Below are 56,653 nucleotides of genomic sequence, written 5' to 3'. Positions count from 1 at the left end.
GGAACGGAAGCGGCGTACAGGGAAATGGTCATGGCAGTCTCTTGTGGAGGGTGCGGGGAGAACGGTCTACAGCGTGGCGCGATTATAGCCCTGCCGAGGGCCGCGTGCGGCTTGTCTTTTACCGTGCAAGGATTAGGCTAGACGGCTTCGACTGGATAGGGAAAGCGCGATGAGCACCGAACACGACACCTCCACCGACGACGCACTGCGCCTGAGCAGCACGGAACTGCGGATCCTCGGCTCGCTGATCGAGAAGCAAGCCACCAGCCCGGAAACCTATCCGCTGACCCTGAATGCCGTGGTCATCGCCTGCAACCAGAAAACCAGCCGCGAACCGGTGATGAACCTCAGCCAGGGCCAGGTCGGGCAAAGTCTGCGAGCGCTCGAAGGCCGGGGTTTTGCCCGACTGGTGATGGGCAGCCGCGCCGACCGCTGGGAGCATCGCCTGGACAAGGCGCTGGAACTGGTTCCGGCCCAGGTCATCCTCAGCGGCCTGCTGTTCCTGCGCGGCCCACAGACCGTCAACGAACTGTTGACCCGTAGCGGCCGCATGCATGACTTCGAGGACGCCGAGCAGGTCGTGCACCAACTGGAGCGCCTGATTGCCCGTGGCCTGGCGATGCTGATTGCACGCCAGTCCGGCCAGCGCGAAGACCGCTACATGCACACCTTGGGTGACCCGGCGGACATGGAAGCGATTCTCGCCGCCCGGCAGAACCCGGTTGAACGCAGCAGCGGTGGTGTGTCGCTGGAGCGCATCGAAGAACTGGAAGCGCGAATCGCTGCTCTCGAAGAGCGCCTGGCCCGGCTCGAATAAACCACTGGCTGCGGGTCAACTGCGGGCGAAGGCCACCGCTTGCTGGAACTGCGCCTCGCTGGGGCGCACGCCGGTGTAGAGCACGAACTGCTCCAGCGCCTGGATGGCGATCACTTCAAGACCGGTGATCACCCGCTTGCCGGCCGCCCGCCCCCGGACGATCAACGGGGTTTCCGAGGGGATCGCCACCACATCGAACACGGTCTGTGCGGCATCAATCACCCCGGCAGGAAACGCCAGTTGATCGGCCTCGCTGCCGCCGGTCATGCCGATCGGCGTGACGTTGATCAGCATCTGCGGACGCTCCTCCCCCAACGCTGCCTGCCAGCGATAACCCAGGGCATCCGCCAGGGCGCGCCCGGCACTTTCGTTACGCGCAATAATCAGCCCATTGGCGTAGCCGCCGTCGCGCAAAGCGCTGGCCACGGCCTTGGCCATGCCTCCGCTGCCACGCAGGGCGAAGGTCGAGTCCTTTGGCACGCAGTGGGTTTTAAGCAGTTGCTCAATGGCGATGTAGTCCGTGTTGTAGGCCTTGAGATGGCCGTCGGTGTTGACGATGGTGTTGATCGAGGCAATCGCCGCCGCAGAGGCATCCAGCTCGTCGACCAAGGCAATGCAGGCTTCCTTGAACGGCATGGACACGCCACAACCGCGAATGCCCAGGGCGCGTATTCCGGCCACGGCGCCTGGCAAGTCCTGGCTGCTGAAGGCCTTGTAATAGAAGTTCAGGCCCAATTGCTCATACAAATGGTTGTGAAAGCGCAGGCCGAAATTCCCCGGACGCCCGGATAGCGACATGCACAGTTGGGTGTCTTTGTTCGGGTTCATCTGCATGTGGAACTCCCTCGATGCGCACGTTCGGATGGACGGCAATCGCCAGCCCATCGGCTTTGATCAATCATGGCTGTAGCGCCGCCAGCGTGTAGCGGACGGGCTTGAACAGCGGTTCAGACCTTACACAAAATTTACCCACGCGCGTTGTCAAATCACCGAAAAAAGCTGTCTGAGAGTTATCCCCGCGACCATTCCCGGTCTATTGCAGACCGGGCGCCAGGGGAGGATCTGTGAGGAACCATCATGAGCCTTAAACTTCCTGCAATTGCCTTGTTGATCGGCGCCTTGGCTGTTGCCGGCCAGGCGCAAGCCCACGGCGGTGGCTACGGCTGGGGTGCACCGGCAGCGGTCGGCGCGGTAGTGGGTGCCGTGGTCGCGGGTTCGGTAATCGCTAACTCGCAGCGCCCGGTGTACGTGCAGCAGCCGGTCTATGTGCAGCCGCAGCCGGTGTACGTCCAGCAACCGCCACCGGTCTACTACCAACCGCAACCGGTGTATGTGCAGCAACCGATCTACTACCGTCCGGCGCCGGTGTACTACGGCCCGCCGCGCGGCTACTACGGCCCGCCCCATGGGTATTACGGCCCGCGTTGGTAAATGATGGTCTATAAAGGTACTGCCTTTGTGGGAGCGAGCCTGCTCGCGAAGAACTTGAGACCGCCGCGTACATTCAGGATGTCCGCGAAATCGTTAACGTTCTTCGCGAGCAAGCTCGCTCCCACATAAAAGCGGCAGTGCCATGAAAATGTCTGAATAAATCCTGCCAAGGTCGCTGCTGGAACAGCGACTGCGCCCGGATGCGCCATGATTAATCGGACGAATGTCTCGGCCTTATCACTCCTCTGTCATATTTATGTCACGACAGGCCAGCAAGCTCTGGCCTGTCCGCCACAACGCTCAATAAAAACAAGGACGACCCTTATGCCCACGCAAAACCCCCATCGCATCGTTGGCCTCGGTACTGCCAGCAAGGTCTACAACACCCTGACCGAACTCAAGCACCTCGAGGGCCATCGCAGCGCCAAGTTGCTCTCGTTGCTGGCAGAGAACCTGGTGCGCAAAGGCCTGCTCAATGACCGCGAAGTCATGAACATGCTCGACCAGGTGGTCGACTGACGACCTCAACGACGTCAACGACGTCAATGTCGACTATCAAGCGCAGTGATTTTTCCCGGGACCCGCGCGCCGTTAAGGTAGCTCCATCGATTGATGGAGGTAGTTATGTCCCAAGTCCAGATCATGTCCGTAATTGGTAGCGCCGTTCCTGCGCCCCTCAGAGAGCTGGGATTGCTCGCCTGCTGGTACCTGGTGCAGGACGGCGAAGCCATCAGTGGTCCCCTGACTTCGCTGCCCGCCGCCCAGGAATTGTCGCAACGCCTCAGCGGCTTCGCCTTGCAGGCCTAAGGCAACTGCACCTTGGGTTTGGTTTCGACATATAAGCCCCAACTGGCGATGAACAATGCGGCGATCAGCGGCCCGATGACGAAGCCATTGAGACCAAAGATGCCAAGGCCGCCAAGGGTAGAGATCAGGATCAGGTAATCCGGCATCTTCGTGTCCTTGCCCACCAACACCGGGCGCAGGACGTTGTCCACCAGGCCGATCACGAATACCCCGAATAACGCCAGCACGACGCCCTGCCAAATTGCGCCACTGAGCAGGAACCAGACCGCTACCGGCACCCAGACGATCCCCGCCCCGACCGCCGGCAATAGCGACAGCAGCGCCATCAGCACCGCCCAGAGCAACGCGCTGGGAATGTCGAGGAACCAGAAAATCAAGCCGCCCAGGGCACCCTGGGTAACCGCCACCAACAGGTTGCCTTTGACCGTGGCGCGCACCACGCGGTTGAACTTGAGCTGCAGCCGGCGTTTCTGATTTTCGTCCAGCGGTACCGCTGTACGGATCTTGCGCGCCAGTTCGGCACCGTCGCGCAGAAAGAAAAACAGGAGGTACAGCATGATGAAAAAGCTCACCACGAACTCGAAGGTGCCCTGGCCGAAGCTGAACGCCTGACTGGCGAGGAACTGACTGCCCTGCATCGCGCTCTTGACGATTTTCTCTCGCAGACCGTTCAACTCACCCATGCCGAAACGGTCCAGCAGGTGCTGGAAATACGGCGGCAGGCTGTGTTTGAACTGCGCCACGTAGCTGGCGATATCCAGTTGGCCACTTTCGATGTTCTTGTAAAGCGTCGTCCCCTCCTGCACCAACAGCACACCGGTGACAATGACCGGCAAGATCGCGATCACCAGGCAAATGCCCAGCGTGAACAGCGAGGTCAGGTTGCGTTGCCAGCCGAATTTCAATTGCAGGCGATGCTGCATGGGTGCAAACACGATGCCGAGGATCACTGCCCAGAACACCGCGCCGTAGAACGGCAGCAGAATCCAGATGAAAGCAATGGATACCAGCACGAGCAGTACCATCAGCGATTTGTTTTGTATTGAGGTGTGGTTCATGGCCGGTCCATTTAACAAAACGCCCACTGCGTCTATCTAAAGGCTTAGTCCGCGGCGAAACGCCCGAGTGCCGTGGTTTGTGCATTGAAAATAGATCCAGATCAATAATCGTCCCCGGCCTTTGTCTTACCCTCGCGCGCTTTACGGTCGACTTCGCCATGACACTCGCCCCACCCGAACTGCTCGCCCCCGCCGGAACCCTGAAAAACATGCGCTATGCCTTCGCCTATGGCGCCGATGCGGTGTACGCCGGGCAGCCGCGCTACAGCTTGCGGGTGCGTAACAACGAGTTCGATCACGCCAATCTGGCCCTCGGCATCCGTGAAGCCCAGGCCCAGGGCAAGCGCTTCTACGTGGTGGTCAACATCGCCCCGCACAACGCCAAGCTGAAGACGTTCCTCAAGGACCTGGCTCCAGTCATCGAGATGGCCCCGGACGCGCTGATCATGTCCGACCCGGGGCTGATCATGCTGGTACGCCGGCACTTCCCGCAGATGCCGATCCACCTCTCGGTGCAGGCCAACACGGTGAACTGGGCCAGCGTCGAGTTCTGGCAGTTACAGGGTGTGAGCCGGGTCATCCTCTCGCGGGAGTTGTCGCTGGAAGAGATCGAGGAAATCCGCCAGCAGGTGCCGACCATGGAGCTCGAAGTGTTCGTGCATGGCGCGCTGTGCTTGGCCTACTCCGGGCGCTGCCTGTTGTCGGGCTACATGAACAAGCGCGATGCCAACCAGGGCAGTTGCACCAATGCCTGCCGCTGGAAGTATTCGGCGCAACCGGCCCAGGAAAACCTCACCGGGGATATCGTCCAGAGCTATGTCCCGGAACCGACCCTGGGCATCGGCACACCCACCGAGCAGGTGTTCCTGCTGCAGGAGGCCAATCGCCCCGACGAGCTGATGCCGGCTTTCGAGGATGAACACGGCACCTACATCATGAACGCCAAGGACCTGCGCGCGGTGCAGCATGTCGAGCGCCTGACCCGAATGGGCGTGCATTCGCTGAAGATCGAAGGCCGGACCAAATCGCACTTCTATTGCGCACGTACCACTCAGGTCTACCGCCGGGCCATCGACGATGCGGCGGCCGGCCTACCGTTCGACCGCAACCTGATGACCGACCTCGAATCCCTCGCCCAGCGCGGCTACACCGAAGGCTTCCTGCGCCGCCATGTGCACGATGAATACCAGAACTATCAGAACGGCAGTTCAGTCTGCGACCGCCAGCAGTTTGTTGGCGAGTTGACGGGGGAGCGGCGCGAGCGCCTGGCCGAGGTCAAGGTGAAGAATCGTTTTGCCCTGGGCGATCACATGGAACTGATGACGCCCAAGGGCAACTTTCATTTCGACCTGCATGAATTGCAGAACGCCCAGGGCGAGGCATTGCAGGTGGCGCCGGGTGATGGCCACACCGTTTACCTGCCGATCCCGGATGCGGTGGACCTGGGGTTTGGGTTGTTGATGCGGGATGTGCGGGGGGATTGAATTTGCCGTCGGTTATCACTTTGTGGGAGCGGGCTTGCCCGCGATTGGCATTTTCGCGGGGTGTTTATCCGTTCCTGCAGTGACGCCAACTCCCACCCCCTCCAATCAAAGCACCATCGCCGCCACCCAACCAAACGCCAACAACGGCAAGTTGTAATGCAGAAAAGTCGGCACCACGGTGTCCCAGATGTGGTGATGCTGGCCGTCGATGTTCAAGCCGGAGGTCGGGCCGAGGGTCGAGTCCGAGGCCGGTGAGCCGGCGTCGCCCAAGGCGCCGGCGGTGCCGACGATGCAGACGATGGCCAGCGGGCTGAAGCCCAGTTGCACGCACAGCGGGACGAAGATCGCGGCGAGGATCGGCACCGTGGAAAACGACGAGCCGATGCCCATGGTCACCAGCAGCCCCACCAGCAACATCAACAGCGCGCCAATGCCCTTGCTGTGGCCGATCCACGAGGCTGAGGCTTCGACCAGGGTCTGCACTTCGCCGGTGGCCTTCATCACTTCGGCAAAACCCGAGGCGGCGATCATGATGAAACCGATCATCGCCATCATCTTCATGCCTTCGGTGAACAAGTCATCGGTCTCGCGCCAGCGCACGACACCGGAAACCGAGAAGATCAGGAACCCGGCCAGCGCGCCGATAATCATCGAATCCAGCAGCAACTGAATAATGAACGCCGCGGCAATCGCCAGGCCGGCCACCAGCAGCGTCAGCGGGTTGTACTGCACCGCGACCTGTTCGACCCGCTCGATTTTTTCCAGGTCGTACACACGTTTCTTGCGATAGCTGACAAACGCCAGCAACAGGCCGAAAACCATGCCCAGCGCCGGGATGCCCATGGCGTGGGTGACGTTGATGCCGCTGATGTCGACCCCGCTCTTGGCCACGTTGGCCAGCAGAATCTCGTTGAGGAAGATGTTGCCAAAACCCACCGGCAGGAACATGTAGGGGGTGATCAGGCCGAAGGTCATGACGCAGGCGATCAACCGCCGATCCAGTTGCAGCTTGGTCAGCACGTAGAGCAACGGCGGCACCAGCAGCGGGATAAAGGCGATGTGGATCGGCAGGATGTTCTGCGAGGCGATCGCGACGATCCACAGCAGGCCGATCAGCAGCCACTTGACCTGGCCGCCGCCGTTGGCGTCCTGCCGATCAACCAGCGCCAGGGCCTTGTCCGCCAGGGCATGGGCCAGACCCGATTTGGCAATCGCCACGGCGAACGCGCCGAGCAAGGCGTAGGACAAGGCCACGGTCGCGCCGCCACCCAGGCCACTGTTGAACGCCTTGAGCGTCGCCTCGATCCCCAGGCCACCGGTCAGGCCACCGACCAGCGCGCCGATGATCAGCGCGATGACTACATGCACACGTGACAGGCTGAGCACCAGCATGATGCCGACCGCGGCAATGACAGCATTAATCATGGTTACCTCAAAGCAGATCGCCGATAAAAACCGGCGCAAACGGGTAGAGACCGGCCAGCCAGCTGCACGCGCCGACACCGGATGAAATGGAGGTTTTATTAGAGGGCGCGCACTGTGCCCCATGCCGCCCCAAGCTGCAAGTGCAGGCGTCGGCTTTTGTTTTCCGTGGCCGGCCCCGGCCCTCACGCTCAAGAAAGCGCTGGCTGTGCCGTTACAGGGCAAAGTCTTGGATATTTATCGATTTAGGGGCGCCTCCATGTCACTCAGACAGCTGTCGATTCAATGGAAAATCACCCTGCTGGCCGGCCTCTGCCTGGCCGCCATCGTGACCTTGCTGGTGGGTCTGTCGCTGTATCGCATGGAGCACAGTTCGGCGCTGGTGAAGGCCTCGAGCATGAGCATGCTCAATGAAGCGGCGCAGGCGCGCATCGAAGCCCAGGGTGAAGTGCAGGCGCTGGGTATTCGTCAGCAGTTCATGGACGCCTATCAATACGGCCACGGCTTTTCGCGCCAGGTGCTGTTCCTGCGCGACCAGGCGCAAAAACGCTTCCTCGACGCTTACGACCTGCGTGAAGACCTAACCCGTCAAGTCAAATCGGCACTGCTGGGCAACCCGCAACTGCTCGGCCTATCGTTGGTGTTCGAAGCCAATGCCCTGGATGGCAAGGACGAACTCTTCGCCGGCCAGCATGAGCTGGGCAGCAACGACAAGGGCCGTTTCGCCCTGTACTGGTCGCAACCCACAGCCGGCAAGCTGAATTCGATGGCGCTGCCGGAAAGCGACATGGCCGACACCAGCACCGGCCCCAGTGGCGAGCCGGCTAACGCCTGGTTCACCTGCCCGCGTACGACCCTCAAGCCGTGCGTGATCGAACCGTACTTCTACGTGATCGACGGCCAGAACGTACTGATGACCAGCATCGTCTTCCCGCTGCAAGTCGACGGCAAAGTCATCGCTTCGCTGTCGGTGGACATCAACCTCAACAGCCTGCAGGCGATCAGCCAACAGGCAAGCCGCAAACTCTACGATGGCCAGACCGCCGTCAGCATCTTGAGCCCCGTGGGCCTGCTTGCCGGCTACAGCCCTGACGCCAGCAAACTCAGCCAGCGCCTGACTGCGGTGGACAAGGACAGCGGCGCCGAATTGCTGCGCATGCTCGGCAGCAGCCTGCAGACCCAGAGCCTGCGCAACCATCAGCATCTGAAAGTGTTGTCGCCCTTCGAGCCGATTCCCGGCGGCAAACCCTGGGGCGTACTGCTTGATGTGCCGGAGAAGGTGCTGGTCGGCCCGGCCGAAGCACTCAAACAGGAACTCGATGCCAGCAACACCAGCGACACCCTGATCGAACTGAGCCTCGGCCTGGTCGCCGCCATCATCGGCCTGTTGCTGGTGTGGTTGATGGCCCGCAGCGTCACCCGGCCGATTCTCGGCGTCGCCGACATGCTGCAGGACATCGCCAGCGGCGAAGGCGACCTGACCCGGCGCCTGGCCTACGACAAGCAGGACGAGCTGGGACAACTGGCCGGCTGGTTCAACCGCTTCCTCGACAAACTGCAACCGATCATCGCCGACGTCAAACGCTCGGTGCAGGATGCGCGGGGCACCGCCGACCAGTCCTCGGCGATCGCCACCCAGACCAGCGCCGGCATGGAGCAGCAGTACCGCCAGGTCGACCAGGTGGCCACCGCTTCCCATGAAATGAGTGCCACCGCCCAGGACGTCGCCCGCAGCGCAGCCCAGGCCGCGCAAGCCGCGCGCGATGCCGACCAGGCGACGCGCCAGGGCCTGACCGTGATCGACCGCACCACCCAGAGCATCGACAGCCTGGCCGCCGACATGAGCACCGCCATGGCCCAGGTCGAAGGCCTGGCCGCCAACAGCGAGAAAATCGGCTCGGTACTGGAAGTGATTCGCGCCATCGCCGAGCAGACCAACCTGCTGGCGCTCAACGCCGCCATCGAAGCCGCCCGTGCCGGAGAGGCCGGACGCGGGTTTGCCGTGGTCGCTGACGAAGTGCGCAACCTGGCACGCCGTACCCAGGAGTCGGTGGAGGAAACCCGCCAGGTCATTGAGCAGTTGCAAAGCGGTACCCAGGATGTGGTGGGTGCCATGGGCAACAGCCATCGCCAGGCCCAAGGCAGCGTCGAGCAGGTCAGCCAGGCGGTGACCGCCCTGCGCCAGATCGGCGATGCGGTGACGGTGATTACCGACATGAACCTGCAGATCGCCAGTGCCGCCGAGGAGCAAAGCGCTGTGGCCGAAGAGATCAACAATAACGTGGCGACCATCCGCGACGTCACCGAGTCGTTATCGGAGCAAGCCAACGAGTCGGCGCGGGTCAGCCAGTCGCTCAACAGCTTGGCCAACCAGCAACAGAGCCTGATGGATCAGTTCCGCGTTTGACCCTGCCTGTGGCGGTGCGCTTGACGCACCGCCGCTCAGTGACCGGGCAGCTCGATGCGCACCTTGAGCCCGCCCCACTGGCTTTCTTCCAGGTGCAACTGGCCGCCCCAGGCTTCGACGATGTCACGCACGATGCCCAGGCCCAGACCGTGGCCATCGGTCTGCTCGTCCAGCCGAGTGCCACGGCTGATCACCTGATCGCGCTGCTCTTGCGGGATGCCGGGACCATCATCTTCTACCGCCAGCACGAAGCCGCCGGCCGTTGCCTCGACGCCCAGGCGCACCTCGGCATCCGCCCATTTGCAGGCGTTGTCCAGCAGATTGCCCAGTAGCTCCAGCACGTCCTCGCGATCCCACGGCAGCTGCAATCCCCTCGCAGCGACATAGCTGAGTTGCAGATGCTCACCGTGGATCATGTTCAGGGTCGCCAGCAATCCCGGTAGCTCAGCGTCGCAGTCGAATTGCGCGCCGGGCAATGCATCCCCGGCCAGGCGTGCACGGTTGAGTTCGCGATTGAGCCGCTGTTGCACCTGCTCCAGTTGCTCCAGCAGGACTTTGCGCAACTGCGGATGGGCGTCGAGCTTGTCGCTGGCGGCCAGACTCAAGAGCACCGCCAGTGGCGTCTTCAGCGCGTGACCGAGATTACCCAGGGCATTGCGCGAACGCTTGAGGCTGTCTTCGGTGTGCGCCAACAGATGATTGATCTGCGCCACTAATGGCTCCAGTTCCGCCGGGACTTCGGTGTCCAGTTGCGAGCGTTGCCCTTGTTGCAGTTGGGCGATCTGCTCACGGGCGGTTTCCAGAGGACGCAAGGCGCGGCGCACGGTGAGCCGTTGCAGCAGCAGGATCAGCAACAGCCCGGCCAGCCCCAGACCAAGACCGATCTGACGCATGCGCTGGAAGCTCTCGCGCACTGGCGTGTAATCCTGCGCCACGCTGATGGAGATTGCCTGGCCCTGACGCCGGTAGTCCGAACGCAACACCAGCAGTTGCTGGCCTTCGGGGCCCAGTTGCAGGTTGCTGCGCAAGCCGGGCTGTTCCAACGCTGGCAATTCCTGGTCCCACAACGACCGCGAGCGCCAGTGAGTGTCGGCAAAATCGATACTGAAGTAATGCCCGGAAAACGGCCGCTGGTACGCCGGCGACAGTCGTCGCTCATCCAGTTGCAACCCTTGCGGGCCACGCACCAGCGCCAGCAGCAGGTTTTCACTGGCATTGCGCAGGCCGGCTTCGAGGTAGCGCTGCAACCCCTGCTCGAATAGCCACAAACTGGTTTGCGCCAGCACCAGGCCGACGATCAGCATCACGCTGACCAGGCCCAGGCTCAAGCGCCGCTGAATCGACCTCACTGGCCCTGCCCGCCGAACAGGTAGCCCTGGCCGCGACGGGTTTCGATCACGCTGCGCCCCAGCTTGCGCCGCAGGTGATTGACGTGCACTTCAAGGACGTTGGAATCGCGCTCGGTTTCGCCGTCGTACAGGTGTTCGGCCAGATGACTTTTCGAGAGGATCTGCTGCGGGTGCAGCATGAAGTAGCGCAGCAGGCGGAATTCGGCGGCGGTCAGCTGGACCTCGGCGCCTTCGCTGATCACGCACTGGCGGCCTTCGTCCAGTTGCAGGCCGGCGGCCTTCAGCGTGGGTTGGTTGGCCTGGCCGTGGGAGCGACGCAGCAGCGCCTGGATGCGCAGGTGCAACTCCTCCGGGTGAAAGGGTTTGGTCAGGTAGTCATCGGCGCCGGCCTTCAGCCCTTCGATGCGCTCGGACCAGGAGCCGCGCGCGGTCAGCACCAGCACCGGGGTCGCCAGCCCCGCTGCGCGCCATTGGCTCAGTACCTCGAGCCCCGGCACGCCGGGCAGCCCGAGGTCGAGGATGATCAGGTCGTACGGCTCGCTGCGGCCCTGATACAGCGCATCGCGGCCGTCTGCCAGCCAATCCACCGCGTAACCCTGGCGAGTGAGGCCGGCCAGTATCTCGTCGGCCAGCGGCACGTGGTCTTCCACCAGAAGCAAACGCATCGATCAATCTTCCTCGTCTTTGAGTAAACGCCCGGTCCTGGCATCCAGGTCCAGCTCGCGCACCACCCCTTCGGTGGTCAGCAGCTCGACCTCATAAATGTAGACGTCATGCTTCTCTTCCAGCTCGGCCTCCAGCAATTTGGCGCCGGGATAGCGGTCCAGCGCCTGCTGCAGCAACTGCTCCAGCGGCAGGATCACTCCTTGCTGGCGCAGGCGCAGGGCTTCGTCCTGATCCAGGTCACGGGCCAGCCCCACCGAACACACCGCCAGTAACGCAAGGGCTGACAGCCCATAGGCGCGCAGATTCAACTTCATTACCTATCCTGATGATCCTTGAGCACCTGGCCACTGACCGCGTCCAATTCCAGGTCCCACTCCACGCCTTGGGGATCACGCAAGTCGATCTGGTAGATGTACTTGCCGTACTCTTGCTCCAGTTCGGTTTCAGTGACGGCGGCGCCGGGGTGCTTGGCCAGTGCAATGGCGTTGAGCTTTTCAAAAGACATAATGGTACCAGCGTCACGCAATCTCAGGGCCTCGTCAGGGCCCAGATCGCGGGCATGGGCCAGGCTGGCGGTCAGGGCCACAAGGCTGGCAGTGAACAGGGTGGTCAGGGTTTTCATGGGATGCCTCCAAAATCGGTATGGCCCCAGACTACCGCCGAGAACTTAATTGAAACTGAATGGCCACTATCGATGCACAACGGATCACCGGCGAGAGCGCAATGACTGCAATCCACATCAAATTCCCGGCCCTGACCCTCAAGGCCGGCCCACGGGCATTCGCGCGGATTCGCCGGGACGGCTTGAGCGCGCAACAGGTCAGCACCCTGCCCGGCGCGGCCGGCGGCCCGAAAGCCCTGGGTATTCAGGGGCTGGATCTGGCGCTGTTCGGTGAGTGGCTGCCGGCCGCGCCACGCGAACGTTCGCTGATCGGCGCCTCGGTGGGCTCCTGGCGCTTCGCCAGTGCCTGCCTACCGGATGCCGCGCAAGGCCTCCGCCGTCTCGGTGAGTTGTATACCGAACAGGACTTCGCCAAAGGCGTGAGCATGGCGCAGATCAGCCAAAGCTCGCAGCGCATGCTCGACGACCTGCTCGATGGCCAGGACGCACGGATCCTCGACACCCCCGACTACCGCTTGAACATCATGGTGGTGAAGAGCCACGGCCTGCTCGCCGACGACCATCGCGGGCGGCTGGGGCTGGGGCTGTCCTCGGTGATCGCCGACAACCTGCGGGGTCGCGCCCGGCTGTCGCGGCATTTCGAGCGGCTGATCATCCACGACCCGCGCCGCGCCCCACCCGTGCATGCGTTGGAGGATTTCCCTTCGCGTTTTGTCGCGCTGAACGCCGGCAACTTGCGCCAGGCCCTGCTGGCTTCGGGCTCGATCCCGATGGTCATGCAAGGCGTGCGCGATCTGCCGGGCGCTGGCGAAGGCACCTTTCGCGATGGTGGCCTGCTCGACTATCACCTCGACCTGCCCTACAGCGGCGACGACATCGTGCTCTACCCGCACTTCACCGACCGGGTGATTCCCGGCTGGTTCGACAAGACCCTGCCCTGGCGCCGGGCCTGCACGACGCGCTTGCAGGACGTCTTGCTGCTGGCGCCGTCGAAGGAGTACCTGGCCCGCTTGCCCTACGGCAAGTTGCCCGACCGCAATGACTTCAAACGCTTCATGGGCGACGCCGCGAGCCGGCAAAAGTACTGGCGAACCACCATGGAAGAAAGCCGGCGCCTGGGGGATGAATTCCTTGAGCTGACGGCCAACGGTCGCCTCGGCGAGCACTTGCTGACCCTTTAGTCAGTGTTTTCCCGCACGCCGTATTTCAAGCTGTTAAACTCGCCGCCTGCCCCATCGCCGCGGGCGATAGCCAACTGATAGAGCTCAAGACACTGTGGAAATCTTCAAAGAATTTACCTTCGAGTCCGCCCACCGCCTGCCCCACGTCCCGGACGGCCACAAGTGCGGGCGCCTGCACGGTCACTCGTTCAAGGTGGCGCTGCACCTCAGTGGCGACCTCGACCCGCATACCGGCTGGATCCGTGACTTCTCGGAAATCAAGGCGATCTTCAAGCCGCTGTACGAGCGCCTGGACCACAACTACCTGAATGACATTCCCGGCCTGGAAAACCCTACCAGTGAAGTGCTGGCCAAGTTCATCTGGAACGAGATGAAGCCACTGCTGCCGGAGCTGAGTGCGATCCGGATTCATGAGACATGCACCAGCGGTTGCATCTATCGCGGTGAGTAAATCCTGCGCTGGCGAAAAAACCACCGAGCCCGGTGGTTTTTTTATGCCTATGCTTGCTGGTTAAAACCTGCCAAGAGGACAAGCCCATGACGGACTGGCTGCTGGACCAGGTCTTTGATTTCCAGGGACAGCAGATCCGTTACGCGGTACACGGCGACGGCCCGCCGCTGGTGTTTGTGCATGGCACGCCGTTTTCGTCTTACGTGTGGCATCGGATTGCGCCGCACTTTTTTGCCACGCACCAGGTGCACTATTTCGACTTGCTCGGTTACGGCCAATCCGCGCAGCCGGACGCCGATGTATCACTTGGCGTGCAAAATCAACTGTTGGCGCAATTGCTCGATCACTGGGGAGTGGATCACCCCGACGTGGTCGCCCACGATTTCGGTGGCGCCACTTCGCTGCGCGCGCACCTGCTCGATGGCAAGGATTACCGCAGCCTGACCCTGATCGATCCAGTCGCACTAACGCCCTGGGGCTCGCCGTTCGTCCAGCACGTGCGCCAACATGAAGCGGCGTTCAGCGGGCTGCCCGATTACATTCAACGTGCGATTGTGCCGGCGTATATTCTCGGGGCAATTCAGCGCGACATTCCGGATGCAGAGCTGATGCCGTACGTGCAACCGTGGCTGGGCGATCCCGGGCAAGCGGCGTTCTATCGGCAGATCGCCCAGATGGACGAGCGCTATACCCTGGAAGCGCAACCGTTGTACCCGAAAATTCGCTGCCCGGTGCAGATCCTCTGGGGCGAAGAGGATCAGTGGATTCCCATCGAGCGGGGCCGGGCGCTGCACGCGATGATTCCCGGATCGCAATTTCATCCGATCGCGAATGCCGGACATCTCGTCCAGGAAGACGCCCCGCAAGCCATAGTCACTGCGCTGCTGCGATTTCTCCCGCCCCATTGAACCGGCACAGCGTTTGCTGTCGTGGATTGCGCCGCTGGTCGACATCGGTGCTGGCGCGCTAACGTATATGCCATTGACCTACGTCCTGGGTACCCGCTCCTCCAGCACAGCACTAGAAGATCTATAAAGGGATTCGCCTGATGCACATCATCAACGCCCGCCTGCGCAACCGCGAAGGTTTGCATGAACTGCACCTGGAAAACGGCCTGATTTCCAGCATCGCCCGCCAGACCGAAGCGCCGACCCTGGGCCCGGACGACCTCGACGCCGCCGGCAACCTGGTGGTGCCGCCTTTCGTCGAGCCGCACATTCATCTGGATGCCACCCTGACCGCTGGCGAACCGCGCTGGAACATGAGCGGCACGCTGTTCGAGGGCATCGAGTGCTGGGGCGAGCGCAAGGCCACCATCACCCCGGAAGACACCAAGCTACGCGCCAAGAAGACTATCGACGCCCTCGCCCGCCATGGCATCCAGCACGTACGCACCCACGTCGACGTCACTGACCCGCAGCTCACCGCGCTCAAGGCGATGCTCGAAGTGCGCGAGGAAAGCCGGCACCTGATCGACCTGCAGATCGTCGCCTTCCCCCAGGAAGGCATCGAGTCCTACCACAACGGGCGCGAATTGATGACCGAGGCGATCGCCCTGGGCGCCGATGTGGTGGGCGGGATTCCGCATTTCGAGTACACCCGCGACCAGGGTGTCAGCTCGGTGAAATTCCTCATGGACCTGGCCGAACGCACGGGCTGCCTGGTGGACGTGCATTGCGACGAAACCGACGACCCGCACTCCCGATTCCTCGAAGTGCTGGCCGAAGAAGCCCGCAGCCGGGGCATGGGCTCGCGGGTAACCGCCAGCCACACCACGGCCATGGGCTCCTACGACAACGCTTACTGCGCCAAGCTGTTCCGCTTGCTCGGCCACTCGGGGATCAGCTTCGTCTCCTGCCCCACCGAGAGCATTCACCTGCAGGGGCGTTTCGATAACTTCCCGAAACGCCGTGGCGTGACCCGGGTCAACGAGCTGCTCGAAGCCGGAATGAACGTGTGTTTTGGCCAGGATTCGATCGTCGACCCCTGGTACCCCCTGGGCAACGGCAACATCCTGCGGGTGCTGGAAGCCGGTCTGCACATCTGCCACATGCTCGGCTACCGCAACTTGCAAAGCGCCCTCGACCTGATCACCGACAACAGCGCCAGAGCCATGGCCCTCGGTGAACGTTACGGACTGGAGCCGGGACGCCCGGCGAACCTGCTGATCCTGTCAGCCGACAGCGACTACGAAGTGATCCGCAGCCAGGGCTTGCCGCTGTATTCGATTCGCGGTGGCAAGGTGCTGATGAAGCGGACCATGGCGGTGGTGGAGATGGCTGATCAGCGTTAAGTGGTGTCTGGACTGGCGTCTTCGCGAGCCTGCTCGCGAAAGCGATGTAACAGTCAATCAATCCGCTGAGCCGTACCAAACAAACTCACCCGACTCAATTGCCCCAACTCTTCCTCCAACAAAATCGGCGCCGTGCCTCCGGGCATGGTCACTTTCACCTTCCCGGCACCGACCCAACCCACCCGCCACGCCGCGCTGGCCACGGCACTGGCGCTGGTGCCGGACGACGCCGTCGGCCCTTCGCCCCGTTCAAACACCCGCGCGGCCAGATGCCCGTCGGACAAACGCATCGCCCATTGCAGATTGACCCCCGCCACACAAGGATTGCCCGCCCCGGCCGGCATCGAATAAGCGATGCGCGTCAGCCCCTCGACCAAGCCCGGTTCGCCCATCTGCTGATTGCCAGGCAGATCATCGGTACCGTCCACCAGCGTCACACAATGCGGATTACCCACCCGCACAAACTGACTGCGCGACCACGCCGGGTTGAGCGCCGTCAGCGGTTCAACCTGGCTCAGTTCACGGTCATTCAACAGCACCGTTGCAACGCCCACGGCGCTGACCGCCGCCGGCCCGAAACCGGGTTGGCCAAGGTCGAGCCAGAACCCTTTCACGTCCTCGACCTCAGCGGCTTTCACCAGCGTCTGGCCCGGCGAAGGGCTGTCGGATTTGTCGTGGTGGACCCTGAGCACAAAGGTCTCGCCGTCGGACAACAGCCCTTGATCGCTCAAGGCCTGGGAAAAAATCGTCAGCCCGTTGCCACTACGCTCGGCGAGCGTCGCGTCGGTATTGACGATCAACAGATCGAATGGCGACGCGTCCTGAAAGGGTCCCACCAGCAGCCCATCCGAGCGATGAGACTTGGCCCCTGTCGGCTGGGTGCCTGGCGCCCAGCTGCAACAGAACTCGACTGCCCGCGCGCTCCAGGTAGCGAGGGTTTGCGCAGCCTGGCGTGCGTCGTCCGGCAGAGCGATACTGCGTTGGCGCAGTTCGGCGGGACTGACAACGACGTAACGATTACCGCGCGCATCATATAAAGCAGTCATAGGGCATCCTGAATGGGTGGACCAAGCGATGCCCTACTCTAAGGCTTCGCAGCCCAGCGGTCTCGGCAAAACCCAAGGTCGTCTGCCGGCCATTGATGTGCAAGGATGTGTCCCTGTTGTCGCTTCCACCGAAAGAACAAGGATTTTTCATGACTGCCAGCCTCTCCCCACCCCCAGTCCGCCCCGGACGCCCCGAACAAATGTCGACCCGCCTGGCGTTCTTTATCGCCGGCTTCGGCATTGCCGCTTGGGCGCCGCTGGTGCCCTATGCCAAGGCCCGGGCCGGGCTGGATGAAGGTACCCTCGGCCTGTTGCTGCTGAGCCTGGGCGTTGGTTCGATCCTGGCGATGCCGATCGCCGGGGCACTGGCTTCGCGCTATGGCTGCCGCCGAGTGCTGACTGCCGGCACGCTGATGATCTGCCTGGCGCTGCCGCTGCTGGCGACGGTATCGAGTATTGCGCTGTTGATTGCCACATTGTTTCTGTTTGGCGCCGGGCTGGGCACGGTGGATTCGACTACCAACCTGCAGGCGGTGATTGTCGAGCGGGCCAGCGGCAAGACCATGATGTCGGGTTTTCACGGCATGTTCAGCCTCGGCGGGATCGTCGGCGCGGCGGGAGTCAGTGCCTTGCTCGGTCTGGGACTGACACCGCTGGCGGCAATGGGCGTGGTGATCCTGATGCTGCTCGCTGCGCTGTTCAAGGCCGCGCCCCATCTGCTGTCCTACGCCGGCGAAAGGTCGGGACCGGCGTTCGCCGTGCCCCACGGCATCGTGCTGTTCATCGGCGGCATGTGCTTCATCGTGTTCCTTGCCGAAGGCGCGGCGCTGGACTGGAGTGCGGTGTTCCTCGCTCAGGAGCGCGGCATCGACACCGCATACGCCGGATTGGGCTACGCCGCGTTCGCCCTGACCATGACCGTCGGCCGCCTCACCGGCGACCGGATCGTCCGGCGCCTGGGCGCAACGCGGGTGATCGTCGGCGGTGGATTGACGGCGGCAGCAGGTTTGTTTCTGGCGACCTTCTCGCCCAACTGGGAGTTCGCGCTAGTGGGCTATGCACTGCTCGGCGTTGGCTGCTCGAACATCGTGCCGGTGCTGTACACCGCTGTCGGCAAGCAGACAGTGATGCCGGAAAGCATCGCCGTGCCGGCCATCACCACCCTGGGTTACGCGGGGATTCTCGCCGGTCCTGCGGTGATCGGCTTCGTCGCCCACGCCAGCAGCCTGAGCTTTGCCTTTGGCTTGATGGCGATGCTGCTGGTGGCAGTGGCGATTGGCGGGAAAGTATTGCGGGTGTGAAGCCATCGCGAGCAGTCGACGCAATGTCGTCCTGCTCGCGGTGCGCTGCCGTCAGAAGCCGACGCTGGCCTGGACGAAGAAGGTGCGGGGCGCACCGACGTACATGCCCGAGTTGTTGTCGCTGGAGCGGGTGAAGTACTGCTTGTCGAAGACGTTCTTCACCCCGGCACCGAGCTTGAGGTTCGACAGCTGTGCGCCGAAGTCATACCCAGCGCGCACATTCCACAGCACGTAGCCCGGGATGTCGCCGTACTGACCATCGGCAGTGCCCTCGGTGATGTAGTCACCGTTGAAGCTGCCATCGGCATTCACCCCGGTCCCCGGCGAGCGCTGTTTCGACTGGGCGAAGGCATCGACGTTGTAGGTCCAGCGGTTGACGTCATAGCGCAGGCCCATGGTCGCCACCTGGCGCGAATAGAACGGCAGGTCGCGGCCCTTGAAGCCGGGGATTTCTCCCTCGTACACCGCACGGGTGTAGGTCAGCCCGGCATTGGCGGTCAGGCCGTCGAGGCGTGGGTCGAGCGCGGCCATGTCGTAGTGCACCGAGGCTTCGACACCCTGGTGAGTGGTCGCGCCGAGGTTGGTCCAGCCGACATCGTTGCTGATGTATTGCAGTTCTTCGTCGAAGTCGATGTAGAACAGCGTCACTTCGCCGCCCCACGCGTCATCGTTGAAACGCGTGCCGATTTCGTAGGTCTTGGCCTTCTCCGGATTCAGCCCGCTGGCGGTCTCGTCGCCGGCACCGCCTTGGCCCAGCTGGAAGTACTGCAGGGCACCGAACGAGGTTTCGTAGTTGGCGAACAGTTTCCAGGCATCGGTCAGGTGATACATCACGCTCAAGGCCGGCAGCGGTTCATGGCTGTCGATGCTGCGGCGTTTTTCCTGGACTGGCTTGCCTGCGGTGTCGAGCACCGGACGGTCATGCCATTCGGTGCGGATATCTTCGAAGCGAATGCCCGGGGTCACGGTCCAGTTGCCGATGTCGATTTTGTTGTCGACGTAGAACGCATTGGCCTCGGTGCCGCCGGTGCGGTCCTGGTAGACGTGACCGTCAGAAGTCGGGGTCTGCACTGGCTGGTTGTTCACCAGCGCCACACGGCTGGCTTGCTCGTGCATGCCTTCCTTGAGGTAGCGATAACCGACGCTGACTTCCTGGGAACTCGGGCCGACGTCGAACACATGGGACACCCGTGGCTCGATGCCAAAGGTGTAGTAAGTGCGCGGGTAGGAACTCAGGGTCTTCTGGTCGCGGGCGGCGATGGTGCTGCCACGGAAGCTGTCGGAATAATAGGTCAGCACTTCGGCCTGGGTGCGGTCGTCGATCACTCGCGCCCACTTGAAGGACACGTCTTTGCGCCGGCCACTGAAGTTGTCGTAGTCACGCACCGACTGGTAGGGGTTTTCGTCGTACTGCTGCTGGGTCAGGCCGCCGGGCATGTCGGCCTTGGCGTCGTAGTAATGGAAATTCAGCGAGAAATCGTCGACGTCGGTGGGCGCCCAGTGGGTCTTGAGGATCACGTCGTCGATGTCGTTGCCGTTGTTGCTCTCGCGGTAGCCATTGCCGTTGACCCCGGAGTACAGCAACGCCATGCCCAAGCCGTTGTCCGCGGTGCCGCCGAGAAAAGCCGTGTCGATGTGCTTCCAGCCGCCGCGCTGGGAGGTCTCCAGGGTGCTGCCGATTTCACCGGTGGTTTTTTCCGGAATCGCACGGGTGACAAAGTTGATCACCCCGCCAACGTTCTGTGGCCCGTAGCGCACCGAGCCGGCGCCGCGTACCACGTCGATGCTGTCGAGGTTGCCCGAGGAAATCGGTGCCATTGACAGTTGCGGCTGGCCGTAGGGGGCGAACGCGGCGGGTACACCATCGATCAACACGGTGGCGCGCGGCGACAGGCGCGAGGTCAGGCCACGCACGCCGACGTTCAGCGAAATATCGCTGCCGCCAGTGCCGTTGGCGTCCTGCACCTGCACCCCCGGAACGCGCTTGAGCACATCGCCGACGGTCATGGCGCCCTGCTCCACCATGGCCTCGCGGCGGATCACCGTACGCGCGCCGGGATGGTTCTGCACCCCCGCCTCATTGGCATCGCCGAGCCAGTCGCCGACCACGGTGATGTCAGTCACCGCCAGTTCCAGCGGACCGGATGCCGCTGCCGGGCTTAGGGTCACCGAGCCCTCATCGATCGAATACTCCAGGCCGCTGCCTTGCAGCAATTGACGCAGGGCCTGCTCCGGCGACAGGTTACCGTCAACCGCTGGCGCCTGTTTGCCGGCCACCAGTTGCGGATCGAAAAACACCTGCAGGGAGGTTTGCTGGCCCAGTTGGGTCAGGGCCTCGCCCAGTGGTTGAGCCTGAATGTGGATGTTGCCGGCAGCCTGTTCGGCCTGTGCCAGCGGCAGTGCGACGTTGACCGCAAGGGCCAGGGCCAGTGGCAACCAGCGAGCGGAACGTGAAGCGGGGTTGTTGTTTTTAGCGCGAGGGGTTTTCACGTCGAACCTTGTCCTGTTGATCGCAAAGTGGTGCGTCTGTTAATGCAAACCAGTTGCAGTTGGACAGGAAGACGAACAACTCGAAAAAAACCTGAATCTATCGCGCAATTATTTCCTGACTGCCGTCGTCCAGAGTGCGAATCGCTACCGGCAGGATGGTCGGCAAGGCCTTGAGCAAGGCGTCGATGTTGTCGGACTTGAACACGCTGGTCAGGCGCAACTGCCCCACCGCCGGCGTGCCGACCTTCAACGGTTTGTCGCGGTAGCGCGAGACCTCCTCGGCCACTTCGACCAGGCTGGCGTCGTTGAACACCAGCTTGCCGCCGCGCCAGGCGGTCAGGGCCTGGGTGTCTACGGCATGGGCCTGGGCCACCCGGCCACTGGCGTCGACTCGCGTGCCGAGCCCGGCCGTCAGGCTGACAAAGTCGCTGTCGGCGGCTGACCGACCCTGGACCTTGACCGTGCCCTGCTCCACCGCCACCCGGGTTTCATGGGGATCGCGTCGCACGTCGAAGCGAGTACCGGTCACCGTGACCTTGCCCGTGCCCGCCTCGACCACAAACGGCCGGCTGCTGTCGTGTTCGACACTGAACAGGGCTTCACCCTGGGTCAACTCGATGCCGCGACGGTCCTTCTCGAAGTGCACCTTGACCTGACTGCGGCTGTTCAAGTCGATCAGCGAACCGTCCGGCAACGCCACCTGGCGCCGTTCGCCAAGGGCCGTGGAAAACTCGGCGCTGTAGCCGGCCGGGTGTTGCAGGCCACTGAACAGACCGACAGCAACCGCCACGCCGAGCACACTGGCGGCCACCGCGAATTGCAGCAGCGGGCGCCGCTTGCTCCGGCTCGGCGGGGTTTCGCAGAGTGCTTGCAGACGCGCCTTCGGCACCAGGTCGGCAGCGCCCCACAGGCCTTGCAGCAACTGCAACTCATCGCGGTGCTGGCTGTGTTCGGCCAGCCAGGCATCCAGGCGTTGCTGATCCTCGGCACTCAGCGTGGCGTCGGTCAGGCGCGCGAACCACAGCGCCGCCTCGTCGCGAACCCTGCTCCGGCCGCAGGCACAATCCCCCGTATCCATCATGGAATGTCCTGTTTGGCGGTGGCTGGAAAATGCACGCGGATCATTGGCCCGCTCCATCCAGGCGGTCTCGTAGATGCCGCAGGGTGCGGATCATATACTTTTCCACCATGTTTTTAGACAGTCCCAGGCGCTCGGCAATTTCTGCCTGGGTCAGGCCTTCGAGCTTCTGCCAGATGAACACTTTGCGGCAGTTGGCAGGCAACTCGGCGAGCGCCTCCTCGACACAATCAGCCAACTGGATCGCGTGCATGTAATGCTCCGGATCATCCGCCGCTGACAGCCCAGGATCGATCGCCTCCACCTCCATGGCGCCGCGCCGCTCCTCCCGCCGATAACCGTCCACCGCAATGTTGCGCGCGGTCTGGTGCAGATAGGCCCGTGGTTGCTGCACCCCGGCGGCGTCGGATTCCAGCACCCGGACGAAGGTGTCGTGGGCCAGATCCTCGGCCAACGCACGGTTGCGCAACCGGCGCGTCCAGGTACCGACCAACTCTTCGTAGTGCTCGAAAAATCCTGATCTGCGGGGCAGCTTGGCGGTCATTGCGATGGGCCGGGGTGGCGAGGGCGTGAATAGTAATGCTTCCTATTAAGGCGAGCAATTGATTCCCTTGACCGCTGGTCTTGCGCCAGCGGTCCACCCTCGCGCAACCGCTCAAGGCATGCTCAAGGTCACCACATAATCGCCCGAACGCAGCGGCTGGCCCGCTTCATCCAGCAGTTGGTACTGTCGATCGAAATAGCGCTCGGTCGGGCTGTTGTCGGCCATCAGCCTGACCCTGACCGCAGACCCACCGAGTGCCTTGCCGCTGGCAGTCGGCGCCAACGCTTGTACCTCGATAGCGGTGCCGCGACTGGCGGGCGAGCAGCCCGTGAGATCAACCCTTCCATCCACGCTCGCCTGAACGCTACAAGCCGGCTCGACAATCGCGCCGTGAAAATGAATGACGCCTGCCTGACAGACGCTACTGAACGCAGCGGCTACAGCAAAACCAATCGCCAGAACTTTGCTTTGCATGACTATCACTCCCGGTTGGATATCCACTGCATCGGCAAGCCCGGGATTTTCAGGAGTGATGGCACTTGCCAGTCACCCCGCCCGACAAATATGATAATCATTATCATTAGTACCTCATCTGCGAACCATGCCCGTGCCCCCTCCCGCCTGCCATCCCGGACTCGCCACCCTGTACCGCGAACAGCATTCCTGGCTGCAGCGCTGGCTGCGTTGCCGACTCGGCTGTTCCCACAGCGCGGCGGACCTGGCGCAGGACGTGTTCGTGCGCTTGCTGGCCAAGACCGAGGTGATCGAAGTCCAGGCCCCGCGTAGCTTTCTGGCCACCGTGGCGCAGAGCGTGCTGTCCAATCACTATCGCCGGCAGAAACTGGAAAAGGCCTATCTCCAGGCCCTGGCAAACCTGCCCGAGGCACTGGCGCCGGACCTCGAGAGCCAGGCGATCATGCTCGAAACCCTGCTGGAGTTGGACGCCGTTCTGGAACGCCTGGAACTGCCTGTGCGAAAGGCATTCCTCTGGTCTCAACTGGAGGGTTTGAGCCATGGCGAAATTGCCGGGCGCTTGAAGGTTTCGATCGCCACGGTCAAACGCTACATCGTCAAGGCCGGCGCCCAGTGCATCATGCTCGACGGCGGGTGGGCCTGATGTCAGCGCAATCCTCGTCAACCGCGCAGCCGACGATTCCGATGGCCGTCGCCGAGAGGGCCATGCATTGGCTGCTGGAGTTGCAGGAGCCGCAGGTCAGCGAACAAACCCGCGCCGACTGGCTGGCGTGGCGGCAGGCCGATGCCGTGCATGAGTTGGCATGGCAGCGGGCCCAGGGCTTTGCTTCGCGTATGAGTAGCCTGCGCTCACCCGGCCAGCGTCCGCTCGCCAGCGCCGCGCTGTCGTCGACCCTGTCGCGGCGCAGCGTCCTGAAAAACCTGGCGCTGTTTCTGGCCGCCGGCGGCACGGCCTGGAGCGCCCGGGACAGCAGCCTGGCGCAGGATTGGCGCAGCGATTTCAGCAGTGCCATCGGTGAGCGGCGCACCCTGCAACTGGCCGGTCAGGTGCGGGTTCAACTCAATACCGATACCGCGATCAAGGTGCGGGTCGACAGCCAGATCCACCACATTCAGTTGCTGCGCGGGGAGATTCTGCTGGAGGCGCCAGCGGCTGCTCCTTTGTGGGTGCATAGCGCGGAGGGTCGGGTGCGAATGCTTGGCCAACAATTGGCGGTGCGTCAGCGCCAGGGTTTCACCCAAGCCAGCAGCGAGGATGGCGGTATCACCCTCCACCCCCTGGATCGGACTGACAGCGCGATCGACGCAGCAGCCGGGGAAGTCGTGAGTTTCGACCGCCTGGCCCTGCTCGCGCGTCGGCCACGCGCTCCCGGCGAACTGGCCTGGAGCCGTGGCATGATCGTCGCGCAGGGCCAGCGCTTGGCCGACTTCGTCGATGAATTGTCGCGCTACCGCCGTGGTCACTTGGGTTGCGATCCTAGTCTTGCCGAGTTGCGAGTCTCAGGCACCTTTCCACTGGATGACACCGATCAGGTCATTGCCGCCCTCGGCGAAACCTTCGACCTCGACGTGCAGCACCTGACCCGTTACTGGGTGACGTTAAAGGCCAAACCCGGCCTCGGCTAAATTTTTCCAATGCGGGTGAGCCGTTTTCGTTTTTCACGAGACTTGTATCCCCAACGATCACATTCATTGGGGATACACACATGCAGCACTTGCAACAATCAGCTCCGGTCCGTCAACGCTTGATCAAGCAGCGGCTGGCTGCGGCCGTGCTGCAGGGCATCGCCTGCATGGGCGTCGCCGCTCCGTTGCTACTCGCCTCGGCGCAGGTTCAGGCGGCGCAACAGCAACTGGATTTCAACATTCCGGGAGGTCCGCTCGGCGCTGCTTTGGCGCAGTTCGGCGAGACCGCCCACCTGCTGATCAGTTACCCCGCCGAGCTCACCGAAGGCCGCGTGACCCAAGGCCTGAGCGGCCGCTTCGAGATCGATAACGGCCTCGACACGCTGCTGGCCGGCACCGATCTGCAAGCCTTGCGCACCACCCAGGGCGGCTATCAAATCGCCCGTCGGCAAAACAGCGACGCCTTGCAACTGGATGCCCTGACCATTTCCGGCAAGGCGCCCGGTTCGACCACTGAAGGCACCGGCTCCTACACCACCTTGTCGTCCAGCAGTTCGACACGACTGAACCTGACGCCAAAGGAAACCCCGCAATCGTTGACGGTGATGACCCGCCAGCGCCTGGATGACCAGCGCCTGACCACCCTCAGCGACACCATGGACGCGACGCCCGGGATCATTGTCCTGCGTGACGGTCTGGGGGCGGAAAGTGACAGTTTCTGGTCCCGGGGTTTCGAGATCCAGAACTTCGAGATCGACGGCGTGCCCACCGTCACACGCATGGACAACTACGCCCAGAGCATGGCCCAGTACGACCGTGTAGAAGTGGTACGGGGCGCCACGGGGCTGATCAGCGGCATGGGCAACCCCTCGGCCACCATCAACCTGATCCGCAAGCGCCCAACCGCCGAGGCCCAGGCCAGCGTGACCGGCGAAGCAGGCACCTGGGACCGTTACGGCAGCGGCTTCGACGTCTCCGGACCGCTGACCGAAAGCGGCAACGTGCGCGGTCGCGTGGTGGCCGACTACAAGACCGGTGGCGCCTGGATCGACCGCTTCAAGCAGGATTCGCAGTTGCTGTACGGCATCAGCGAATTCGACCTCACTGAAGAGACCTTGCTGACCCTGGGCTTTAGCTACCTGCGCACCGACGTCGATTCGCCCCTGCGCTCCGGCCTGCCGACACGTTTCCCCGATGGCCAGCGCACCGACCTCAGTCGCTCGACCAACGCCTCGCCAGACTGGTCCTACAACGACCATGAGCAAACCAGCTACTTCACCTCCATCGAGCAGCAACTGGGCAATGGCTGGAGTGGCAAGGTCGAGTTCACCCACACCGAGAACACATTCGACGAGGTCTTCACCTACCTCAATGGCACCCTGCAGCCCGATGGCAGCGGCACCAGCCTGTTACCGGTCAAGTTTGCCGGCACGCCGCGCCAGGACAACCTCGACCTGTACCTGACCGGCCCCTTGAATCTGCTGGGCCGCGAACACGAAATCATCGGTGGCCTGACCCTGTCCAAGTACAACGAAAACGTCCCCAGCTACGGTGGCTGGCGCTATGACTACTCCGGCTCGCCGGCGGGCGCCATCGACAACCTGTTCGACTACCACGGCAACAACCCCAAGCCGGACTTCCCGGTCACCGGCAAGTCGTCCATCGACGAGACCCAGTATGCCGCCTACCTCACCGGGCGTTTCCACGTCAGCGATGATCTGAGCCTGATCCTCGGCAGCCGCCTGGTGGACTGGAAACGCGACACCGAGGACCGCCCTTACGGTGCCGATGCCAGCGAAACCCAGTCGCGGGAAACCGGGGTGTTCATTCCCTACACCGGCGTGGTCTACGACCTGACCGACGTCTGGTCGCTGTACGCCAGCTACACCAAGATCTTCAACCCGCAAGCTTCCTGGGTGCGCGACGAAAACAACAAACCGCTGGACCCGATGGAGGGCAAGGGCTACGAACTGGGGATCAAGGGCAGTCATCTGGACGGCCAGTTGAACTCCAGCCTTGCGCTGTTCAAGCTGGAACAGGACAACCTCGCCGTGTGGCAGGCCGAGTACCCAGGCAGCAACGTCTACAAGGCCGAACAGGGAACGACCTCCAAGGGCGTGGAAATGCAACTGGACGGCCAACTGGCCGAAGGTTGGCAAGTCGGCACGGGCTACGCCTACACCGTCACCACCGATGCCGACGATCAACGCATCAACACCACCCTGCCCCGCCACAGCGTGAAAACCTTCAGCACCTATCGCCTGGGCGGCGAGCTCGACAAACTGACCGTCGGCGGCGGGGTGAACTGGCAAAGCAAAGTCGGCAGCGACCTGCACACCTTCACCCAAGGCAGCTACGCCATCACCAACCTGCTGGCGCGCTACGACATCAGCAAAAACCTCAGCGCCTCGGTCAACCTCAACAACCTGTTCGACCGCGAGTACTTCAGCTATGCCGGTTACTACGGTAACTACGGCGCGCCGCGTAACCTGATGACCAGCTTCAAGTACAGCTTCTGACCCGCGCCGCTGGCCCGCTCAGTCGCGGGCCAGCGTGCTAAATTGTCCGCCCCCACGTAACAAGGAGTGTTCACCGTGAAATTCGGCTACCTGATCATCTACGTCCCCGACGTCAGCGCTTCCCTCGAATTTTTCTCTGCCGCCTTTGGCCTTCCCACCCGCTTTCTCCACGAGTCCGGCACCTACGGCGAGCTGGAGACCGGTGCCACCGCCCTGGCCTTTGCCGCCGACGAACTGGCGGCGATGAATTTCCACGGCGGGCATGTGTCGGCCCACAGCAGCGCGAAACCGTTGGGCATGGAAGTCGCCCTGGTCACCGAGGACGTCCTCGCCGCCCACGCCCAGGCACTCAAGGCCGGCGCCAGCGAGATCGCTGCGCCGCAGGAAAAGCCCTGGGGCCAAACCGTGTCCTATGTGCGCTGCCCGGACGGCACGCTGGTGGAACTGTGCTCGCCCATCGCCTGATCCACACCTGAGGCCAAACACCTGACGACTGGTTAGCGAAAGCATTTGCTACGAAATATTACATGCGTCATATTATGATCGTAATAATCATCATGATCGCAGGTTCCGCCATGACCAGTCTGTCAGCCGTAGATCCGACCCTCGCCACTGCGACGGCCCCTCCTCGTACCAAGCGCCTGCTGTTGGCGGCCACTGGCCTGGCTGCACTGGTTGCGGCAGGCCTCTACACCGCCCACTGGTGGACCAGTGCACGTTTTGTCGAAACCACTGACGATGCCTACATCGGCGGCGATATCACGGTGATCGGACCGAAAGTCGCAGGGCATATCGAGCAGGTGCTGGTCAGTGACAACCAGCAGGTCAAGGCCGGCGACGTCTTGATTCGCCTCGACGCGCGGGACTACCGCGCCCACCTGGCCAAGGCCGAAGGCGCAGTCGCTGCACAACAAGCGCTGTTGGCCAATCTCGATGCCACTGAACAATTGCAACAGGCGGTGATCGGCCAGGCGCGGGCCGGGATTGACGCGGCGGGCGCGGAAACTTCCCGTTCACGCGATGACAACGTGCGCTACAAGCGTCTGGTGGGCAGCAATGCGGTCTCGGTGGAAAGTGCGCAACGGGCCGACGCCACTTTCAAGACCGCCCAGGCCCTCAGCGCCCGCGCCCAGGCCGAACTGCTGGCTGCGCAACGCCAACTGAATGTGATCACCACTCAGAAGCAACAAGCCCGCGCCGCCTTGCAGCAGGCCAGCGCCGAGCGTGACCTGGCGCAACTGAATGTCGACTACACCGAGCTGCGCGCACCCGTCGATGGCGTGATCGGCAATCGCCGGGCTCGGGTCGGCGCCTACGCCCAGGTGGGTGCGCAACTGCTCTCGGTGGTGCCCGCCAGTGGGTTGTGGGTCGACGCCAATTTCAAAGAGGATCAACTGGCGCACATGCAGCCCGGGCAACGGGTAAGCATCCGCGCCGACGTGCTGTCGGGACAGACCTTCCACGGTCACCTCGACAGCCTGGCGCCCGCCACCGGTTCGCTGTTCAGCGTGCTGCCGGCGGAAAACGCCACCGGCAATTTCACCAAGATTGTTCAGCGGGTGCCGGTGCGCATTCTGCTGGACCCGACCGACGCGGTACTCGGTCACCTGCGCCCCGGCCTCTCGGTCACCGCCGCCGTCGACACCCGCGCCGAACCTGAAACTGCTGCCGTGGCCAGCGCGCCGTGAGCAGCAGCCTCAGCGTTCCGGCCCCGGCGTTCGATGCAGCGAGCATGCGCACCGCGACCAAAGTCTTCGCCTTCGCGACCATGTGCATCGGCATGTTCATCGCCCTGCTCGACATCCAGATCGTCTCCGCCTCCCTGCGCGATATCGGCGGCGGACTGTCGGCCGGCACCGATGAGACCGCCTGGGTGCAGACCAGCTACCTGATCGCCGAAATCATCGTCATCCCGTTGTCCGGCTGGCTGTCGCGGGTGTTCTCCACGCGCTGGCTGTTCTGCGCCTCGGCGGTCGGCTTCACCGTCGCCAGTCTGCTCTGCGGCGCCGCGTGGAATATCCAGAGCATGATTGCCTTCCGTGCCCTGCAGGGCTTTCTCGGCGGCTCCATGATTCCGCTGGTGTTCACCACCGCGTTCTTTTTCTTCACCGGCAAGCAGCGGGTAATCGCCGCCGCTACCATCGGCGCCGTGGCGTCCCTGGCGCCGACCCTCGGGCCGGTGGTGGGCGGTTTTATCACCGACGTCTCGTCCTGGCACTGGCTGTTCTACATCAACCTGGTGCCGGGGATCTTTGTCGCCATTGCAGTGCCGATGCTGGTGAAGATCGATCAGCCGGAGTTGTCCCTGCTCAAGGGGGCGGACTACCTGAGCATGCTGTTGCTGGCAGTGTTTCTCGGCTGCCTGGAATACACCCTGGAAGAAGGCCCGCGTTACAACTGGTTCAGCGACCAGACCATCCTCATCACCGCCTGGTTGTCGGGCCTTGCCGGGCTGGCCTTTGTCGGCCGCACCTTGCAGGTGGCCAATCCGATTGTCGACCTGCGTGCCTTGAAGGACCGCAATTTCGCCCTCGGTTGTTTCTTCTCGTTCGTCACCGGCATCGGCCTGTTCGCCACCATCTACCTGACCCCGCTGTTTCTCGGCAGGGTGCGTGGTTATGGCGCGCTGGACATTGGCCTGGCGGTGTTTTCCACCGGGGTGTTTCAGATTCTGGCGATTCCGCTGTACGCCTTCCTGGCCAATCGGGTCGACCTGCGTTGGGTGATGATGACCGGCCTGGGTCTGTTCGCGTTGTCGATGTGGGATTTCAGCCCGATCACCCATGACTGGGGTGCCAGGGAATTGATGCTGCCTCAAGCGCTGCGCGGGATCGCCCAACAACTGGCGGTGCCACCGGCGGTGACCCTGACTCTCGGGGGGTTGAGTCCGGCGCGCTTGAAGCACGCCTCGGGCTTGTTCAACCTGATGCGCAACCTCGGCGGCGCGATCGGCATTGCCGCTTGCGCGACCATTCTCAACGACCGCACTAACCTGCACTTCACCCGCCTCGCCGAACATCTGAACAGCAGCAACGAAGCGCTGAACCAATGGCTGACCGAGGTCGGCGGGCGTTTCGCCGATCTCGGCCAGAGCGTCGATAGCCAGCTCAGCGCCAGCCTTAAGCAATTGTGGCTGCTGACCTACCGTGAAGCGCAGACGCAAACCTACGGCGACGCGTTTCTGATGATCATGGTTTGCTTCATCGTCGCGACGCTGATGGTGCCCTTGATGCGCAAGGTGCAACCACCGGCCGCGCCGTCAGCCGATGCCCATTGATCAAGCCTGGGGCATTTTGCGAAAGCCCACTGCCAGGCGATTCCAGGCGTTGATGGTGGTGATTGCCACCGTCAGGTCGACCATTTCCTTGGCATCGAACTCGGCACTGACCAGCGCGTAGTCTTCGTCCGGGGCATGGGTCTGGCTGATCAGGGTCAGGGATTCGGTCCAGGCCAGGGCCGCCCGTTCGCGGGAGGTGAAAAATGGCGTTTCGCGCCAGACGCTGACACCGAACAGCCGGCGGGTGGTTTCACCGGCCTTGAGGGCATCGGTGGTGTGCATGTCGACGCAAAAGGCACAGCCGTTGATTTGCGAGGCCCGCAGCTTGACCAGTTCAATCAGGCTCTTTTCCAGCGGCAGCCGGGAGACCGCGGTTTCCAGGGCGAGCATGGCTTTGAGGGCTTCAGGGGACGCGGTGTAGAAATCGATACGCGGTTGCATGGTATGGCTCCAGATCAGGTGGGGATGGGGCATACGTTAGCCCCGCGACCCGCCAGGACAAATAACCAATACCGGCGAAGTTGAGGATGCCAATTGCCTGGCGGGAAGAGGACGTCGAACGGTGCTTGCCGGGATGTGGCCCACCCGGTTTTTTCGAGGCGCTTTATCCTCGGTGGCGCAACCACTGCATGAAGCCCTTTTTCGCCACCACCTGGGGCACCGTCTGGGTCAGGGTCTGGGCCGTGTGCAGGCGGTAATCGAGCAAGGATTTGATCGCCTCGCTGATGTCGTGGCGGGCATCGAGGCAGGGTTTCAGGTAGGCCTTGTCGATGCGATACAGGGTGCAGAAGGTCTTGGCGGAAAAGTCCGCCGGCAAGGCGCTGTCGCTGAGGATCCCGGCTTCGCCGATCACTTCGCCCGGCCCCATGCGTCCGGCCTCGATTGGCTGGCCATCGCGTTCCAGGGTCACCGAGACCACACCGGATTCGATGATGAACAGGTGGTCGCTGACCTCACCCGCCGGCAGGACCGACTCGCCGGCGCGAAAAGTCACCAACTGCATGTGCTGGCTGAAAGTGTCTTTTTCGTCCTGGCGCAGGGTCGAGAAAATGCTCGAGCTTTCCAACAGCGCCCGTGGCCGTGACAGGCCCGTCGGGGTCTCGGCCTCGGCGCTGGACAGCAGGCTGACGCCGCTGGCCTGCAAGTGCCGGAAGGCCAGGTCGAACAGCACATTTCGGGCTTCACGCTTGTGCGCCATAGCGCTGACGAAACCGCTGATCTCGTACTCCACCCCACCGCTGCTGGCGCTTTTCAGGGCCACGCTCGGCGCGGGCTGCGCCAGCAAGTGCCGGCAGCCTTGCATGGCCCGCTCCAGTGCTTCGATTACCGTGAGCGGGCGCGCATGGGGGCTGACTTGCAGACTTACGGAAATGCCGAACATATCGCTGGGACGACTGAAGTTGATGATCTTGGCCTTGGCCGCCAGCGAGTTAGGAATGACCGCCATGCTGCCCTGGGCGGTCTGCAGGCGCGTAGCACGCCAGTCGATGTCGATTACCCGGCCTTCGGTGCCGTCGATGGAGATCCAGTCATCGAGTTGGTAGGGCTTGGTGGTGTTGAGGACGATCCCGGAGAACACGTCGCTCAAGGTGCTTTGCAAGGCCAGGCCGACGATGATCGCGACGGCGCCGGAGGTGGCCAGCACACCCTTGACCGGCAGATCGAGGACATAGGCCAGTGCGGCAATCACTGCAATCAGAAAAATCACCGCCCCCAGCAAATCCTGAAGCAGCCGCCCGGTGTGCCCGACCCGCTGCATCATCAGCGCGCCGATTAGCACCGTCAGGGTGCGTGCCGCAAACAGCCACCAGCCGATCTGCAATCCGGTGGCCGCCAGGTGCAGCGCCACGTTGTCCGGCCAGGGCGCGGTTTGCATCGGGTTCAAGCCTTCGTTGAACAGCACCGCGCTGAACAACGAGAAAATCAGTACCCGCACCAGCAGTTTCCAGTGGCTGCCACTGGCACTGATCAGACGCCACAACAACAGGTCGAGCAGAATCAAGACCAGAGCGCAGATCAGTGGGTGATCGGTGAACAGTGGCAGCATTGGAAAGGATCCCTGTTGCGGCTTGCCAGAAAAAATTAGGTGTTTGGAATACCGCATTCCTTGTGGGAGCGAGCCTGCTCGCGAAGATCGTCAACGATGACGAGTTTTGCCTGGATGAATGCGTCGTCTGAGCGTCTTTCGCGAGCAGGCTCGCTCCCACAGTGTTTGTTCAAGGCAAATCTGGATTCTGTGATTCACAAAATCCAGCGGTCGAGGATTACTTGCTATTGGTCAAGGTGTTGTAGCTGGTCATCAAGTTACGGTAGTCCGGAATGTGGTTGGAGAACAGGGTTCCCAGACCTTCGACGTCATTGCGCCAGTCGCGGTGCAGCTCGCAGGCCAGGCCGAACCAGGTCATCAGTTGCGCGCCGGAGGACGACATGCGATCCCAGGCCGATTGACGGGTCAGTTCGTTGAAGGTCCCGGAGGCATCGGTGACGACGAACACTTCGAAGCCTTCGGCCAGGGCCGAGAGTGCCGGGAAGGCCACGCAGACTTCGGTCACCACGCCGGCGATGATCAGTTGCTTTTTGCCGGTGGCCTTGATCGCCTTGACGAAGTCTTCGTTGTCCCAGGCATTGATCTGCCCCGGGCGAGCGATGTACGGCGCATCGGGAAACAGCGCCTTCAGCTCGGGAACCAGCGGGCCGTTGGGACCGGTCTCGAAACTGGTGGTGAGGATGGTCGGCAGCTTGAAGTACTTGGCCAGGTCGGCCAGTGCCAGCACGTTGTTCTTGAAGCGGTCCGGCTCGATATCGCGAACCAGCGACAGCAGGCCCGCCTGATGATCGACCAGCAATACCGCGGCGTTATCCTTGTCCAGACGCTTGTAGTCAGTAGCCATTGCAGTAGTCCTCTCGTGTTATCGATGCCGAATCAGCTTCGGCGTGGGGGTACTCGGTTAACGTCGCTACGGTTGCACAAGCCTTGCAGCTCAGAGAGCGTAGCCAACATCTGGATTGGCACCACCCGCAAACCCAGGCAGGTGCCAATCGTCGCCAACAGGCGTCAGCCGTGCATCCGGCCAAAACGACCGGACTGGAAATCGGCAAACGCCTGGTGAATCTCTTGCTCGGTGTTCATCACGAACGGGCCGTGGCCGACGATCGGCTCGTCGATCGGTTCACCACTGAGCACCAGCACCACCGCGTCCTGGTTGGCTTCGAGGCTGAGTTGGTCGCCGTCGCGCTCGAACAGCGCCAACTGCCCTTCACGCACCAGTTCCTGGCCATTGACCTGCAGCGTGCCGCGAAGCACCACCAGCGCGGTGTTGCGGCCTTCGTGCAGGTCGAGGGTCAGCAACTTGCCGGCATTCAGGCGGATGTCCCAGACATCGATTGGGGTGAAGGTCTTCGCCGGCCCTTGGTGTCCGGCAAATTCACCGGCAATCAGGCGCAGGCTGCCGGCCTGGTCCTTCAGGGCGATAGTCGGGATATCTGCGTCGAGCAGGGTCTGATAACCGGCGTCGGCCATTTTGTCCTTGGCCGGCAGGTTGACCCACAGCTGGACCATCTCCAGGGTGCCGCCGCTTTTGGCGAAATCTGCAGAGTGAAACTCTTCGTGAAGAATGCCCTTGGCCGCCGTCATCCATTGCACATCGCCGGGACCGATCTTGCCGCCACTGCCGGTGGAGTCGCGGTGTTCCAGTTCGCCCTTGTAGACGATGGTCACGGTTTCGAATCCGCGATGGGGGTGTTGGCCTACGCCACGACGCTCGGTGGTTGGGGTGAATTCAGTTGCAGCGGCGTGGTCCAGCAGCAAGAACGGGCTGATGTGTTTGCCCAGGCTGTCGTAGGAAAACAGCGTACGAACCGGGAAACCGTCGCCCACCCAGTGCGCTCTTGGGCTGGTGTAGATACCGATGATGTTTTTCATGGTGCCTCCGAAGGGGGTGAGTCAGAACATGGACAAAGCTTAATTGCGCACCCTTTGCTGCGATAGACTGCAAAAATTGCCCTTAGCGTTCTATTTGGAGAACGATGGTGGAAGACCTCAACACCCTGTACTACTTCACCGAAGTGGTGGAACACGGTGGTTTTGCCGCCGCCGGGCGAGCCCTGGACATGCCGAAATCGAAGCTCAGCCGGCGTATCGCCCAGCTCGAAGAGCGCCTTGGCGTGCGGCTGATCCATCGCAGCAGCCGCCACTGTTCGCTCACCGAAATCGGCCAGGCCTACTACCAGCGCTGCCTGGCGATGCGCGTGGAAGCGGAAAGCGCCGCCGAACTGATTGAGCGCAACCGCTCCGAACCCCAGGGCCTGGTGCGCATCAGTTGCCCGACTGCACTGCTCAATTCCTGGGTCGGGCCGATGCTGACCCGCTACATGCTCAAATACCCTTTGGTGGAGTTGTTCATCGAGAGCACCAACCGCCGCGTCGACCTGATCCACGAGGGTTTCGACATTGCCCTGCGAGTGCGTTTTCCGCCGCTGGAAAACACTGACCTGGTGATGAAGGTACTGGGCAACAGCACCCAGACCCTGGTGGGGCATCCGGCGTTTGCCGAGCGCCTGTCAAAGCCCGCCTCGCCTGCCGATCTAAGTGGCCTGCCGAGCCTGCACTGGGGTGCCGCACAACGGGAATACCAGTGGGAACTGTTCGGTCCGCAGGAGGCCAGCGCGCTGATCCGCCATCATCCACGGCTGGTCACCGACGACCTGATTGCCCTGCGTACCGCTGTGCTGGAAGGCCTGGGCGTCGCCCACTTGCCGGCGGTGGTGGTGCGCGACGACCTGACGGCCGGTCGCTTGATTGAACTGGTACCGGACTGGGCGCCCAAGTGCGGGATTGTCCACGCGATCTTCCCCTCGCGCCGCGGCCTGCTGCCGTCGGTGCGGACCTTGATCGACTTTTTGGGTGAGGAATTCAGTCAAAGCGACATCGCCTGAGCGGTCGGTTCAGGCTGGACTCGTAACAGGCGCTCAGTCAGAGCGTGCGGGATGGCAGGGCTTTTCAGGGACTGACGGGCCGGGTGTTGAGGTAGCGATCGAGGCGCTGCATGGCGTCCTGAAGGTCTTGCACGGCCTGATCCAGCACGGCGCGGTCAACGGGCTCGTTGCAGGCCTGCTCCAGTTGCTCACAGCCAATGATCAAGTTCCGCGCATTGACCATCCTGGCTCCGCCCTTGATCCGATGGGCGAGGTCGAGCAAGGCACGCGGGTCACCCTCGGCATGCGCAGCCTGCAATTGCTGGTGGTCCTGGGCATTACTGGAGGCCACTTCCGCCAGCAGATTGTCCAGCAACTCGCGATTGTTTCCGGCGAGCGACTCCAGACTGCTGAGGTCGATTTCCGCGGGGCCATTGGCTGCCGGGGCTAACGAGGTCGGGGCTGTGGGCTGGGACGTGATACCTGCCAAGGCGGCGCTCAGGACTTGCAGGCCGATGGGTTTGAACAGGCAGTTATCCATGCCCGCCTGCAGGCAGCGGAGCTTTTCTTCCGGCTGCGCATTTGCGGTAAATCCGAGGATCAGGCAGCGCTTGCGGCCACGCTGCAGTTCCTCCTCGCGGATCGCCTGCGCCAGGGCATAACCATTGAGCCTGGGCATGTTGCAGTCAGTGATCACCACATCGAACGCCTCGTCACGCCAGCTTGCCAGCCCTTGTTCACCGTCGTTGGCATCGCGCACCCGATGCCCGAGATGGCCGAGTTGCTCGGCCAGCAGCAGGCGATTGGCCGGGTAATCGTCCACCACCAGCACATTCAGCGGGCGCGGGGACTCGACGGGCGTGTCGGCGGTTCCGGGCGCGTCCGCCAGCATCGCCAGGGCCGGCAGTTGCAGGCTGACTTCGATTCGCGTGCCCAGGCCCGGCTCGCTGCTCAACTGCAAAGTTCCACCCATCATTTCGCACAGGGAACGGCTGATCACCAGGCCCAGGCCGGAGCCGCCCCGAGCGTCCTGGCCATTTCCGGCAGCTTGTACAAACGGGTTGAACAGCCGCTGCTGATCGACGTCGCTGATACCGACCCCGCTGTCTTCGATCAGCAAACGCACATTCAGCTGGCCGGCAAGCGTGCCCGGCTCGACGTGCAACGCCAGGCGAACGTAGCCCTCGCGGGTGAACTTGATGGCATTGTTCAGAAGGTTGGAAAGAATCTGCTTGAAACGCATCGGGTCGACCAGCGCGTCCTGGGGGCTGTGTACATCGTATTCGACTTGCCATGACAGGTTTTTTTGCCGTGCCAGTCCTTCGAAGACCTTGCTGACCGACTCGACCAGCCCACGCAGATTGGCCCGTTCCGGGGTCAGGGACAAATGCCCGGACTCGATCCGCGAGATATCGAGAATATCGCCGATCAACTCCAGCAGATGCCGCGCAGCCTCGCTCGCCACCTCAATGGCCATCCGATCGGTCACGCCCCGCTCCGCCCGCTTGGTGGCCAACTCGAGCATGCCGATCAGGGCGTTCATCGGGGTGCGAATTTCATGGCTCATGGTCGCCAGGAACGTGCTCTTGGCGCGGTTGGCATCGTCGGCGTCGACCCTGGCTTGCTGCACCTGGTCCAGTAGCACCTGGCGCTTGCGAATCAAACTGCGCTGGTAGGTGATCCAGCCCACGGCCAGCAGCAACAACAACCCGGCCGCAACGAATCCCTGAATGATCGAGGTGCGATGCCGCGACCAATAGCTGTCATCGACCGGCAGCCCGCTGCGCCAGCGGCCGGCCAACTCGTCCATTTCTTCCGGCCCAATGCTGAGCAGGGCCTTGTTGAGGATCGAGTGCAGTTCAAGCGCGCCGCGCTGGGTGGCAAAACTGATGTGCACCGGCTCGGCCCCCACAGTGCTGGCCACTTGCAGCTTGCCGCGGTATTGCCTGGCGATGATGTAGCGAGCGCTGATCAATGAGTTCAATGCCGCATCGGCACCACCACTGGCAACCAGCTCCATGGCCTGGGCGGGGCTGTCTACTTCGATGAAACGCACATCCGGCGCATGGCTCAGAATCAGCTCGCGCAGGGCGTTGCGCCCGACCACCGCCACGCGTTTTCCCGCCAGATCATTCAGGGTAATGGGCGCCTTGCTGCCCAGGGTGCAGACCAGTACGTAGGGGTTGCTCAGGTACGGCCGGGTGAAGCGCAATGTCTCTTGACGCTCGATACTGGGGGTAATGACCGCCATCAGGTCCAGTTGTCCGGACTTGAGTCGCTCGATCTGCTCGTTGAATGAGTCACCGCGCAATGCCTCGAACTTCAGACCGGTGCGCAGGCTTATGCGGTCCAGTACCTGGGCACTGAGGCCGCTGAACCGGGCATTTTCATCGGTAAAGGCCAGGGGCGCGAAATTCCCCATGAAGCCCACTTTGACCGAGGGATGTCGGTCCAGCCAACGCTGTTCACTGGCACTCAATTGCACGCGCTGGGCGTTGCTGAAATGGCTGCCGGCGCTCCAGCGGCGCAGGATGGTGGTGCGCTCCTGGTCCGGAATCGCCGCCAATGCGCCATCGATGATACGTCGCAGTCGCCTGTTGTCCTGCTGCAGCGCAAACCCGAATGCATTGACTTCCATGCGCGTGAATTGCGCCAGTTCGACGTTGCTCAGGTAGTTTTTGTTGATTAGGTAACTCGCGCTGATGGAGTCACCCAGGTAGGCGTCCGCGCCACCAAATGCCACGGCGCCCATGGCGCTCAAGGTTGAGGGATAGAGTTCCAGGCGAACATTGGGATAAGCGGCCTTGATGGTCTCGGGGCGCAAGTAGTGGTCGAGCATCGCCACCCGCAGATCGGTAAGATCCGCAGTCAATCGCGCACTGTCACCCACCCGACTCACCAGTATCGGAGCGTCCTCGGCGTAAGGGCGGGACATCGTCAACCCCGAATCTGCCGCTTCAAAACCGTTGGCGGAACCCAGCAGATCTATCTCTCCCTGTTTGAGTGCGACAATCGCAGCCTCACGGGACGGGTAACGCTTGACCTCGACCGGGGTCCGCAGCAACTGGGCAATCAACGCCGCAAAGTCCGCCGTGACGCCTTCGAAATTGTGCTCGTTGATGGTGTTTTCAAAGGGCGGGTAATCCGGGGCCGAGGTGCCCAGTCGCAGGTGCCCCTTGTCCCTGAGCCAGCGCCAGTCCGTCGGGTTCAGTTCAACCCGATAGCCTTCGACGCTTGAGCGCCCCAACAGTTGCAGAGGCTCTGGTTCAGCGGCGGGAGCGGCATGGGACCACACCAGGCTGAGCAGCAATGGAACCCGCCACCAGGCACGCATCGACAGGCTTCCTCACAGTAGATGGTTGCGCTTGGCAAAATCCCTCAGGTGTACCAGGGACTTGACGTTAAGTTTGATGATCATTCGGGTACGGTAGGTGCTGACGGTCTTGTGGCTCAGGTGCATGTTCTCGGCAATTTCCTTATTGGTGGCACCTCGGGCAAGGGATTGAAAAATCGTCAGCTCGCGGTCCGAGAGCGAGTCGATCAGTTTTTTCTCGTCGACTTCCATGCTGCTCAGGTTTACCGAACTGGTGTCCAGTCGAGGGAAGTAGGTATAGCCACTCATTAGCGCCTTGATGGCGTTACACAGCTCCTGCAGGTCATTGGTTTTTTCAACGAACCCCAGAGCGCCGGCCCGGGTGCAACGCTCGGCATAAAACCGCGGCTCATTGGCCGTGAATACCACGACCCGCGTCTGGACCTTGTCACGCTGCAATCGGCTGAGAAAGTCGAGCCCGCTGAGCCCGGGCATGTTCAGGTCCAGCACCACCAGCGTGGGACAATGCTGGCGCAGCAACAGTTGTGCATCGGCAGCGTTGGACGCCTCCCGGATGTCGTGGAAGAGCGTGCGGTGGTTGGCGTCCTTGAGTGCCCCAAGAACTATTTTCAGAGCGGCACGAATTACCGGATGATCATCGACGATCAACAGTGAGCTCATGTTTATTCCTGATGTAGTACGTGTGCCTTGGCTGGCACAGCGACTGCGCAATGACTATTGCACGACAAATGAGTACAGGCTACCTGTCAGATCTGACAGTTCCGACGAGCGGCAGCCTGCAACTGGGCAAACTCAGGCGCGCAAGCCCTCTTGTTGACGGGCGTTTGCACATGTGGAAAGAGGAAGGGGTGCGTCAACCCTGAGCATCAGGCTTTCGAGGGTTTCCTGATTCGGCAACACTGCCCGGGTCATCTGGACATTGTGCCACCGCGCCGCAGGCACCGGGTTCAATCCAGCCTGGCCGGCATCGTAGATCAGGGCGTGGCGGATCTGCAGGTTATCCTGGCAGAACGCCAGGGGATCCAGGCCAGTGCCCACGGTCAGCCCGGCATTGAAGATCACCAGGTCGAAGGCTTCGCAGCCGTACTCGACGACAGTGAGCAGCTCGGCAAGCGAGTGCACGGGGGCGATTCGGTAGTAACCAAGCTGGTTGAGGCCACGTTCGATTTTCATTCGATGAAAATGCTGTTCATCGGCGATCAGGATACGCAAGGCTTTATTCGGCATAGGTGACGGACTCTGCAATGACGATGGGGCTGGCTAACACCCTGCCCTTTCAAGAACCTGTAAGACTAAGGACAATGCCCACGGCTTTCTGTAGGACTATTCCGAAAGAAACAGTTCCATTGACCACCCTGTTTTTTAATCGATCCGCATCCCATGCAGCCAGCGCATAGCACAGGGCGGCGCATCCGGAGGATGCCTACTACTCGGTCGTACTCGGACTCCAGAACGCCTGCTGCACCAACGGCGACAGGCTCAGCCGCGCCACCAGCGCATCCAGTTCGTCGCCGTCGACAGAGGTCGTGGCCAAGGTCGCCTCGATTTCCACTTCGTCACTGCCAAAGGCATGCACATCGACATCGCTGGCCGGATAGTTGCTGCGCTCAAGTTCGGCTTCCAGCAAGGCAAAAACCGCTTTCTGCGTCGAGCGTCGGGCGATGACGTAAACGATATTCGTGACCTCGGCAGACACCACATCCATCGGCTGGCGGTTGATGTTGTTGACGATAGGTCGCAGCAAGGTGTTGGCCGCCAGCACAAATAACGTGCCCAGCAGCGCTTCGAGGACCAGGTCGGCGCCGGCGCACGCCCCCACGGCCGCCGATGCCCACAGCGTGGCGGCAGTATTCAGGCCGCGTACGTTGCCCTCTTCACGCATGATCACCCCAGCGCCGAGAAAGCCGATCCCGGAGACCACGTAGGCCACCACGCGCACCGCGCCTTCGGCACCGCCCAGGCGGTTGGCCATGTCGACAAAAATTGCCGCACCGACCGCCACCAGCACATTGGTGCGCAGGCCCGCCGTGCGTTGCCGGTACTGACGCTCGAAGCCGATCAGGCCTCCGAGGATGAACGCGGCGCTGAGGCTGACCAGGGTGTCGACCAGCGAATTGAGGTTGATGTTGTTGATGGCTTGCATGGCGCTATTCCTTGCCTCGATACGGTGGCAACGGGGAGACCAACAGCCAGATACGGCCGAGCGCTGTCCCGGCACCATGGGGCAGGGCAAGTGTCGATGAAAGGGGCAAAGGGAATCGGCCGCCTGGGACCGGGATCGGGATGCCGCTGTTCGCTGTTTTTCAGCGCGACAACGGCAACAGGGATTGCGCGTTATCTTGCCGAGAAGGTGCCGGTCAGCAAAACCGGTCGACAACTGTCACTCGAACAAGTACCCACTGTGGGTCTCCGCAATTAATGAAAACGCGCGCAGCTTACGCCTCCGGTTTATTTGAGTAAACCTATGAAACAGGCAGCCTTTGACCATTCCCCGGAGCGTTCAGCGAGGGTTCAGCCGCCGGCTGCACTGACGGCGAATCAGGACGCCTGGTTTTGCGGCTTGTGGGCAACAAAACGCATCATCCACTCGGCAACCGTGGTGCCATGATGGTCCTGGGCCAGGCTGGCCACGCCCTTCTGATAGATCTGTTCGCCAAGAAATTCCTGGCGGATATCGAGCAACGCCCGCGAATAGTCGTGAATGAATTCCGGGTGGCCCTGGAAGCACAGCACCTGATCGTTGATATGATAGGCGGCGTACGGGCAGAAATCGCTGGAGGCGATCACCGTGGCGTTTTCCGGCAACTGAGTGACCTGATCCTGATGGCTGATCAATAACGTCAACTCTTCCCGCACCGGACTCATCCACGGCGCTTTGGCCGCCAGTTTATAGCTGTGAGTGCCGACGCCCCACCCCTGGGTAGCGCGTTCACTCTTGCCACCCAGCAGCAGGGCCAGCAATTGATGGCCGAAACACACACCCAGCAGCTTGTCGCCACGCTCGTAACGCGCCAACAGGTAGGTGCGCAGGGTTTCGATCCAAGGGTCGGTGCCGAACGAATCGGCCTTGCTGCCGGTAACCAGGTAGGCATCGAAGCTCAGGTCGTCGCTGGGGTATTCGCCCTGCACCACGTTATAGACGGTGAACTCGGCAGCGATCGGCTGTTGGGAAAACAGACGCTGGAACATCTGCCCGTAACCCTGGTATTGATCGACCAGTTCTGGACGCAGGTTGTCGGTTTCCAGAATGCAGATGCGTAGCGACATAAAAAATACCTGACACGATGATGGGAATAATGAACACCCCAGAGCCTGCCTCGAAACACCGTGACAAGGCAAGCCCTCCAATCCCCATCATGCGCTTAAAACAGCTCGCCCCGCGACGCTTTCGCCAGCAGCAACGCCGGCGGGGTGAAGCGTTCGCCATATTGCTCGGTCAGATACTGGCTGCGCGCGACGAAATCCTTGACCCCATACTGGTTGATGAACTGCAGCGCCCCGCCCGTCCAGGGCGCAAAGCCGATGCCGAAAATCGAGCCGATGTTGGCGTCCGCCGTCGACATCAGCACGCCCTCCTCGACACAGCGCACGGTTTCCAGGGCTTGTACGAACAACAGGCGGTCGCGCACATCCTTGGCCGGGATTTGCCGGTCGGCGCGCTCGAAACGCGCTTTCAGCTCAGGCCACAGGTGCTTCTGCGCCCCTGGCGGATAGTCATAGAAACCCGCGCCGGCCGCCTTGCCTGCACGCTGATACTGGTTGAGCATCAGGTCGATCATGGCGAACGCCGGATGACTGGGCAGCGGCCGGTCTTCGGCCTCCAGGTCTTTGGCGGTCTGCTGGCGGATATGACTCATGAGGCTCAGCGAGACTTCGTCGGAAATCGCCAGCGGACCGATGGGCATCCCGGCCTTGCGCGCCTCGGTTTCGATCAACGGCGCGGCAACCCCCTCGCCAAGCATGGCAATCCCTTCGTTGGTGAAGGTGCCAAAGACTCGCGAGGTGAAGAAGCCGCGACTGTCATTGACCACAATTGGAGTCTTTTTGATTTGCAGGACAAAATCGAAGCCTCGGGCCAGGCTCTCGTCGCTGGTTTGCGCACCTTTGATGATTTCCACCAAAGGCATCTTGTCCACCGGGCTGAAGAAATGCAGGCCAATGAACTTGCTCGGATCCGGGACTGCCCGGGCGAGGCCGGTGATCGGCAAGGTCGAGGTGTTGGAGGCGATCAGCGCCTGGTCACCGACCACCTGCTGCGCCGCCGCCGAAACCCTGGCCTTGAGTTCGCGGTCCTCGAAGACGGCTTCGATAATCAGGTCGCAACCCGCGAGATCGGCATCCTGGGCAGTGGGCTGGATGCGTGCCAGCGTGATATCGCGTTGCTCAATGCTGAGCTGGCCACGGGCAACCTTCTTGTCGAGTAATGCCGCCGAATGCGCCTTGCCCTTCTCGGCCGCCGCCAGATTGATGTCCTTGAGTACCACCTCGATCCCGGCGACGGCGCTGACATAGGCTATTCCGGCGCCCATCATGCCCGCGCCCAGCACCCCGACCTTGCGCGTCACATAGGGGGCAAAGCTCTGAGGCCGCGAACCGCCGGCGTTGATCTGGTTGAGTTGGAACCAGAAGGTCCCGATCATGTTCTTCGCCACCTGGCCGGTGGTCAGCTCTGTGAAGTAACGGGTCTCGATCAACTGCGCGGTGTCGAAATCCACCTGCGCGCCCTCGACCGCCGCACAAAGGATCTTTTCCGGGGCTGGCATGCAGCCCTGGGTCTTGCTGCGCAGGATCGACGGGGCGATGGCGAGCATTTGCGCGACCTTGGGATGGGAGGGCGTGCCGCCGGGAATCTGGTAACCCTTCACATCCCAGGGTTGTTGCGGCGCGGGGTTGGCCAGGATCCAGGCGCGGGCCTTGGCCAGCAGCTCGTCACGATCAACCGCCAACTGATCCACCAGCCCAGCCTGCAGGGCTTGCGCCGCCCGCACCTTCTTGCCTTCTAGCAAATACGGCAGGGCTTTTTCCAGTCCCAGTTTGCGCACCATGCGCACTACCCCACCGCCGCCTGGCAACAGGCCCAGGGTCACTTCCGGCAGGCCGATCTGCAACGAGGGATGGTCCAGTGCAATCCGATGATGGCACGCCAGGCAGATCTCCCAGCCACCGCCCAATGCCGCACCGTTGATCGCCGCCACGACGGGCTTGCCGAGGGTTTCCAGGGTTCGCAATTGTTGCTTGAGCTCCAGCACCCGGTCGTAAAAGGCCTTGGCGTGCGCCTTGTCGACCTTGATCAGCTCGTTGAGGTCGCCGCCGGCGAAAAAGGTCTTTTTCGCCGAGGTGATGATCACCCCGGCGATCGATTCCTTTTCCGCCAACAGACGCGCCACACACGTGGCCATGGCTGCGCCGTACGCCGCGTTCATGGTGTTGGCGCTCTGGCCGGGCATGTCGATGGTCAGCACCACGATGCGGCCCTGGCCTGCTTCGTAACGAATGGCTTCATTCATGGAACAGTTCCTCGCAGTCAGGGGGCTCAAAGGCGCTCGATGATGGTGGCGATACCCATGCCGCCGCCGACACAGAGTGTGGCCAGGCCATAGCGTTGCTGGCGCACCTCCAGTTCATCAAGCAAGGTGCCGAGAATCGCGCAGCCGGTAGCACCCAGCGGATGACCCAGGGCAATCGAGCCTCCGTTGACGTTGACCTTGGCCGGGTCGACGGCCATGTCCTTGATGAACTTGAGCACCACCGAGGCGAAGGCTTCGTTGACCTCGAACAGATCGATGTCTTCAACCCGCAACCCGGCCTTGGCCAAGGCCTTGCGCGTCGCTGGCGCGGGCCCGGTGAGCATGATGGTCGGGTCGGTGCTGGTGACGGCGGTGGCGACAATTCGCGCACGCGCCTGCAAACCCAGGGCTTTGCCCTTGGCTTCGGAGCCAACCAGCATCAGCGCAGCGCCGTCGACGATCCCCGAACTGTTGCCCGGCGTATGCACGTGGTGAATCCGTTCGACATGGCTGTAGACCCGCAGCGCGGTGGCGTCGAAACCCATCTGGCCGATCATTTCGAAACTCGGCTTAAGCTTGCCCAGGCCTTCGAGCGTCGAGTCGGCGCGAATGAATTCGTCATGATCAAGCAACACAATGCCGTTCTGGTCCTGCACCGGCACCAGGGATTTGCTGAAGGAGCCATCTGCCCGGGCGCGAGCCGCCTTGAGTTGGGATTGCAGGGCGAAACGGTCGACGTCCTCGCGGCTGAAGCCTTCAAGCGTGGCAATTAGATCAGCGCCGACGCCCTGCGCAGTGAAGTGCGTGTGCAGGTTAGTCTGTGGGTCCATCGCCCAAGCCCCACCGTCGCTGCCCATGGGGACCCGCGACATTGACTCGACGCCACCGACCACCACCAGGTCCTCGAAGCCGGAACGCACTTTCATCGCGCCAAGGTTGACCGCCTCAAGGCCCGAGGCACAGAACCGGTTGATCTGCACGCCGGCGACGCTGACATCCCAATCGGCCACCAACGCGGCGGTCTTGGCGATGTCAGCCCCCTGATCACCCACCGGGGTGACGCACCCCAGGACGATGTCATCGACCTGACTGGTATCCAGTTGCGTGCGCTGTTGCAACGCCGCCAACAGACCGGCCAGCAGACTCACCGGTTTGACGCTGTACAGCGCACCGTCGGCCTTGCCACGGCCACGGGGAGTGCGTATCGCATCGAAAATCAAGGCTTGGGTCATGACATCCTCGTAGGGCCAGGCAGGCAGCAGGTCAATGAAACGTCACCTTATGCCGTGCGACGTTGGATTCAATGACTCAAGCGCTCAATAACCTTGACGTCGACGCTCAGACGAACGGTAGTCAGCTATCGGGTTAACCGTTTCAGGACGGCGGACTGTCTAGCAAAAGGGCGGCACAGCAGCTGGCAATAGGCCTTATGCGCTTTTAGAAACTTTCCGCACCAAGCTGATATGAAATGGATCTAAACCGCAGCCCGTGCGGCCCCTAAGGTAAGAGTACGAGGTTGTCGTCGGGTTTTGCCGAGGCCCCCGTACCCAGAGAAGTAAGAAAAAGCGCTTTGCCGTCATGGAGAAATGCAGGCAAGCATTCGACGCTCAGGAAATAACAAAAAAGGCGGTCAGCCATGTTCAAACAACCAAAAGTGCGTCAAGCCGGGCTCATTCTGTTCGCCACTACCCTGCTGCTGATTTTGCCGAACCTGACGAAGGTCATCGGATAAGCCAGCGCCCACAACTTATGCTCTCCTACGCAATATCTGCTGTGTCCGCTGTTCGAGCTATCGTGCCTGTGCCAACCTTCACGGCATAACCACGACCGGATGGCGATCACGTGAAAACCCTACTCTTCCTTGCCGCCCTGTTGCTTGGCCTGCCTTTACAGGCCGCGCAACTGGTGCTGGACCTGGGCAACGGCAGCCGCACTTGGCAGACCCGGGAATTGCTGCAATTGCCGCAGGCGCGAACCATCACCGTCCCTGACGATGTCTCCTACAAACGCGACATGCAGTACCGCGCCGTACCGCTGGCGGTCCTGCTGGCGGGTATCAAGGATTCGGACCACTTGCAGGCGGTGGCCCTGGACGGTTTTGCCGCCGAACTGCCAGCCGCACCGCTCATGAATACCCAAGGCGCAAAGGCATGGCTGGCCATCGAGGACCCGGCGCAACCCTGGCCGCCCCTGGCGAGCGGCAAACCCAGCGCAGGGCCGTTCTATCTGGTGTGGACCCACCCGGAAATCGGGCATATCAGCCCTGAACAGTGGCCCTTCCAGGTCGCCAGCATCAAGCGCCTGGCCGCCGTTGCCGAACGCTTCCCTGCCCTGCTGCCTGACCCGGCCCTGGCCGCCAATGACCCAATCAATCAAGGCTTCGCCCTATTCCAGAAGAACTGCTTGGCCTGCCATCGCCTTAATGGCGCGGGGGACGCGCAATTCGGTCCGGACCTGAACATTCCCTACAGCCCCACTGAATATTTCGGCGCCGAATTCCTCACCCGCTACATTCGCGATCCGCAGAGCCTGCGCCAATGGCCGCAGGCGAAGATGCCGGGCTTCTCCACCGCGGTGTTGCCAGACGCCGAGTTGCAGATGCTCGTCGACTATCTACGGCACATGGCCGGGCGCAAAACCAATCCCTGATGGTCGACTATTGCTGCTGCACGGTGATCACCGGCAGCGGCATGGGCGAGACAAGTACCTTGGCGTGCATCTGCTCGTAGCCGCCGCCGCGACGCATCCCGCGCACCGGGCAGGCGTCCAGGTAATCGAGGCCGACTGCCAGCTTCAAATGACGCTCCGGCCGGGCCAGTTGGTTGGTGACGTCGAAGCTGTACCAGGCATCGTCGATCCAGGCTTCGGCCCAGGCATGGCTGGCCAGATGCTCGCTGTTTTCACTGTACAGGTACCCCGACACATAACGCGCCGGAACCCCGAGACTGCGGGCGCAGGCGATAAACGCGTGGGCGTGATCCTGACAGACACCTGCGCGTCCGGCGAAGGCGTCCGCGGCGCGGGTTTCCACCGCGGTAGAACCAGGTGTGTAGGTCATGTGTCGGTTCAGACCGTGCATCAGGTCGATCAGCGCGCTGCGGTCTCGCCGTTGCTTACACTGCTGTTCGGCGAATGCACGCAAGGCCTCATCCGCCTCGGTCAAGCGGGTGAACCGGAGAAAGGGCAACGCCGATTGCTGTTCGTGTTCAGCCTCGCGCTGCTCATCAATCTCGACCAGACCGCGCGCGCCAATGATGATCGCATCGTGCGGTTCGTCCAGCGTCAGCACATGCAGGATATTGCCGAAGGGGTCGAGTTGGGCGCGCACCGGTCGCGGCAGCTCCAACTGCCAACTGAGTACGTGCTGGCGCTCGCTGTCGTGGGGCGTCAGGCGCACATACTGAATGCTCGCTCGCACCTGATCATCGTAGTGGTAGGTGGTTTCGTGGCTAATGGAAAGTCTCATGCCGCCTCCAGGTAGGAACTGTGTATGGCGTTGCCCAACTGGCGCACCAGCGGGATGAACTCGTTCAGCCAGGCGTGCAGCCCTTCGTCGAGGATTTCGTTGATTCCGGTGTAGCGCAGGCGTGCGTCCATTTCCGCCGCGAGGCGTTGCGCCGGCCGACCGTTGATACCGGGAAGCTGGGCGAGGATCTGATCGATCTCCTCGGTGCAGGCGCGCAACGAACGCGGCACGTCGGCCCGCAGCAACAACAGCTCGGCGACCTGACGGGCGCCCGGTGCATCGCGATAGATTTCGGTGTAAGCCTCGAATGACGACAACGCCCGCAACAAGGCGCTCCACTGGTAGTAAGCGTGAGCAGTGCCATCACTGACGGCTTCCGCCTGGTCGCCGGCCATTTCGTAGCGCGCATCCAGCAGTCTCAGGGTGTTGTCGGCGCGCTCGACGAAGGTCCCCAGACGAATGAAACGGAAGGCATCGTTGCGCATGATGGTGCCGTAGGAGGCACCGCGAAACAGGTGCGAACGCTCCTTGATCCACTCGCAAAAGCGGCTCATGCCATAGCGACCCAGGCCCTGCTCGGCAATGCCGCGTATTTCCAGCCAGGTCGCGTTGATGTTTTCCCACATGTCGGCGGTAATTCGCCCACGCACTGCATGCGCACTGGCCCGCGCCGCGCCCAGGCAGCTGTAAATGCTGGCGGGATTGGCCGCATCGAGGGCGAAGAAGTGCAGCAGGCGCTCGGCGTGCAGCGCCCCGTGGCGCTCCAGGTAATCGTCCAGTGTGCCGGTGATCAGCAAGGGCATTGCCAGTTCATGCAAGCCGTCGCCGCGGCCGTCCTGCGGCATCAGCGACAGCGAATAGCTGATGTCGAGCATCCGTGCGAGGTTTTCCGCCCGCTCCAGATAACGCGACATCCAATACAGGTCCGAAGCAGTTCTACTCAACATGGCAAGTTTCCTTCAATCCTCGACGACCCAGGTGTCCTTGGTGCCACCACCCTGTGAGGAGTTGACCACCAACGAGCCCTCACGCAGCGCGACTCGGGTCAATCCGCCAGGCACCACGCGGGTTTCACGCCCGGACAGGACGAACGGCCGCAGGTCGATATGGCGCGGCGCGATACCGTTTTCGACAAAGGTCGGGCAGGTCGACAGCGATAACGTCGGTTGGGCGATATAGGCGTGCGGCTTGGCCTTGATCCGTGCCCGAAACAGTTCGATCTCTGCGGCTGTCGCAGCGGGGCCGACCAGCATGCCGTAGCCCCCGGACCCCTGGGTTTCCTTGACCACCAACTCCGGCAGATGGGCCAGCACGTGTGACAGCTCCGATGGATTGCGACACTGCCAGGTCGGCACGTTTTGCAGGATCGGCTCTTCGTCGAGGTAGAAACGAATCATCTCGGTGACATACGGATACACCGACTTGTCATCTGCCACTCCGGTGCCGATGGCATTGGCCAGCACCACGTTACCGCTGCGATAGGACGACAGCAGCCCCGGGACCCCGAGCATTGAATCCGGATTGAAGGCCAATGGATCGAGGAAGGCATCGTCGAGGCGTCGGTAGATCACATCGACGGCCTTCGGCCCATCCGTGGTGCGCATGAAGACTTTGTCATCACGCACGAACAGATCCGCGCCCTCCACCAGTTCCACGCCCATTTCCCGGGCAAGGAAGGCGTGCTCGAAGAAAGCACTGTTGAAGCGCCCCGGGGTCAGCACCACGACGCTGGGGTCATCGATGGGGCTGGAGCTTTTCAGAGTGTCGAGCAACAGATTGGGATAATGATCGATGGGTGCAATACGCTGCGCGGCGAACAACTCCGGGAACAGGCGCATCATCATCTTGCGGTCTTCGAGCATGTAGCTGACACCGCTGGGGGTGCGCAGGTTGTCCTCGAGCACGTAGTAGGTGCCATCGCCGTCGCGTACCAGGTCGACGCCAGAGATATGCGAGTAGATATCGCGATGCAGGTCCAGACCCTGCATGGCGAGCTGGTATTGCTCGTTGGCCAGTACCTGTTCCGGGGCAATAATGCCGGCCTTGATGATCCGCTGCTCGTGGTACAGGTCGGCGAGGAACATATTCAGGGCCTTGACCCTTTGTATGCAGCCACGCTCGACGATGCGCCACTCGCTGGCGGGAATGCTGCGGGGGATGGTATCGAAAGGAATCAGGCGCTCGGTGCCCTGCTCGTCGCCGTAAAGGGTGAAGGTAATACCGGCGCGATGAAACAGCAGATCGGCCTCGCGTCGGCGTTGTGCCAACAGCTCGTCAGGCGTTTCGGCCAACCAACGGGCGAATTCCCGGTAGTGCGGACGGACCTGGCCACCCGCGTCGTACATCTCGTCAAAATAGGTGCGGATCATGCCGTACTCCTTGTCACTCGGACACTTTGCCTTCGCAAGGCCCGTGCCAGCGGCAATAACCCTTTAATTTCAATAGGTTGCTTGATGACGCCGCAAGCACCGCACCATTCCTGTGCAGTGGATGCTCCAACCTGAACGCCAACGCTCCACGGAATGGCAATGAGGATGGCTATTAGGAGCATAGCCACAGTTCATTTCACTGCTCGCCGGCGCTTGCCGATAATTGTCCTACCTCGCAGAACGCAGCTGTCCGACAGCGTTCTGCCCACCTCTCTTCCCTTTTGGCCACCTGCTCAGGTGGCTTTTTTTTGTCCGGCTTTTTCCTGCCCATACGAAAACGGCTGACCCAAGGGTCAGCCGTCGCTGCATAGTGTCGCTGTTCATGATGTTATGCGAGTTGCCCTCGTACCTCGTGCTTGACACCCCAGCCCTCGATAATCCCACCCAAAGGCTCTACCACCGCTTCAAAGTCCTGTTCAAAATCGCCGATTCCGCCATAGGTGGCGAACATCACCTTACTCAGTTCCAGATACCAGGCGCCGTCGTCACGCACACTGATCTGTGCATTCAAGGACTCACCGCGAAACTGCCCTGCCGCCCTGCGTGCCCGCTCCTCGTCGGGGAAAATGGCGTAGAACTCGATGGGATGGAACCGTGAAAAATCAAAACCGCCTTCTTTCATGCGGCGCAGCACGCTGCTGCTGATGTCTTCTTGATAGGCTGTGCTCATGAAACGTCCTCCGCAATCAGATGGATAGACTTTCCGTACTCCCTGCACCTTTCTGGCGAGTGCTGCGGCAACCCGGTTGCCGCCGGGAAACAAGCATGTAGCTGACAAGACCAGACCTTAGCGATCCATTCGCTGATCTCGAATGCAGAGTAGCCCCAAGTCAGAGCGGCTGCCAAGGCCTGAATCGGGAGGGGTCAAGGAATCGGGGTGATCGCGAGGATTTGAATGCTGTTCTGGGTTTTAAGGCTTTTGACCGTCGGTTCGGCGGTGCGACCTTCCAGGTCATTGAGATCCAGCTCGGCCGAAACCGGGAGCAGTTTGGCGCGAATCAACTGTGCAGCCTTTTCCATGTCCGGTTTTTGCTCGCAGTCAAATTGCTCGACGCTTTGCTCACCGTGATCATCAACAAAGGTGATTTGCCACTTTTGCATCGCTGCCTCCTCGGCAAAGCCCGCCAATGGGCTTACCTGTATCTCGACCGCGAAGGATCGGAAATCGTTCCCGGCGTCAGCAGCGCCGGAACGGAAAAACCCGTTCCGGCACAGGATGCTTATTTCTCGGCGCGCGCCTTCAAGGCCTTGAGGGTTTCGAACGGGGCATCGACCACGAACTTGTTGGCAACCATTGCCGGTACGCTGCCACCTGGCTCGGTGTGCACTTGATAAGTCACTTCGACCTGATCGCCCTTGGGCACGAACTTCCAGAAGCCTTTAACCTGAGTAACACGAACGAAACCTTTCTCTTCGGGAATGTACTTGGGCACGCCTTCGAGGTTGCGGGTCAGGCTGCCATCGGCGTTCTCGACGGTGGTCACGTGCAGCACCGAATCACGCGGGGTGACAGGCCACGGCGTATTGAATTGGGTGTAGGTCCAGCTCTGGTCGCCTTCATGCTTGAGCAGCTTCTGCATTTTGCACTCATGAATCCAGGTGCAGGCACCCGCCACGTCTTCCTGCAACGCGCGCAGCTTGGCGACCGTGGTCTTCATCAGGGTCACGCCCTGGTAAGACTTGTAGTCGGAGCCCGGGATTTCACTCAGGGAAATCTTGATCCCGTCTTCATTCTTGGCGACTTTCCAGTCTTCAGCCTGAGCCATGGTCGAGGCCAGCACGGCGGTCAAACCACACAACACAGCGATACGATGCAGCGAACCCATAGTCTTGTTCCTTATTGTTGAAGTTCCGTTCGTTGAACACACTACGCCGCGGTCATCTGCTCCCACCATCCGATCAGCGTGATGGCCTCTTCCTGGCTGGTGCCGCAGACTTCGATATCCGCCTGAAACGCACCGCAGACTGCCGGCCGCTCGGGTTGACCGAAAATCCTGCACAGATTATCGACAGAAAGTTGCACACAACGTTCGCCCGCCGGCTTGCCATTGGGCATGCCCGGGATCGGGGTACTGATGGAAGGGGCTATGCAGCAAGCGCCGCAGCCTTCTCGGCACTGCATGACGACAACCTCAAGATGGGTAATGTGTTGAATGACGGGGACAAGAGTACGCCCTTAAACAGCCGTTTGAAATTATCTGTCCAAGGGTTTTTCGCGCATTTGTGCGTGACCGGTCAGTCTTGCGACAAAGTCTCTGGCCGGCAGGTCACACCTGCCGTCGGGTTTTACTGATTGAACTGGAATTCCAGGGCTGCACCCTCGATTTCCCGATGATCTTCGTTGCGCATCTGCAACTGCAATTCGTTGGAAATCAACCGGCCATTGAGCTGAAATTTACCGTCTTCCTTAGGTTTCTCGCCAAACAAGGGCGGCAACAATGGCGTGCGTTTTACGAGTGGAACCGAACCCAGCGGCTGCAATTGCCTGACCATCTCGGGCGGCAAGCTCAGATCGACTTTGGTGGACGGCAAGTCAGTGGTTCTCACCAGTTCGCTGGCCGATTTTGATTTCGAGGCAATGGGTGGACGCTTTTTCTGCGGGGCAGCTTTTTTCGTGGCGTCGTTTTTTTTCACTGGTACCGCTTTTTTTACCGACTGCTCCCGGGGCGTGGCAACCGGCTTGTCTGCAGCGTTGGCAGCCAAAATGAAGCCCCCATCGAAGACACTCAGCAGACAGGCCAACACCATACCAATGGGGAAAATCGCTTTCATGAGCCCTACAGCACTAACGGCAGAGGGCCATATGCTCGCTTGTTGGAGGACCGCTGACAAGCAGGTAATGCCAGTCAATCTCAAAAACCACTGGCTGTTTCCTGGCACAGCTGTGTGGCCAGCATCCCCAGGGTCATCAACGTCCGTTCGGCCTCCCGATTCCACGGGATCCCGCAGTTGAGCCGAATACAGTGGTTGAACTGTTCGGTGTTACTGAAAATCAGCCCCGGCGCGATGCTGATCCCCTGCTGCAGGGCACGCACGTGCAGTTCCTGAGTATTGACCCGCCCCGGCAAACTGACCCAGAGAATGAAGCCGCCCGTGGGTCGGGTCATTTGCGTGCCTTCCGGGAAGTACTGCTGCACCGCCAACTGGAACGCACTGAGGTTCTTGCGGTACTCCTGACGGATGTAGCGCAAGTGCCGGTCGTAACCACCATTCTCCAGGTAAGCGGCGATCGCCATCTGCGTGACGCTGCATGCCGAATGGGTGCTGAAGGTCTGCAGACGCTGAATTTCCTGCTGATATTTGCCGGCGATCATCCAACCGATACGCACACCGGGTGACAAGGTCTTGGAAAAGCTCGAGCAGTAGATCACCCGATCCAGCCGGTCATAGGCCTTGAGGGACTTGGTGCGCCCCTGCTCGAACATCAATTCGCCGTAGATATCGTCTTCGACCACCTGAATGTCGAAATCAGAGGCCAGGCGCAGCAGTTGTTTCTGCCGTTCTTCCGGCATGGTTCCACCCAGCGGATTGCTCAGGCGCGTGGTCAGCACCAGCGCCTTGATCGACCACTGGTTGGCCGCCAGTTGCAGAGCCTCCAGACTCATACCCGTGGACGGGTCGCTGGGAATCTCGATGACCTTGAGTCCCAGCAGATCGGCCAATTGCAGCAGGCCGTAATAAGTGGGTGATTCAGCGGCGATAAGGTCGCCCGGGCGAGTCAGCACTCGCAGGGACATCTGCAGGGCGTCGACACAGCCGTGGGTAATGACCACTTCAGAGGGATCGACCACCACCCCTGCATCGCGCATGCGAATGGCTACCTGACGGCGCAGCGGCTCAAAACCCGGGCTGAACATGTAGCTGAACGCCCGCGGGCTGTGAAAGCGCGTGACCTTGGCCAACTGCTGGTGCAATGCCCGCACCGGCAGGTAATCGACACTGGGCACCGCAGCACCCAGGGGAAAGACCCCTTCACGACGGGACTCCACCAGCACCTGCTGGATGATGCTGCTGCGTGTCACCAGCCCCGGCCGTTCGACCCGGGCAATGTCCGGCGTCGGCGCGGTGAGCGCGGGGGTCTGGTGCACGTAGTAACCCGACTGCGGACGCGCGCGAATCAAGCCCTGGTCTTCCAGGTTGGCATAAGCCTGGAGCACCGTGGCATGGCTGACGTTGAGTTGCGAACTCATCTTGCGCACCGAAGGCACACGTTCGCCGGGCTGATAGACGCCGCGCCGGATATCCTCAGCGAGCTGCTGAGCGATACGTTGATAGAGCAGAAGATTGGTCATGACGCGGCACTCGATTGCACGGGCGTTTTATTTTTGTAGGTACAGTTTCAGCACAGTTTCAAAGTGTACGGGAACAGTTACCACAATAATCGAGCGTACCGCCCAGTGTCAGCAAAAACTGTACGGTTTTGTGCACCGATTGGCAGGCGAAAAAAAACCCGGCGTCTCAAGGAGAGCCGGATTTTCCAGTAACGCTGACCTTAGCGGGCAGCGCCGAGCTGGCCTTTTTCGTCGGAGAAAACGATTTCGACGCGACGATTCTGCGCCCGCCCCCGCTCCGAAGCATTGGCTTCGACCGGGTATTCATCACCATAGCCTTCGACTTGAATGCGTTTGTCGTCAATGCCCAGGTCCATCAGCATGTCCGCTACCGCCTGGGCCCGATCCCGGGACAGTTTGCGGTTTTCCTGCTTGCCACCGGTGCTGTCCGTGTAGCCCTCGATGCGCACCACACGCTTGGGATTGAGCTGGAGGAACTGGACGATCTTCAGCACAGTGCGATTGGCCGAGCTTTTCAGTTCAGCCTCACCGGTGTCGAACAGCACATCACCGAGGGTCATCACCAGACCGCGATCAGTCTGGGTCGTGGCCAGGCTGATGATCTGCTCTTCGAGCCATTTACCCTGCTGTTGCACGCTCAGCAGCTTGGCCTCGCGCAACGCCAGTTGCAGGCGCTGGCGCTCCAATTCGAGCTTGGCGGCACGTTCCTCGTTGAGCGCTTTCTCGGTGTGCTGACGGGCGATTTCGCTGTAGCGCTGGCTGAGGTAGGCATAGTGCTGCACGTCCGCACCGCTGCCCCAGTAGCTCGATAGACGATCGGCGCGGGCCAGCGATTCGCCGGCACGGATCACGTCCTTGGGCGCAATGCGCAGGACATTCGAATCCTCCTTGACCTTCTGGAAGTCAGCGTTGGCCTGTTGCAGGGAAGCATCGCTGTGCTGCCCCGCGCAGCCGTAAAGACCGATCAGCAACAGGCTGCCGAGCACACCCATTTTCGCATTCATTGAGCGTCCCCCAGTTGCTTGCGCAGGCGGGCAATACGGGTGTTGAGCACGTTCAGCTGTTCCTCGCTCTTGAGGGTCAAAACCTTGGCTTCGGCCAGCCGCGCATCCAGCTCGGCCTGTTCGGCCTGCATGCGGGCATCCTTGAACGATTGGTCGGCCATGTCGGCCTGGGCCTGGGTGTATTTGCCCTCGGCCAGTTTCAGCTCGGGCACTTCATCGGCCGTGGCACCCACGGCGGTGGCCTGCTCCAGGGTCTGGGCGGTCAGGCGCATTTGCTCATTCGGCGCCGGATCGGCGGCACAACCTGCCAGAGCCACAACGGCCAAGGCAGCGAAAAGAGGTCGAATAGTCACTAAAAATCCCTACTGTTTTAAGGCGCTGACGGGCTGTTTCAAATGTGCTTTCCAGCGCTCCAGATTGCGCTGCAGCACGGCCTCCGTCAGACCGGACGCGGGCAATTCTGTCATCTTTTTGGCCAACTGTCCGCGCAACCATGGATCGTTGCACGCCGAGTTGTGGGAAATGGCCAGGTACAGCCCAGGTTTATCTACTGCAGGCGAGTAGGCTTCAACGTCCTTGGCAATGCCCAGGGTCTGAGTCATGGCCATGCCCGCGTAACGACCGGCGAGGACAAACTCGACCTCACCCAGCACCAGCTTCTGGAATGCCTGAGTCAGGTTTGGCGTACTCACCAGGGTCAGTTGAGACTGGGCGAACGCCTCGAAATCCTGGGTCAGTCGCGCTTGCTGCGACAGCGCACCGACATGCCCGATCAAGTCCTGCGCCGTCGCGTAATCCAGGGTCGAACCATTGCGGGTCCAGACCAGATAGTCGTTGCTGGTCAACGCCGGGTGAATGTAGTCCAACGCCTCCAGTTGGCGGGTGGTCAGCGAGGCGTCAGCGAGCATGTCCATGCGCCCGCTGCGCACTTCCTCCAACGCTTCGGAGCGCTTGCCGGCATAACGCAATTCGACCTTGAGCCCCAACTCCTGGGCTACTTGCTGCAGCAGATCGGCATTGGCACCGATCAGGTGCGTCGGGTCCTGCGGGTCTTGCCACAGGTACGGCGGCGCATCGGGGCTACCGGTGACCACCAGCCGCTCGCACTTGCCGGCGGCGCTCGCCACAACCGGCAACAGTGCCAGGCCCAGGCACAGCGACCGGCCACTCCAGCGACGCAAATCCATGGCGTATCTCTCCCCGGTAAAATCGTCGAAATAAAAAAAACCCGGCCAAATGGCCGGGCTCTTTATAAGTGAAGCCGCTGGATTAGACCAGCTTCTCCAGCTCAGGGATGGCTTCGAACAGGTCCGCCACCAAGCCGTAATCGGCCACCTGGAAGATCGGCGCTTCTTCGTCCTTGT

General features: G+C 61.7%; 55 protein-coding genes and 2 pseudogenes (1 of these 57 cut by a window edge). 20 read left to right on the top strand and 37 right to left on the bottom strand.

All coding sequences use genetic code 11. The annotated features are described in order from the left end of the window. Positions 1 to 32: the beginning of a DUF1993 family protein gene (locus tag NR126_RS21150; RefSeq protein ID WP_027618766.1), read on the bottom strand. 478 nt of this gene lie to the left of the window's left edge; 32 of the gene's 510 nt are visible here — the first part of the coding sequence; its start codon is at positions 30 to 32; its stop codon lies beyond the left edge, outside the window. A 137-nt stretch (positions 33 to 169) separates the two neighbouring features. Between NR126_RS21150 and NR126_RS21145 the strand changes: the two genes are divergently transcribed. Continuing rightward, positions 170 to 817: a YceH family protein gene (locus NR126_RS21145; protein ID WP_027618765.1), complete on the top strand. Its 648-nt coding sequence runs from the start codon at positions 170 to 172 to the stop codon at positions 815 to 817. 15 nt (positions 818 to 832) lie between these two features. Here NR126_RS21145 and NR126_RS21140 read toward each other — a convergent pair whose 3' ends face one another. After that, entirely contained in the window at positions 833 to 1,651 is an 819-nt protein-coding gene (locus tag NR126_RS21140) for a shikimate 5-dehydrogenase (RefSeq protein WP_256831039.1), read from the bottom strand. Between the two features lie 243 nt (positions 1,652 to 1,894). Here NR126_RS21140 and NR126_RS21135 point away from each other — a divergent pair, with 243 nt between their 5' ends. From NR126_RS21135 to NR126_RS21125, 3 genes are all read left to right on the top strand, one after another. Beyond that, positions 1,895 to 2,248: a hypothetical protein gene (locus tag NR126_RS21135; protein WP_027618763.1), complete on the top strand. Its 354-nt coding sequence runs from the start codon at positions 1,895 to 1,897 to the stop codon at positions 2,246 to 2,248. Between the two features lie 324 nt (positions 2,249 to 2,572). After that, positions 2,573 to 2,767 (top strand): hypothetical protein, encoded by a 195-nt coding sequence (locus NR126_RS21130; protein WP_027618762.1) that lies wholly within the window; start codon positions 2,573 to 2,575, stop codon positions 2,765 to 2,767. Positions 2,768 to 2,872: 105 nt separating this feature from the next. Next, positions 2,873 to 3,055 carry a hypothetical protein gene (locus NR126_RS21125; RefSeq protein WP_027618761.1) on the top strand — a complete coding sequence of 61 codons (183 nt, stop codon included), beginning with the start codon at positions 2,873 to 2,875 and terminating at the stop codon, positions 3,053 to 3,055. Here the strand turns inward: NR126_RS21125 and NR126_RS21120 are convergent. Beyond that, entirely contained in the window at positions 3,052 to 4,113 is a 1,062-nt protein-coding gene (locus NR126_RS21120) for an AI-2E family transporter (RefSeq protein WP_027618760.1), read from the bottom strand. The two genes, NR126_RS21125 and NR126_RS21120, sit on opposite strands and share 4 nt — an antisense overlap. A gap of 158 nt (positions 4,114 to 4,271) precedes the next feature. On the opposite strand from NR126_RS21120, the gene yegQ reads away from it, so the two are divergent. Next, a complete protein-coding gene (yegQ, locus tag NR126_RS21115; protein WP_256831035.1) occupies positions 4,272 to 5,597 on the top strand; it encodes a tRNA 5-hydroxyuridine modification protein YegQ in 1,326 nt (441 codons plus the stop codon). Positions 5,598 to 5,702: 105 nt separating this feature from the next. Here the strand turns inward: yegQ and NR126_RS21110 are convergent, their stop codons facing one another. Further along, on the bottom strand, positions 5,703 to 7,019 hold the full coding sequence (locus tag NR126_RS21110; protein WP_177327249.1) for a Na+/H+ antiporter family protein: 1,317 nt from the start codon (positions 7,017 to 7,019) through the stop codon (positions 5,703 to 5,705). A 124-nt stretch (positions 7,020 to 7,143) separates the two neighbouring features. Between NR126_RS21110 and NR126_RS29045 the strand changes: the two are divergent. Continuing rightward, positions 7,144 to 8,568, top strand: a pseudogene (locus NR126_RS29045) (HAMP domain-containing protein); the annotation flags it as partial. A 102-nt stretch (positions 8,569 to 8,670) separates the two neighbouring features. After that, positions 8,671 to 9,426, top strand: a complete 756-nt coding sequence (locus NR126_RS29040) for a methyl-accepting chemotaxis protein (RefSeq protein WP_372827078.1) — start codon at positions 8,671 to 8,673, stop codon at positions 9,424 to 9,426. A gap of 35 nt (positions 9,427 to 9,461) precedes the next feature. Here NR126_RS29040 and NR126_RS21100 read toward each other — a convergent pair whose 3' ends face one another. Genes NR126_RS21100 through NR126_RS21085 form a run of 4 tightly spaced genes read right to left on the bottom strand, consistent with a single transcriptional unit; the run spans position 9,462 to position 12,063 of the window. Beyond that, a complete protein-coding gene (locus NR126_RS21100; RefSeq protein ID WP_105755357.1) occupies positions 9,462 to 10,775 on the bottom strand; it encodes a sensor histidine kinase in 1,314 nt (437 codons plus the stop codon). Beyond that, on the bottom strand, positions 10,772 to 11,440 hold the full coding sequence (locus NR126_RS21095) for a response regulator transcription factor (RefSeq protein ID WP_027618755.1): 669 nt from the start codon (positions 11,438 to 11,440) through the stop codon (positions 10,772 to 10,774). The genes NR126_RS21100 and NR126_RS21095 overlap by 4 nt, the downstream gene beginning before the upstream one ends. Positions 11,441 to 11,443: 3 nt before the next feature. After that, positions 11,444 to 11,755 (bottom strand): PepSY domain-containing protein, encoded by a 312-nt coding sequence (locus NR126_RS21090; protein ID WP_027618754.1) that lies wholly within the window; start codon positions 11,753 to 11,755, stop codon positions 11,444 to 11,446. Continuing rightward, a complete protein-coding gene (locus NR126_RS21085; RefSeq protein ID WP_027618753.1) occupies positions 11,755 to 12,063 on the bottom strand; it encodes a PepSY domain-containing protein in 309 nt (102 codons plus the stop codon). The genes NR126_RS21090 and NR126_RS21085 overlap by 1 nt, the downstream gene beginning before the upstream one ends. A gap of 101 nt (positions 12,064 to 12,164) precedes the next feature. On the opposite strand from NR126_RS21085, the gene NR126_RS21080 reads away from it, so the two are divergent. The 4 genes from NR126_RS21080 (at position 12,165) to codA (ending at position 15,988) form a co-directional block, all read left to right on the top strand. Continuing rightward, entirely contained in the window at positions 12,165 to 13,244 is a 1,080-nt protein-coding gene (locus NR126_RS21080; RefSeq protein ID WP_256831211.1) for a patatin-like phospholipase family protein, read from the top strand. A gap of 94 nt (positions 13,245 to 13,338) precedes the next feature. Next, entirely contained in the window at positions 13,339 to 13,695 is a 357-nt protein-coding gene (queD, locus tag NR126_RS21075; RefSeq protein ID WP_007915588.1) for a 6-carboxytetrahydropterin synthase QueD, read from the top strand. Between the two features lie 86 nt (positions 13,696 to 13,781). After that, a complete protein-coding gene (locus NR126_RS21070) occupies positions 13,782 to 14,603 on the top strand; it encodes an alpha/beta fold hydrolase (protein WP_256831031.1) in 822 nt (273 codons plus the stop codon). Between the two features lie 140 nt (positions 14,604 to 14,743). Beyond that, entirely contained in the window at positions 14,744 to 15,988 is a 1,245-nt protein-coding gene (codA, locus tag NR126_RS21065; RefSeq protein ID WP_256831030.1) for a cytosine deaminase, read from the top strand. 53 nt (positions 15,989 to 16,041) lie between these two features. Here codA and NR126_RS21060 read toward each other — a convergent pair whose 3' ends face one another. Further along, positions 16,042 to 17,034 carry a diaminopimelate epimerase gene (locus NR126_RS21060; protein ID WP_256831029.1) on the bottom strand — a complete coding sequence of 331 codons (993 nt, stop codon included), beginning with the start codon at positions 17,032 to 17,034 and terminating at the stop codon, positions 16,042 to 16,044. Between the two features lie 149 nt (positions 17,035 to 17,183). On the opposite strand from NR126_RS21060, the gene NR126_RS21055 reads away from it, so the two are divergent. Continuing rightward, a complete protein-coding gene (locus NR126_RS21055) occupies positions 17,184 to 18,335 on the top strand; it encodes an MFS transporter (protein ID WP_027618748.1) in 1,152 nt (383 codons plus the stop codon). A 51-nt stretch (positions 18,336 to 18,386) separates the two neighbouring features. Here NR126_RS21055 and NR126_RS21050 read toward each other — a convergent pair whose 3' ends face one another. The 4 genes from NR126_RS21050 to NR126_RS21035 form a co-directional block, all read right to left on the bottom strand. Continuing rightward, positions 18,387 to 20,825 carry a TonB-dependent receptor gene (locus NR126_RS21050; RefSeq protein WP_256831028.1) on the bottom strand — a complete coding sequence of 813 codons (2,439 nt, stop codon included), beginning with the start codon at positions 20,823 to 20,825 and terminating at the stop codon, positions 18,387 to 18,389. Positions 20,826 to 20,922: 97 nt separating this feature from the next. After that, entirely contained in the window at positions 20,923 to 21,906 is a 984-nt protein-coding gene (locus NR126_RS21045) for a FecR family protein (RefSeq protein WP_256831027.1), read from the bottom strand. Positions 21,907 to 21,946: 40 nt separating this feature from the next. Continuing rightward, positions 21,947 to 22,447 carry a sigma-70 family RNA polymerase sigma factor gene (locus NR126_RS21040; protein WP_027618745.1) on the bottom strand — a complete coding sequence of 167 codons (501 nt, stop codon included), beginning with the start codon at positions 22,445 to 22,447 and terminating at the stop codon, positions 21,947 to 21,949. Positions 22,448 to 22,558: 111 nt separating this feature from the next. After that, positions 22,559 to 22,921 (bottom strand): type 1 fimbrial protein, encoded by a 363-nt coding sequence (locus tag NR126_RS21035; RefSeq protein WP_256831026.1) that lies wholly within the window; start codon positions 22,919 to 22,921, stop codon positions 22,559 to 22,561. Between the two features lie 127 nt (positions 22,922 to 23,048). Here NR126_RS21035 and NR126_RS21030 point away from each other — a divergent pair, with 127 nt between their 5' ends. From NR126_RS21030 to NR126_RS21005, 6 genes are all read left to right on the top strand, one after another. Continuing rightward, on the top strand, positions 23,049 to 23,564 hold the full coding sequence (locus NR126_RS21030; protein ID WP_027618743.1) for a sigma-70 family RNA polymerase sigma factor: 516 nt from the start codon (positions 23,049 to 23,051) through the stop codon (positions 23,562 to 23,564). Further along, a complete protein-coding gene (locus tag NR126_RS21025) occupies positions 23,564 to 24,547 on the top strand; it encodes a DUF4880 domain-containing protein (RefSeq protein WP_256831025.1) in 984 nt (327 codons plus the stop codon). The genes NR126_RS21030 and NR126_RS21025 overlap by 1 nt, the downstream gene beginning before the upstream one ends. An 80-nt stretch (positions 24,548 to 24,627) precedes the next feature. After that, positions 24,628 to 27,066, top strand: a complete 2,439-nt coding sequence (locus NR126_RS21020; RefSeq protein ID WP_177327244.1) for a TonB-dependent receptor — start codon at positions 24,628 to 24,630, stop codon at positions 27,064 to 27,066. Between the two features lie 75 nt (positions 27,067 to 27,141). Beyond that, complete coding sequence (locus tag NR126_RS21015; protein WP_256831024.1) at positions 27,142 to 27,531, top strand: VOC family protein; 390 nt, start codon at positions 27,142 to 27,144, stop codon at positions 27,529 to 27,531. A gap of 110 nt (positions 27,532 to 27,641) precedes the next feature. Next, positions 27,642 to 28,754, top strand: a complete 1,113-nt coding sequence (locus NR126_RS21010; RefSeq protein ID WP_027618739.1) for an HlyD family secretion protein — start codon at positions 27,642 to 27,644, stop codon at positions 28,752 to 28,754. A gap of 44 nt (positions 28,755 to 28,798) precedes the next feature. Further along, entirely contained in the window at positions 28,799 to 30,343 is a 1,545-nt protein-coding gene (locus NR126_RS21005) for a DHA2 family efflux MFS transporter permease subunit (RefSeq protein ID WP_306218952.1), read from the top strand. On the opposite strand, the gene NR126_RS21000 is transcribed toward NR126_RS21005, so the two are convergent. From NR126_RS21000 to NR126_RS20985, 4 genes are all read right to left on the bottom strand, one after another. After that, complete coding sequence (locus NR126_RS21000) at positions 30,344 to 30,784, bottom strand: carboxymuconolactone decarboxylase family protein (RefSeq protein WP_027618737.1); 441 nt, start codon at positions 30,782 to 30,784, stop codon at positions 30,344 to 30,346. Between the two features lie 163 nt (positions 30,785 to 30,947). Continuing rightward, positions 30,948 to 32,390: a mechanosensitive ion channel domain-containing protein gene (locus tag NR126_RS20995; protein WP_256831023.1), complete on the bottom strand. Its 1,443-nt coding sequence runs from the start codon at positions 32,388 to 32,390 to the stop codon at positions 30,948 to 30,950. A 217-nt stretch (positions 32,391 to 32,607) separates the two neighbouring features. Then, positions 32,608 to 33,234, bottom strand: a complete 627-nt coding sequence (ycaC, locus tag NR126_RS20990; protein ID WP_027618735.1) for an isochorismate family cysteine hydrolase YcaC — start codon at positions 33,232 to 33,234, stop codon at positions 32,608 to 32,610. 164 nt (positions 33,235 to 33,398) lie between these two features. Then, the gene (locus tag NR126_RS20985) at positions 33,399 to 34,265 is read right to left on the bottom strand and encodes a pirin family protein (RefSeq protein WP_027618734.1); all 867 of its coding nucleotides are present in this window, start codon (positions 34,263 to 34,265) and stop codon (positions 33,399 to 33,401) included. 104 nt (positions 34,266 to 34,369) lie between these two features. Between NR126_RS20985 and NR126_RS20980 the strand changes: the two genes are divergently transcribed. Further along, on the top strand, positions 34,370 to 35,278 hold the full coding sequence (locus NR126_RS20980) for a LysR substrate-binding domain-containing protein (protein ID WP_256831022.1): 909 nt from the start codon (positions 34,370 to 34,372) through the stop codon (positions 35,276 to 35,278). 64 nt (positions 35,279 to 35,342) lie between these two features. On the opposite strand, the gene NR126_RS20975 is transcribed toward NR126_RS20980, so the two are convergent. The 7 genes from NR126_RS20975 to NR126_RS20945 form a co-directional block, all read right to left on the bottom strand. Next, complete coding sequence (locus NR126_RS20975) at positions 35,343 to 38,591, bottom strand: transporter substrate-binding domain-containing protein (protein ID WP_256831021.1); 3,249 nt, start codon at positions 38,589 to 38,591, stop codon at positions 35,343 to 35,345. Between the two features lie 12 nt (positions 38,592 to 38,603). After that, complete coding sequence (locus NR126_RS20970; protein WP_027618731.1) at positions 38,604 to 39,251, bottom strand: response regulator transcription factor; 648 nt, start codon at positions 39,249 to 39,251, stop codon at positions 38,604 to 38,606. Positions 39,252 to 39,383: 132 nt separating this feature from the next. Continuing rightward, a complete protein-coding gene (locus NR126_RS20965; protein ID WP_027618730.1) occupies positions 39,384 to 39,818 on the bottom strand; it encodes a hypothetical protein in 435 nt (144 codons plus the stop codon). 199 nt (positions 39,819 to 40,017) lie between these two features. Beyond that, positions 40,018 to 40,734 carry an MgtC/SapB family protein gene (locus NR126_RS20960; RefSeq protein ID WP_027618729.1) on the bottom strand — a complete coding sequence of 239 codons (717 nt, stop codon included), beginning with the start codon at positions 40,732 to 40,734 and terminating at the stop codon, positions 40,018 to 40,020. A 395-nt stretch (positions 40,735 to 41,129) separates the two neighbouring features. Then, positions 41,130 to 41,858, bottom strand: coding sequence for an amidotransferase (locus tag NR126_RS20955; RefSeq protein WP_027618728.1), 729 nt, complete (start codon positions 41,856 to 41,858; stop codon positions 41,130 to 41,132). Positions 41,859 to 41,953: 95 nt separating this feature from the next. Next, on the bottom strand, positions 41,954 to 44,098 hold the full coding sequence (locus NR126_RS20950; protein WP_256831020.1) for a 3-hydroxyacyl-CoA dehydrogenase NAD-binding domain-containing protein: 2,145 nt from the start codon (positions 44,096 to 44,098) through the stop codon (positions 41,954 to 41,956). Positions 44,099 to 44,124: 26 nt separating this feature from the next. Further along, entirely contained in the window at positions 44,125 to 45,330 is a 1,206-nt protein-coding gene (locus tag NR126_RS20945) for an acetyl-CoA C-acetyltransferase (RefSeq protein ID WP_027618726.1), read from the bottom strand. Between the two features lie 610 nt (positions 45,331 to 45,940). On the opposite strand from NR126_RS20945, the gene NR126_RS20940 reads away from it, so the two are divergent. Beyond that, on the top strand, positions 45,941 to 46,747 hold the full coding sequence (locus NR126_RS20940) for a cytochrome c (protein ID WP_256831019.1): 807 nt from the start codon (positions 45,941 to 45,943) through the stop codon (positions 46,745 to 46,747). 7 nt (positions 46,748 to 46,754) lie between these two features. On the opposite strand, the gene NR126_RS20935 is transcribed toward NR126_RS20940, so the two are convergent. The 13 genes and pseudogenes from NR126_RS20935 to NR126_RS20875 form a co-directional block, all read right to left on the bottom strand. Continuing rightward, entirely contained in the window at positions 46,755 to 47,564 is an 810-nt protein-coding gene (locus NR126_RS20935; RefSeq protein ID WP_027618724.1) for a transglutaminase family protein, read from the bottom strand. Beyond that, complete coding sequence (locus NR126_RS20930) at positions 47,561 to 48,511, bottom strand: alpha-E domain-containing protein (protein ID WP_027618723.1); 951 nt, start codon at positions 48,509 to 48,511, stop codon at positions 47,561 to 47,563. The genes NR126_RS20935 and NR126_RS20930 overlap by 4 nt, the downstream gene beginning before the upstream one ends. 12 nt (positions 48,512 to 48,523) lie before the next feature. Beyond that, complete coding sequence (locus tag NR126_RS20925; protein ID WP_027618722.1) at positions 48,524 to 49,933, bottom strand: circularly permuted type 2 ATP-grasp protein; 1,410 nt, start codon at positions 49,931 to 49,933, stop codon at positions 48,524 to 48,526. 388 nt (positions 49,934 to 50,321) lie between these two features. Then, positions 50,322 to 50,663 (bottom strand): ribonuclease E inhibitor RraB, encoded by a 342-nt coding sequence (locus NR126_RS20920; RefSeq protein WP_027618721.1) that lies wholly within the window; start codon positions 50,661 to 50,663, stop codon positions 50,322 to 50,324. Between the two features lie 194 nt (positions 50,664 to 50,857). Beyond that, positions 50,858 to 51,094, bottom strand: coding sequence for a hypothetical protein (locus NR126_RS20915; protein WP_027618720.1), 237 nt, complete (start codon positions 51,092 to 51,094; stop codon positions 50,858 to 50,860). 119 nt (positions 51,095 to 51,213) lie between these two features. After that, entirely contained in the window at positions 51,214 to 51,819 is a 606-nt protein-coding gene (locus NR126_RS20910) for an START domain-containing protein (protein WP_105755890.1), read from the bottom strand. 41 nt (positions 51,820 to 51,860) lie between these two features. Then, on the bottom strand, positions 51,861 to 52,115 hold the full coding sequence (locus NR126_RS20905; protein ID WP_027618718.1) for a YkgJ family cysteine cluster protein: 255 nt from the start codon (positions 52,113 to 52,115) through the stop codon (positions 51,861 to 51,863). A gap of 164 nt (positions 52,116 to 52,279) precedes the next feature. Next, positions 52,280 to 52,765, bottom strand: a complete 486-nt coding sequence (locus NR126_RS20900) for a translation initiation factor 2 (protein ID WP_027618717.1) — start codon at positions 52,763 to 52,765, stop codon at positions 52,280 to 52,282. Positions 52,766 to 52,845: 80 nt separating this feature from the next. Then, positions 52,846 to 54,285 (bottom strand): PLP-dependent aminotransferase family protein, encoded by a 1,440-nt coding sequence (locus NR126_RS20895; protein ID WP_027618716.1) that lies wholly within the window; start codon positions 54,283 to 54,285, stop codon positions 52,846 to 52,848. 200 nt (positions 54,286 to 54,485) lie between these two features. Continuing rightward, positions 54,486 to 55,289, bottom strand: coding sequence for an OmpA family protein (locus tag NR126_RS20890; RefSeq protein WP_027618715.1), 804 nt, complete (start codon positions 55,287 to 55,289; stop codon positions 54,486 to 54,488). Beyond that, entirely contained in the window at positions 55,286 to 55,642 is a 357-nt protein-coding gene (locus NR126_RS20885) for a DUF4398 domain-containing protein (protein ID WP_027618714.1), read from the bottom strand. Before NR126_RS20885 ends, NR126_RS20890 begins: the two co-directional genes overlap by 4 nt. A gap of 9 nt (positions 55,643 to 55,651) precedes the next feature. Next, positions 55,652 to 56,476 (bottom strand): ABC transporter substrate-binding protein, encoded by an 825-nt coding sequence (locus tag NR126_RS20880; protein ID WP_027618713.1) that lies wholly within the window; start codon positions 56,474 to 56,476, stop codon positions 55,652 to 55,654. A gap of 82 nt (positions 56,477 to 56,558) precedes the next feature. Continuing rightward, positions 56,559 to 56,653, bottom strand: a pseudogene (locus NR126_RS20875) (electron transfer flavoprotein subunit alpha/FixB family protein); the annotation flags it as partial.

It is taken from the genome of Pseudomonas sp. Pse1 (assembly GCF_024519635.1).
In the GTDB taxonomy this organism is placed as follows: domain Bacteria; phylum Pseudomonadota; class Gammaproteobacteria; order Pseudomonadales; family Pseudomonadaceae; genus Aquipseudomonas.
This window is presented reverse-complemented; position numbering and strand designations above follow the sequence as displayed.

Excerpts from the sequence above, each read along its gene's own strand:
- NR126_RS21130 (WP_027618762.1), top strand. The coding sequence starts at position 2,573 with ATGCCCACGCAAAACCCCCATCGCATCGTTGGCCTCGGTACTGCCAGC.
- NR126_RS21070 (WP_256831031.1), top strand. The coding sequence starts at position 13,782 with ATGACGGACTGGCTGCTGGACCAGGTCTTTGATTTCCAGGGACAGCAG.
- NR126_RS20920 (WP_027618721.1), bottom strand. The coding sequence starts at position 50,663 with ATGAGCACAGCCTATCAAGAAGACATCAGCAGCAGCGTGCTGCGCCGC.
- NR126_RS20960 (WP_027618729.1), bottom strand. The coding sequence starts at position 40,734 with ATGCAAGCCATCAACAACATCAACCTCAATTCGCTGGTCGACACCCTG.
- NR126_RS20895 (WP_027618716.1), bottom strand. The coding sequence starts at position 54,285 with ATGACCAATCTTCTGCTCTATCAACGTATCGCTCAGCAGCTCGCTGAG.
- NR126_RS20880 (WP_027618713.1), bottom strand. The coding sequence starts at position 56,476 with ATGGATTTGCGTCGCTGGAGTGGCCGGTCGCTGTGCCTGGGCCTGGCA.
- NR126_RS20925 (WP_027618722.1), bottom strand. The coding sequence starts at position 49,933 with ATGATCCGCACCTATTTTGACGAGATGTACGACGCGGGTGGCCAGGTC.
- NR126_RS21060 (WP_256831029.1), bottom strand. The coding sequence starts at position 17,034 with ATGACTGCTTTATATGATGCGCGCGGTAATCGTTACGTCGTTGTCAGT.
- NR126_RS21135 (WP_027618763.1), top strand. The coding sequence starts at position 1,895 with ATGAGCCTTAAACTTCCTGCAATTGCCTTGTTGATCGGCGCCTTGGCT.
- NR126_RS20910 (WP_105755890.1), bottom strand. The coding sequence starts at position 51,819 with ATGGGTTCGCTGCATCGTATCGCTGTGTTGTGTGGTTTGACCGCCGTG.
- NR126_RS21005 (WP_306218952.1), top strand. The coding sequence starts at position 28,799 with ATGCGCACCGCGACCAAAGTCTTCGCCTTCGCGACCATGTGCATCGGC.
- ycaC (WP_027618735.1), bottom strand. The coding sequence starts at position 33,234 with ATGGCTACTGACTACAAGCGTCTGGACAAGGATAACGCCGCGGTATTG.
- NR126_RS21125 (WP_027618761.1), top strand. The coding sequence starts at position 2,873 with ATGTCCCAAGTCCAGATCATGTCCGTAATTGGTAGCGCCGTTCCTGCG.
- NR126_RS20930 (WP_027618723.1), bottom strand. The coding sequence starts at position 48,511 with ATGTTGAGTAGAACTGCTTCGGACCTGTATTGGATGTCGCGTTATCTG.
- NR126_RS21095 (WP_027618755.1), bottom strand. The coding sequence starts at position 11,440 with ATGCGTTTGCTTCTGGTGGAAGACCACGTGCCGCTGGCCGACGAGATA.
- codA (WP_256831030.1), top strand. The coding sequence starts at position 14,744 with ATGCACATCATCAACGCCCGCCTGCGCAACCGCGAAGGTTTGCATGAA.
- NR126_RS21145 (WP_027618765.1), top strand. The coding sequence starts at position 170 with ATGAGCACCGAACACGACACCTCCACCGACGACGCACTGCGCCTGAGC.
- NR126_RS20900 (WP_027618717.1), bottom strand. The coding sequence starts at position 52,765 with ATGAAAGCGATTTTCCCCATTGGTATGGTGTTGGCCTGTCTGCTGAGT.
- yegQ (WP_256831035.1), top strand. The coding sequence starts at position 4,272 with ATGACACTCGCCCCACCCGAACTGCTCGCCCCCGCCGGAACCCTGAAA.
- NR126_RS29040 (WP_372827078.1), top strand. The coding sequence starts at position 8,671 with ATGGAGCAGCAGTACCGCCAGGTCGACCAGGTGGCCACCGCTTCCCAT.
- NR126_RS21085 (WP_027618753.1), bottom strand. The coding sequence starts at position 12,063 with ATGAAAACCCTGACCACCCTGTTCACTGCCAGCCTTGTGGCCCTGACC.
- NR126_RS20935 (WP_027618724.1), bottom strand. The coding sequence starts at position 47,564 with ATGAGACTTTCCATTAGCCACGAAACCACCTACCACTACGATGATCAG.
- NR126_RS20890 (WP_027618715.1), bottom strand. The coding sequence starts at position 55,289 with ATGAATGCGAAAATGGGTGTGCTCGGCAGCCTGTTGCTGATCGGTCTT.
- NR126_RS21020 (WP_177327244.1), top strand. The coding sequence starts at position 24,628 with ATGCAGCACTTGCAACAATCAGCTCCGGTCCGTCAACGCTTGATCAAG.
- NR126_RS20995 (WP_256831023.1), bottom strand. The coding sequence starts at position 32,390 with ATGCTGCCACTGTTCACCGATCACCCACTGATCTGCGCTCTGGTCTTG.
- NR126_RS21010 (WP_027618739.1), top strand. The coding sequence starts at position 27,642 with ATGACCAGTCTGTCAGCCGTAGATCCGACCCTCGCCACTGCGACGGCC.
- NR126_RS21040 (WP_027618745.1), bottom strand. The coding sequence starts at position 22,447 with ATGACCGCCAAGCTGCCCCGCAGATCAGGATTTTTCGAGCACTACGAA.
- NR126_RS21035 (WP_256831026.1), bottom strand. The coding sequence starts at position 22,921 with ATGCAAAGCAAAGTTCTGGCGATTGGTTTTGCTGTAGCCGCTGCGTTC.
- NR126_RS21140 (WP_256831039.1), bottom strand. The coding sequence starts at position 1,651 with ATGCAGATGAACCCGAACAAAGACACCCAACTGTGCATGTCGCTATCC.
- NR126_RS20985 (WP_027618734.1), bottom strand. The coding sequence starts at position 34,265 with ATGAAAAACATCATCGGTATCTACACCAGCCCAAGAGCGCACTGGGTG.
- NR126_RS21055 (WP_027618748.1), top strand. The coding sequence starts at position 17,184 with ATGACTGCCAGCCTCTCCCCACCCCCAGTCCGCCCCGGACGCCCCGAA.
- NR126_RS20915 (WP_027618720.1), bottom strand. The coding sequence starts at position 51,094 with ATGCAAAAGTGGCAAATCACCTTTGTTGATGATCACGGTGAGCAAAGC.
- NR126_RS20945 (WP_027618726.1), bottom strand. The coding sequence starts at position 45,330 with ATGACCCAAGCCTTGATTTTCGATGCGATACGCACTCCCCGTGGCCGT.
- NR126_RS21025 (WP_256831025.1), top strand. The coding sequence starts at position 23,564 with ATGTCAGCGCAATCCTCGTCAACCGCGCAGCCGACGATTCCGATGGCC.
- NR126_RS21090 (WP_027618754.1), bottom strand. The coding sequence starts at position 11,755 with ATGAAGTTGAATCTGCGCGCCTATGGGCTGTCAGCCCTTGCGTTACTG.
- NR126_RS20965 (WP_027618730.1), bottom strand. The coding sequence starts at position 39,818 with ATGCCGAATAAAGCCTTGCGTATCCTGATCGCCGATGAACAGCATTTT.
- NR126_RS21030 (WP_027618743.1), top strand. The coding sequence starts at position 23,049 with ATGCCCGTGCCCCCTCCCGCCTGCCATCCCGGACTCGCCACCCTGTAC.
- NR126_RS20980 (WP_256831022.1), top strand. The coding sequence starts at position 34,370 with ATGGTGGAAGACCTCAACACCCTGTACTACTTCACCGAAGTGGTGGAA.
- NR126_RS21000 (WP_027618737.1), bottom strand. The coding sequence starts at position 30,784 with ATGCAACCGCGTATCGATTTCTACACCGCGTCCCCTGAAGCCCTCAAA.
- NR126_RS21120 (WP_027618760.1), bottom strand. The coding sequence starts at position 4,113 with ATGAACCACACCTCAATACAAAACAAATCGCTGATGGTACTGCTCGTG.
- NR126_RS20905 (WP_027618718.1), bottom strand. The coding sequence starts at position 52,115 with ATGCAGTGCCGAGAAGGCTGCGGCGCTTGCTGCATAGCCCCTTCCATC.
- NR126_RS20970 (WP_027618731.1), bottom strand. The coding sequence starts at position 39,251 with ATGAGCTCACTGTTGATCGTCGATGATCATCCGGTAATTCGTGCCGCT.
- NR126_RS21080 (WP_256831211.1), top strand. The coding sequence starts at position 12,165 with ATGACTGCAATCCACATCAAATTCCCGGCCCTGACCCTCAAGGCCGGC.
- NR126_RS20955 (WP_027618728.1), bottom strand. The coding sequence starts at position 41,858 with ATGTCGCTACGCATCTGCATTCTGGAAACCGACAACCTGCGTCCAGAA.
- NR126_RS21045 (WP_256831027.1), bottom strand. The coding sequence starts at position 21,906 with ATGATGGATACGGGGGATTGTGCCTGCGGCCGGAGCAGGGTTCGCGAC.
- NR126_RS20975 (WP_256831021.1), bottom strand. The coding sequence starts at position 38,591 with ATGCGTGCCTGGTGGCGGGTTCCATTGCTGCTCAGCCTGGTGTGGTCC.
- NR126_RS20950 (WP_256831020.1), bottom strand. The coding sequence starts at position 44,098 with ATGAATGAAGCCATTCGTTACGAAGCAGGCCAGGGCCGCATCGTGGTG.